This window comes from Pseudomonas sp. PS01270 (assembly GCF_029959775.1).
Lineage (GTDB): Bacteria > Pseudomonadota > Gammaproteobacteria > Pseudomonadales > Pseudomonadaceae > Aquipseudomonas > Aquipseudomonas atacamensis.
This window is the reverse complement of record NZ_JASCPT010000021.1, coordinates 1-54,390: the sequence shown is the minus strand read 5'-3', so window position 1 is coordinate 54,390 and position 54,390 is coordinate 1. Positions and strand designations below refer to the sequence as shown.

The 54,390-nt window shown below is 60.5% G+C and carries 54 protein-coding genes and 1 pseudogene; 31 read left to right on the top strand and 24 right to left on the bottom strand.

Annotation, left to right across the window (positions count from 1 at the left end):
• The first annotated feature begins 971 nt into the window (after nucleotides 1–971).
• The gene (locus QMX86_RS09455; RefSeq protein ID WP_039763483.1) at nucleotides 972–1,271 is read left to right on the top strand and encodes a hypothetical protein; all 300 of its coding nucleotides are present in this window, start codon (nucleotides 972–974) and stop codon (nucleotides 1,269–1,271) included.
• A 79-nt stretch (nucleotides 1,272–1,350) separates the two neighbouring features.
• On the opposite strand, the gene QMX86_RS09450 is transcribed toward QMX86_RS09455, so the two are convergent.
• Genes QMX86_RS09450 through QMX86_RS09440 form a run of 3 tightly spaced genes read right to left on the bottom strand, consistent with a single transcriptional unit; the run spans nucleotide 1,351 to nucleotide 4,867 of the window.
• The gene (locus tag QMX86_RS09450) at nucleotides 1,351–2,589 is read right to left on the bottom strand and encodes a nucleoside permease (protein WP_282386795.1); all 1,239 of its coding nucleotides are present in this window, start codon (nucleotides 2,587–2,589) and stop codon (nucleotides 1,351–1,353) included.
• A 42-nt stretch (nucleotides 2,590–2,631) separates the two neighbouring features.
• Nucleotides 2,632–3,714 (bottom strand): sugar phosphate isomerase/epimerase family protein, encoded by a 1,083-nt coding sequence (locus QMX86_RS09445; RefSeq protein ID WP_282386797.1) that lies wholly within the window; start codon nucleotides 3,712–3,714, stop codon nucleotides 2,632–2,634.
• Nucleotides 3,704–4,867 carry a Gfo/Idh/MocA family oxidoreductase gene (locus tag QMX86_RS09440; protein WP_282386799.1) on the bottom strand — a complete coding sequence of 388 codons (1,164 nt, stop codon included), beginning with the start codon at nucleotides 4,865–4,867 and terminating at the stop codon, nucleotides 3,704–3,706. Before QMX86_RS09440 ends, QMX86_RS09445 begins: the two co-directional genes overlap by 11 nt.
• Nucleotides 4,868–5,070: 203 nt before the next feature.
• On the opposite strand from QMX86_RS09440, the gene QMX86_RS09435 reads away from it, so the two are divergent.
• Nucleotides 5,071–6,084, top strand: coding sequence for a LacI family DNA-binding transcriptional regulator (locus tag QMX86_RS09435; protein WP_282386801.1), 1,014 nt, complete (start codon nucleotides 5,071–5,073; stop codon nucleotides 6,082–6,084).
• A 5-nt stretch (nucleotides 6,085–6,089) separates the two neighbouring features.
• On the opposite strand, the gene QMX86_RS09430 is transcribed toward QMX86_RS09435, so the two are convergent.
• Nucleotides 6,090–8,471: a DUF3772 domain-containing protein gene (locus tag QMX86_RS09430; protein ID WP_282386803.1), complete on the bottom strand. Its 2,382-nt coding sequence runs from the start codon at nucleotides 8,469–8,471 to the stop codon at nucleotides 6,090–6,092.
• A gap of 165 nt (nucleotides 8,472–8,636) precedes the next feature.
• On the opposite strand from QMX86_RS09430, the gene QMX86_RS09425 reads away from it, so the two are divergent.
• From QMX86_RS09425 to QMX86_RS09405, 5 genes are all read left to right on the top strand, one after another.
• Nucleotides 8,637–9,146 (top strand): CinA family protein, encoded by a 510-nt coding sequence (locus tag QMX86_RS09425; RefSeq protein ID WP_073475221.1) that lies wholly within the window; start codon nucleotides 8,637–8,639, stop codon nucleotides 9,144–9,146.
• Entirely contained in the window at nucleotides 9,143–9,661 is a 519-nt protein-coding gene (locus tag QMX86_RS09420) for a hypothetical protein (protein WP_122601664.1), read from the top strand. The genes QMX86_RS09425 and QMX86_RS09420 overlap by 4 nt, the downstream gene beginning before the upstream one ends.
• A gap of 7 nt (nucleotides 9,662–9,668) precedes the next feature.
• Complete coding sequence (locus QMX86_RS09415) at nucleotides 9,669–10,124, top strand: YetF domain-containing protein (protein ID WP_024012534.1); 456 nt, start codon at nucleotides 9,669–9,671, stop codon at nucleotides 10,122–10,124.
• A gap of 86 nt (nucleotides 10,125–10,210) precedes the next feature.
• Nucleotides 10,211–10,438, top strand: a complete 228-nt coding sequence (locus QMX86_RS09410) for a PLD nuclease N-terminal domain-containing protein (RefSeq protein ID WP_024012535.1) — start codon at nucleotides 10,211–10,213, stop codon at nucleotides 10,436–10,438.
• Nucleotides 10,439–10,546: 108 nt separating this feature from the next.
• Entirely contained in the window at nucleotides 10,547–10,693 is a 147-nt protein-coding gene (locus QMX86_RS09405) for a hypothetical protein (RefSeq protein WP_016774259.1), read from the top strand.
• Nucleotides 10,694–10,806: 113 nt separating this feature from the next.
• Here the strand turns inward: QMX86_RS09405 and QMX86_RS09400 are convergent, their stop codons facing one another.
• Entirely contained in the window at nucleotides 10,807–12,033 is a 1,227-nt protein-coding gene (locus QMX86_RS09400) for an MFS transporter (protein ID WP_282386970.1), read from the bottom strand.
• Nucleotides 12,034–12,140: 107 nt separating this feature from the next.
• Between QMX86_RS09400 and QMX86_RS09395 the strand changes: the two genes are divergently transcribed.
• Together QMX86_RS09395 and QMX86_RS09390 are read left to right on the top strand one after the other, a co-directional pair.
• On the top strand, nucleotides 12,141–12,596 hold the full coding sequence (locus tag QMX86_RS09395) for a helix-turn-helix domain-containing protein (protein WP_282386971.1): 456 nt from the start codon (nucleotides 12,141–12,143) through the stop codon (nucleotides 12,594–12,596).
• 164 nt (nucleotides 12,597–12,760) lie between these two features.
• The gene (locus QMX86_RS09390) at nucleotides 12,761–13,186 is read left to right on the top strand and encodes a VOC family protein (RefSeq protein WP_073475213.1); all 426 of its coding nucleotides are present in this window, start codon (nucleotides 12,761–12,763) and stop codon (nucleotides 13,184–13,186) included.
• Here the strand turns inward: QMX86_RS09390 and QMX86_RS09385 are convergent, their stop codons facing one another.
• Entirely contained in the window at nucleotides 13,187–14,101 is a 915-nt protein-coding gene (locus tag QMX86_RS09385) for a LysR family transcriptional regulator (RefSeq protein ID WP_282386973.1), read from the bottom strand.
• Nucleotides 14,102–14,303: 202 nt separating this feature from the next.
• On the opposite strand from QMX86_RS09385, the gene QMX86_RS09380 reads away from it, so the two are divergent.
• The 3 genes from QMX86_RS09380 (at nucleotide 14,304) to QMX86_RS09370 (ending at nucleotide 17,100) form a co-directional block, all read left to right on the top strand.
• Nucleotides 14,304–15,644, top strand: a complete 1,341-nt coding sequence (locus tag QMX86_RS09380) for a nucleobase:cation symporter-2 family protein (protein WP_282386974.1) — start codon at nucleotides 14,304–14,306, stop codon at nucleotides 15,642–15,644.
• A gap of 33 nt (nucleotides 15,645–15,677) precedes the next feature.
• Nucleotides 15,678–16,187: a nucleoside deaminase gene (locus QMX86_RS09375; RefSeq protein WP_122746918.1), complete on the top strand. Its 510-nt coding sequence runs from the start codon at nucleotides 15,678–15,680 to the stop codon at nucleotides 16,185–16,187.
• A 178-nt stretch (nucleotides 16,188–16,365) separates the two neighbouring features.
• A complete protein-coding gene (locus QMX86_RS09370; RefSeq protein WP_282386978.1) occupies nucleotides 16,366–17,100 on the top strand; it encodes a class I SAM-dependent methyltransferase in 735 nt (244 codons plus the stop codon).
• On the opposite strand, the gene QMX86_RS09365 is transcribed toward QMX86_RS09370, so the two are convergent.
• From QMX86_RS09365 to QMX86_RS09315, 11 genes are all read right to left on the bottom strand, one after another.
• The gene (locus QMX86_RS09365) at nucleotides 17,097–17,345 is read right to left on the bottom strand and encodes a DUF6555 family protein (protein WP_041480580.1); all 249 of its coding nucleotides are present in this window, start codon (nucleotides 17,343–17,345) and stop codon (nucleotides 17,097–17,099) included. The genes QMX86_RS09370 and QMX86_RS09365 overlap by 4 nt on opposite strands.
• A gap of 84 nt (nucleotides 17,346–17,429) precedes the next feature.
• Nucleotides 17,430–17,669 carry a hypothetical protein gene (locus tag QMX86_RS09360; protein ID WP_016774268.1) on the bottom strand — a complete coding sequence of 80 codons (240 nt, stop codon included), beginning with the start codon at nucleotides 17,667–17,669 and terminating at the stop codon, nucleotides 17,430–17,432.
• Between the two features lie 145 nt (nucleotides 17,670–17,814).
• Nucleotides 17,815–18,747, bottom strand: a complete 933-nt coding sequence (locus QMX86_RS09355) for an MBL fold metallo-hydrolase (RefSeq protein ID WP_016774269.1) — start codon at nucleotides 18,745–18,747, stop codon at nucleotides 17,815–17,817.
• Nucleotides 18,748–18,786: 39 nt separating this feature from the next.
• Nucleotides 18,787–19,989 carry an NAD(P)/FAD-dependent oxidoreductase gene (locus QMX86_RS09350; RefSeq protein ID WP_073475203.1) on the bottom strand — a complete coding sequence of 401 codons (1,203 nt, stop codon included), beginning with the start codon at nucleotides 19,987–19,989 and terminating at the stop codon, nucleotides 18,787–18,789.
• A gap of 444 nt (nucleotides 19,990–20,433) precedes the next feature.
• Nucleotides 20,434–20,793 carry a DUF6124 family protein gene (locus QMX86_RS09345; protein WP_016774270.1) on the bottom strand — a complete coding sequence of 120 codons (360 nt, stop codon included), beginning with the start codon at nucleotides 20,791–20,793 and terminating at the stop codon, nucleotides 20,434–20,436.
• A gap of 116 nt (nucleotides 20,794–20,909) precedes the next feature.
• Nucleotides 20,910–21,275, bottom strand: coding sequence for a hypothetical protein (locus QMX86_RS09340; protein ID WP_016774271.1), 366 nt, complete (start codon nucleotides 21,273–21,275; stop codon nucleotides 20,910–20,912).
• Between the two features lie 579 nt (nucleotides 21,276–21,854).
• Nucleotides 21,855–22,130 carry a DUF6572 domain-containing protein gene (locus QMX86_RS09335; protein ID WP_348776291.1) on the bottom strand — a complete coding sequence of 92 codons (276 nt, stop codon included), beginning with the start codon at nucleotides 22,128–22,130 and terminating at the stop codon, nucleotides 21,855–21,857.
• Between the two features lie 172 nt (nucleotides 22,131–22,302).
• Nucleotides 22,303–22,656 carry a DUF6572 domain-containing protein gene (locus tag QMX86_RS09330; protein WP_016774273.1) on the bottom strand — a complete coding sequence of 118 codons (354 nt, stop codon included), beginning with the start codon at nucleotides 22,654–22,656 and terminating at the stop codon, nucleotides 22,303–22,305.
• Between the two features lie 10 nt (nucleotides 22,657–22,666).
• Entirely contained in the window at nucleotides 22,667–23,866 is a 1,200-nt protein-coding gene (locus tag QMX86_RS09325; protein WP_073475197.1) for an S-type pyocin domain-containing protein, read from the bottom strand.
• Nucleotides 23,867–24,177: 311 nt separating this feature from the next.
• Nucleotides 24,178–24,558 carry a response regulator gene (locus QMX86_RS09320; protein WP_016774274.1) on the bottom strand — a complete coding sequence of 127 codons (381 nt, stop codon included), beginning with the start codon at nucleotides 24,556–24,558 and terminating at the stop codon, nucleotides 24,178–24,180.
• Between the two features lie 96 nt (nucleotides 24,559–24,654).
• Nucleotides 24,655–25,659: a DJ-1/PfpI family protein gene (locus QMX86_RS09315; RefSeq protein WP_282384630.1), complete on the bottom strand. Its 1,005-nt coding sequence runs from the start codon at nucleotides 25,657–25,659 to the stop codon at nucleotides 24,655–24,657.
• Nucleotides 25,660–25,857: 198 nt separating this feature from the next.
• Here QMX86_RS09315 and QMX86_RS09310 point away from each other — a divergent pair, with 198 nt between their 5' ends.
• A complete protein-coding gene (locus QMX86_RS09310; protein WP_282384629.1) occupies nucleotides 25,858–26,529 on the top strand; it encodes a response regulator transcription factor in 672 nt (223 codons plus the stop codon).
• A 56-nt stretch (nucleotides 26,530–26,585) separates the two neighbouring features.
• On the top strand, nucleotides 26,586–32,048 hold the full coding sequence (locus QMX86_RS09305) for an ATP-binding sensor histidine kinase (RefSeq protein WP_122750671.1): 5,463 nt from the start codon (nucleotides 26,586–26,588) through the stop codon (nucleotides 32,046–32,048).
• Between the two features lie 57 nt (nucleotides 32,049–32,105).
• Here the strand turns inward: QMX86_RS09305 and QMX86_RS09300 are convergent, their stop codons facing one another.
• Nucleotides 32,106–32,870, bottom strand: coding sequence for an SDR family NAD(P)-dependent oxidoreductase (locus QMX86_RS09300; RefSeq protein ID WP_071171898.1), 765 nt, complete (start codon nucleotides 32,868–32,870; stop codon nucleotides 32,106–32,108).
• Nucleotides 32,871–32,986: 116 nt separating this feature from the next.
• On the opposite strand from QMX86_RS09300, the gene QMX86_RS09295 reads away from it, so the two are divergent.
• Nucleotides 32,987–33,931: a GlxA family transcriptional regulator gene (locus QMX86_RS09295; RefSeq protein ID WP_122699069.1), complete on the top strand. Its 945-nt coding sequence runs from the start codon at nucleotides 32,987–32,989 to the stop codon at nucleotides 33,929–33,931.
• A gap of 436 nt (nucleotides 33,932–34,367) precedes the next feature.
• The gene (locus QMX86_RS09290) at nucleotides 34,368–34,727 is read left to right on the top strand and encodes a DUF6124 family protein (protein ID WP_122601655.1); all 360 of its coding nucleotides are present in this window, start codon (nucleotides 34,368–34,370) and stop codon (nucleotides 34,725–34,727) included.
• A 544-nt stretch (nucleotides 34,728–35,271) separates the two neighbouring features.
• Here QMX86_RS09290 and QMX86_RS09285 read toward each other — a convergent pair.
• Nucleotides 35,272–36,231, bottom strand: coding sequence for a DMT family transporter (locus QMX86_RS09285; protein ID WP_073475186.1), 960 nt, complete (start codon nucleotides 36,229–36,231; stop codon nucleotides 35,272–35,274).
• A 167-nt stretch (nucleotides 36,232–36,398) separates the two neighbouring features.
• Nucleotides 36,399–37,325, bottom strand: a complete 927-nt coding sequence (locus QMX86_RS09280) for a LysR family transcriptional regulator (protein ID WP_282384622.1) — start codon at nucleotides 37,323–37,325, stop codon at nucleotides 36,399–36,401.
• 112 nt (nucleotides 37,326–37,437) lie between these two features.
• Between QMX86_RS09280 and QMX86_RS09275 the strand changes: the two genes are divergently transcribed.
• The 8 genes and pseudogenes from QMX86_RS09275 to QMX86_RS09240 all read left to right on the top strand — a co-directional run bounded on the left by QMX86_RS09275 (nucleotide 37,438) and on the right by QMX86_RS09240 (nucleotide 43,327).
• On the top strand, nucleotides 37,438–38,190 hold the full coding sequence (locus tag QMX86_RS09275; RefSeq protein ID WP_073475182.1) for a 3-oxoacyl-ACP reductase family protein: 753 nt from the start codon (nucleotides 37,438–37,440) through the stop codon (nucleotides 38,188–38,190).
• 7 nt (nucleotides 38,191–38,197) lie between these two features.
• On the top strand, nucleotides 38,198–38,794 hold the full coding sequence (locus tag QMX86_RS09270; protein WP_205884329.1) for an NADPH-dependent F420 reductase: 597 nt from the start codon (nucleotides 38,198–38,200) through the stop codon (nucleotides 38,792–38,794).
• 49 nt (nucleotides 38,795–38,843) lie between these two features.
• Nucleotides 38,844–39,242, top strand: a complete 399-nt coding sequence (locus QMX86_RS09265; protein ID WP_282384619.1) for a nuclear transport factor 2 family protein — start codon at nucleotides 38,844–38,846, stop codon at nucleotides 39,240–39,242.
• Between the two features lie 107 nt (nucleotides 39,243–39,349).
• Entirely contained in the window at nucleotides 39,350–39,652 is a 303-nt protein-coding gene (locus tag QMX86_RS09260; RefSeq protein WP_024012559.1) for a metalloregulator ArsR/SmtB family transcription factor, read from the top strand.
• Between the two features lie 63 nt (nucleotides 39,653–39,715).
• Nucleotides 39,716–40,690, top strand: a complete 975-nt coding sequence (locus tag QMX86_RS09255; protein WP_073475176.1) for a zinc-dependent alcohol dehydrogenase family protein — start codon at nucleotides 39,716–39,718, stop codon at nucleotides 40,688–40,690.
• Between the two features lie 28 nt (nucleotides 40,691–40,718).
• The gene (locus tag QMX86_RS09250) at nucleotides 40,719–41,060 is read left to right on the top strand and encodes an antibiotic biosynthesis monooxygenase (protein ID WP_101162539.1); all 342 of its coding nucleotides are present in this window, start codon (nucleotides 40,719–40,721) and stop codon (nucleotides 41,058–41,060) included.
• Between the two features lie 164 nt (nucleotides 41,061–41,224).
• Nucleotides 41,225–41,926, top strand: a complete 702-nt coding sequence (locus QMX86_RS09245; RefSeq protein WP_282384615.1) for a DUF695 domain-containing protein — start codon at nucleotides 41,225–41,227, stop codon at nucleotides 41,924–41,926.
• A 274-nt stretch (nucleotides 41,927–42,200) separates the two neighbouring features.
• Nucleotides 42,201–43,327, top strand: a pseudogene (locus QMX86_RS09240) (sensor histidine kinase).
• Nucleotides 43,328–43,366: 39 nt separating this feature from the next.
• Here QMX86_RS09240 and QMX86_RS09235 read toward each other — a convergent pair.
• Nucleotides 43,367–45,223: an ABC transporter ATP-binding protein gene (locus tag QMX86_RS09235; protein ID WP_016774294.1), complete on the bottom strand. Its 1,857-nt coding sequence runs from the start codon at nucleotides 45,221–45,223 to the stop codon at nucleotides 43,367–43,369.
• Between the two features lie 299 nt (nucleotides 45,224–45,522).
• Between QMX86_RS09235 and QMX86_RS09230 the strand changes: the two genes are divergently transcribed.
• Genes QMX86_RS09230 through QMX86_RS09220 form a run of 3 tightly spaced genes read left to right on the top strand, consistent with a single transcriptional unit; the run spans nucleotide 45,523 to nucleotide 47,410 of the window.
• The gene (locus QMX86_RS09230; protein ID WP_282384613.1) at nucleotides 45,523–46,173 is read left to right on the top strand and encodes a hypothetical protein; all 651 of its coding nucleotides are present in this window, start codon (nucleotides 45,523–45,525) and stop codon (nucleotides 46,171–46,173) included.
• Complete coding sequence (locus tag QMX86_RS09225; protein WP_101162531.1) at nucleotides 46,173–46,601, top strand: phage holin family protein; 429 nt, start codon at nucleotides 46,173–46,175, stop codon at nucleotides 46,599–46,601. The genes QMX86_RS09230 and QMX86_RS09225 overlap by 1 nt, the downstream gene beginning before the upstream one ends.
• Nucleotides 46,598–47,410, top strand: coding sequence for a DUF3618 domain-containing protein (locus QMX86_RS09220; RefSeq protein ID WP_073475172.1), 813 nt, complete (start codon nucleotides 46,598–46,600; stop codon nucleotides 47,408–47,410). Before QMX86_RS09225 ends, QMX86_RS09220 begins: the two co-directional genes overlap by 4 nt.
• A gap of 54 nt (nucleotides 47,411–47,464) precedes the next feature.
• Here the strand turns inward: QMX86_RS09220 and QMX86_RS09215 are convergent, their stop codons facing one another.
• The gene (locus QMX86_RS09215) at nucleotides 47,465–48,571 is read right to left on the bottom strand and encodes a M28 family peptidase (RefSeq protein WP_073475170.1); all 1,107 of its coding nucleotides are present in this window, start codon (nucleotides 48,569–48,571) and stop codon (nucleotides 47,465–47,467) included.
• A gap of 633 nt (nucleotides 48,572–49,204) precedes the next feature.
• Entirely contained in the window at nucleotides 49,205–50,098 is an 894-nt protein-coding gene (locus QMX86_RS09210) for a LysR family transcriptional regulator (protein ID WP_282387433.1), read from the bottom strand.
• Nucleotides 50,099–50,268: 170 nt separating this feature from the next.
• On the opposite strand from QMX86_RS09210, the gene QMX86_RS09205 reads away from it, so the two are divergent.
• Complete coding sequence (locus QMX86_RS09205; protein WP_241664696.1) at nucleotides 50,269–51,441, top strand: MFS transporter; 1,173 nt, start codon at nucleotides 50,269–50,271, stop codon at nucleotides 51,439–51,441.
• 1 nt (nucleotide 51,442) lies between these two features.
• Here the strand turns inward: QMX86_RS09205 and QMX86_RS09200 are convergent, their stop codons facing one another.
• A complete protein-coding gene (locus tag QMX86_RS09200) occupies nucleotides 51,443–51,601 on the bottom strand; it encodes a DUF2986 domain-containing protein (RefSeq protein WP_024012572.1) in 159 nt (52 codons plus the stop codon).
• 128 nt (nucleotides 51,602–51,729) lie between these two features.
• Here QMX86_RS09200 and QMX86_RS09195 point away from each other — a divergent pair, with 128 nt between their 5' ends.
• The 3 genes from QMX86_RS09195 (at nucleotide 51,730) to QMX86_RS09185 (ending at nucleotide 54,281) form a co-directional block, all read left to right on the top strand.
• A complete protein-coding gene (locus QMX86_RS09195; RefSeq protein WP_273525559.1) occupies nucleotides 51,730–52,230 on the top strand; it encodes an anti-virulence regulator CigR family protein in 501 nt (166 codons plus the stop codon).
• Nucleotides 52,231–52,383: 153 nt separating this feature from the next.
• Entirely contained in the window at nucleotides 52,384–53,358 is a 975-nt protein-coding gene (locus tag QMX86_RS09190; RefSeq protein WP_282387427.1) for a quinone oxidoreductase, read from the top strand.
• The gene (locus tag QMX86_RS09185) at nucleotides 53,355–54,281 is read left to right on the top strand and encodes a LysR family transcriptional regulator (RefSeq protein ID WP_282387425.1); all 927 of its coding nucleotides are present in this window, start codon (nucleotides 53,355–53,357) and stop codon (nucleotides 54,279–54,281) included. Before QMX86_RS09190 ends, QMX86_RS09185 begins: the two co-directional genes overlap by 4 nt.
• Nucleotides 54,282–54,390 lie beyond the last annotated feature (109 nt).

Below are 54,390 nucleotides of genomic sequence, written 5' to 3'. Positions count from 1 at the left end.
CCCCCCCCCCCCCCCCCCCCCCCCCCCCCCCCCCCCCCCCCCGCGTCAGGCAATGTGCCTTGGATGGGACCAGAAAACGCAGACGAAAAAAAACCGCCTTCGCGGGGCGGTTTTTTAGTAGGCCTCGATTTGCGATCGAAGCCAGGTGCTTCACCAGCCACCCTAACCAGGATTGCCATGGTAGGGAGTTTTACCGTTCCTTGCAACGGTTGAACAGGCGTTCGAAACAAGCGCGTCTACAGCCCTGCGGAGAATTTATATGTTTATGTTTGTTGAAGAATGTCTGGCAGAAATAACATTTAACAAAGGCGGGTCGTTGTTTGATGGATAACGGTATGAGCGGCACTTTTGTCTTGGGCATTTCAGGTTAATATGCCCGCGCTCAACTGATAGAGCGGCTGAGAGGTTTGGCCGGGGGCGCGAAAGGTTTTACGCCCTTCGACGCGGATTCGCACCCGTGCCGGAATGATGTCTCGAAGGGATTTCAACCGGCCGCCTCACCAGCCACCCTAACCAGTCGGCTGAAGGCACGCATGGTCCGGTAAGTTTGCTGGAGGTTTGGCCGCCAGCCCTGGAGGCCAAAACGTATGAAGCTTTTGCTGCGTACGCTGAGCCTTGTATGGAGATTGTTGAAAGCCTTGCGCTTTCACGAGTTCCTGCGAGACCACTTTGACGACTTGAAATAAGGTCGTCTAAGTGGGGAAAGACCCGTTTCGGTTTCGACTGATACGGGTTTTTTTTGTGTTAAAAAAACTGTCAAAAACGAGATTGTCGGTTTTATGCTTTCGACTTTGTAGGGCGTTTCGCTTAATGACGTAAGCAACAGCATGAAGATCGATCCAATAGCGGCTCATGCTCGATCATCCATTGATTGCGCCAATAACAACCATTAAGTCAATGAAGTTCTCATATCCACGGTGCGGCGTAAGATCGGCTCCATACCCAACCACTGCAACTCGGAGCACATCATCATGAAACGCCAGACTATCCTCGGTATCGCTTTCTCGGTTTTTGCACTGAATGCCTTCGCCGCCACCGAAACCGACCCGCTGTTCAGTGATGCGGTCGCGGCCGCCACTCAAACAGACCGCTTGTTCAGCGATGCAGTAGCCGCAACCGAAACTGACCCGCTGTTCAGCGATGCAGTAGCCGCAACCGAAACCGATCCACTGTTCAGCGATGCAGTAGCCTCTGATGGCTCCGATCACCTGCAAGGCAATCGGGTCGCCGAAGGTGGCGCTGACCGTCTGCTCGAACGTCGCACCGCTTGAGCGCAACCATGAGCATCGATAACGAATGCCGCCTCAACCACAGGCGGCATTCGCTCTATCCACGCTTTACAACTCTGCTCTAAACCGCACTCGGCAGCACGGCCTTGTCGCGATCGCGGCTCTTGAATGTCGCCCAGAAACACAGCAATACCGCCACGGAAAAACCGGCGGGGAACAGCCAGATGCTTCTCCAGTCATGCCCTGCGCTTGATGTGAAGTGGTCGGTAATCCGTCCCGCGATCCAGAAACCAATCAACATGCCCAATCCGTACGTAGCCAAGGTGATCAAACCTTGCGCCGAGCTGCGGAAGCGTTCCGGTGCCTTGGCATCGGTGTAGATTTGCCCGGACACGAAGAAGAAGTCATAGCACACGCCGTGCAGGGCAATGCCGATCAGCAGCATGAATGCCTGATCGTCGTTATTGCCGAACGCAAACAGCACGTAACGCAATGCCCAGGCAGCCATGCCGACCAGCAGGGCGATCTTGATGCCGAAACGATGGATGAACAGCGGCAGCAACAGCATGAACAACACTTCCGAGACCTGACCGATGGCCATCTTCGCTGTCGGGTTGGTCATGCCGATCTCCGCGAGAAACGGATTGGCATTCTGGTAATAGAAGGCCAGCGGAATGCAGATCAGGATCGAGGCGAGGAAGAACACCAGATAGCTGCGATCCTTGAGCAAACCCAACGCATCGACCCCGAGCATCTGCTTGAGGCTTGATGAGCCCGCTGCACTTTTCATCGGCGCAGTACTCGGCAGACTGAAGCTGTAAAGCCCCAGCAACAGCGACGCGACGGCGGACATCAGGAACGTATTGCGCAAGCCTCCGGCCGCGATGCTTTGCTGCGAGTCCCAGGCGAACACGAAGCTGATCACCACGCCAGCGACAATCCAGCCCACCGTGCCCCACACGCGAATGCGCGAGAACTCCAGCGCCGGGTCTTTGATCTGGCGGAACGCTACGGCGTTCACCAGTGCCAATGTCGGCATGTAGACCATCATGTAGGCGAGCACATAGGGATAAAACACGCTGAAGTCTGCCGCGCGATAGAGCTGATAAAGCAACACTGCGCCAAGCAGATGCAGCACTGCCAGAATGCGTTCGGCGTTGAAGAACCGGTCGGCAATCAAGCCAATGACAAACGGCGCCAGAATCGCGCCCCAGGATTGCGTGGCAAAGGCCATGCCGACCTGACCACCGCTGGCGGCCAGCGTTGTCGCCAGAAAAGTGCCGAGGGTGACGAACCAGCCGCCCCAGATAAAGAACTGCAAAAACATCATCACGCTGAGTCGCGCATTCATTACGTTCATTTCAGATCACCGTATTGTTTTTATGTCGGTAACGCGGATGAATCAGTCGTCGGTCAGGCCGAGCAAGCGCCGGTTGGAAGCGGCATCGGCGCTGACCCCGGCGAAATCGTCGAAGGCCTTGGCGGTCTTGCGGATCATGTGTCGCTCGATGAACGCCGCGCCTTGCGCCGCGCCCTGTGCAGAGTCTTTCAGGCAGCACTCCCACTCGAGCACGGCCCAGCCGTTGAAGTCGTATTGGCACAATTTGCTGAAGATCGATTTGAAATCGATCTGGCCGTCGCCCAGCGAGCGAAAGCGCCCGGGACGCGCGACCCAGCCCTGATAGCCGCCGTAGACGCCGGAGCGCGCATCGGGGCGGAACTCGGCATCCTTGACGTGGAACATGCGGATGCGTTGGTGGTAACGGTCGATGAAGCCGAGGTAGTCCATTTGCTGCAGCAGCAGGTGGCTCGGGTCATACAGAATTGCGGCGCGAGGGTGATGATTCACCGCCTCAAGAAACTGCTCGAACGAAGCGCCGTCATGCAAATCTTCGCCGGGATGGATTTCGTAGCACAGATCAACGCCAGCCTCTTCGAAGCAGTCGAGGATCGGCAGCCAACGCTTGCCCAGTTCGGCGAAACCTTGCTCGACCAAACCGGCCGGACGTTGCGGCCATGGATAGACGTAGGGCCAGAGCAGGGCACCGGAAAAGGTTGCATGGGCGGTAAGTCCCAGACGTTGGCTGGCACGGGCGGCCAGTTTCAACTGCTCAATGGCCCACTCGGTGCGCTCCTGAGGTTTGCCGCGCAGTGCTGGCGGGGCGAAGTCGTCGAACAGGCTGTCGAACGCCGGATGAACCGCGACCAATTGCCCTTGCAGGTGCGTCGACAGCTCACTGATCACCACACCGGCGCGGGTGCAGACGGCGATGAGTTCGTCGCAGTAATCCTGGCTCTCAGCGGCGCGCTGCAAGTCGATGAAACGCGTGCCGAGGGTCGGTAACTGAATGGCTTTGTAGCCTTGCGAGGCTGCCCATTCGGCGATGTTGGCGAGCGTGTCGAAAGGCGCTTGGTCGGCGATGAATTGCGCGAGGAAAATCCCCGGACCTTTCAGGCCAGTCGAATTTTGCTGATCACTGTGCATTGTGCTGGGCTCCTGTCAGTGGGCCGGGTATCTCGCTCCACTTTTCATTGCCAAGGTGATTGGCGATGGCGGTTTCAATGAAGGCCATGCCGCGCAGGCCGGTCTCGATGCCCGGTACGCCCGGTACCTGATGGCCCTCGGCGCCATGCACAATCGCTTCGGCGAGATCGCCGTACAGGTTGGCCATGGCTTCCAGATAACCTTCGGGATGCCCGGCGGGCAGGCGAATGCGCTGGCTGGCAGCGTCACACAACCACGGCTGTCCGACTCCGGATCGCAGAATGCGCATCGGTTCATTCAACGGTCGATGAATCAGACTGGCCGGCTCTTCCTGACGCCATTCCAGCCCACCCTTGTCACCGTAGACGCGGATCTTCAGCGGGTTTTCCTCACCGGCGCAGACCTGGCTGGCGAGCAATACACCACTGGCGCCGTCGCGCATTTTGAACAGCATCGCCACATCGTCATCCAGTTGCCGACCCTCGACATGCGAGCCGAGCATTGCGCTGATGAACTGGATCGACTGGCCGGCAACGAACTCGGCGAGGGAAAACGCATGGGTGCCGATGTCGCCGATGCAGCCGCCGATCCCGGATTGCGTCGGGTCGTCGCGCCAGCCGGCCTGCTTGTTGCCTTGCCCGGCGACATCGGTGCTGAGCCAGCCTTGCGGGTACTCGACGAGGACTTTGCGCACGCGCCCGAGCACGCCGCTGGCGACCATTTCGCGGGCCTGCCAGACCATCGCGTAACCGAGGTAGGTGTGCGCCAGCCCGTAAATTCGCTGGCTGTTGATGACCACCGAGTGCAGCGCCTGCACCTCGGCGAGGTTCAGCGCCGCGGGTTTCTCGCTGAACACGTGAAAACCGGCGCTCAATGCCTCACGGGCAATCGGCGCGTGCAGATGATTGGGAGTGACGATGATCAGCAGTTGCATGCGCTGCTCGGCGGGCAGGGCGGCCTCGCGGGCGAGCAGGGTTTGCCAGTCGTCGTAACAACGCTCGGCCGCGACACCCAAGGACGCAGCGGTGCGCTGATTATTCTCCGGGTCGCGGCTGAATGCGCCGCAGACCAGTTCGAAGCGTCCGTCGAGGCCGGCGGCTTGCCGGTGGGCACGGGCAATGAATGAACCTTCACCGCCTCCTACAAAACCCATTCTTATTTTTGCGGCAGCGTACATGGCAGTCGTCTCGGTAGCTGGATGCAATGTTGATGAGTGATGTAACCGGTTACATCGTGGGCGAAATCTAGGCGTGAAATAGCCGGGTGTCAAATGGCAGCGGATGATCGACAGCGTTTCGATCGCTCGTCGCCTGCGGTAAGCTCCGCGCCTGATCGGCATGAAACAACGAGGTGTTTTTGTCCAATATTCGCGAAGTGGCTCGGCTGGCCGGGGTTTCCGTGGCGACGGTTTCGAGGACTTTGAAATCGCCCGAGCGCGTGCTCGCGCCAACCCGTGAGCGCGTCATGGCCGCCGTGGAGCAGGCCGGCTATCGGCCGAACCTGATGGCCGTGCAGTTTCGCTCGCGGCGCACCGGCAATCTGGTGATTCTGGTGCCGACCATCGCCAACACCTTTTTTGCCCGGGTCATCAGCGGCGCGCAGCAAGCGGCGCAGGCGGCCGGTTATCGCCTGCTGCTGTGCGACACTCAGGGCCGGGAAGAACTCGAGCGACAATTCGCCGAGCTGGTGTACGCCTATCAGGCCGACGGGGTGATCCAGTTGCGCGCCTACGATCCTTTCGAAAACGCCCCGGCCGACGCCGATGTGCCGCCGATCGTCAACGCCTGCGAAGTGCTCAAGGCCGGGCGTTATCCAACCATCAGCCTGGACAACGTCGCCGCCGCCAAAGCCATGACCGACCACCTGATCGCCTTGGGACACCGACGTATCGGCCTGATCAAAGGCTCGAAAAAAAGCCCGCTGACCCTGGATCGACTGACGGGTTACGAAGCGGCATTGCGCGAGGCCGGGATTGCCTTCGATGAAGCACTGATCTGCCATGGCAATTTCAGCCTCGAGGCCGGTTTTGCCGGAGCGCAAAAGATGCTTGCATTGGCCGAGCGGCCGAGCGCGCTGTTCTGCGAAAACGATGAAATGGCCATTGGTGCGCTCAAGCGCATCCGGCAGGCTGGGCTGCGTGTGCCCGAGGATATTTCCCTGGTGGGTTTCGATGACATTCCCATGGCTGCGTACTGCGATCCGCCGCTGACCACCATCTCGCAACCGGCCGAGGCCTTCGGGGCCAAGGCGGTCGAGATGTTGATTGCGCTGATCGAAAAACAGCCGCTGACAGAGCGGCATGTCGTCTTGCCGTTCGAGCTGACACCACGCAGCAGCACGGCCCGCATCGACAACTCGGGCAAGCGCTAACCGAATCACGCCGCTGGCGGTTTCGCCAGCGCAATCCCCGCCGCGCCCAACCGCTTCAACACTTCGAACAACAAATCGCTCTTGGTGAGCCCGACAATCCTCGGGCTGCCCACATAGCCGGTGACCGTGAGGGTTATGCCGTCCGGCGACAATTTGCTGAAACGCACGAATGGCGCCGGTTTATCGAGGATGGTTTCGTTCTCGTGATACGCATCCAGCAGCAGCTGTTTGACCTGCTCAGGATCGATATCCAGCGGAAACACCAGCTCCAGCGATGCCACACCCTGAGCGCTGCCGCCAAGGGTGACGTTGCGCAGGTTCTGCGAGATCAGCTGCGAGTTGGGCACGATCACGATCGAGCGATCGCTGAGCTGGATTTCCGTGGCACGCACGTTGATCCGGCGGATGTCGCCCTCGACGCCGCTGATGCTGATCAAGTCGCCGACTTTCACCGGGCGCTCGGTGAGCAGGATCAGGCCGGAGACGAAGTTCTTGACGATCTCCTGCAAGCCAAAGCCGATACCTACGGATAGCGCACTGACGATCCACGCCAGATTGGTCCACTGCACGCCCAGCGACGACAGCGTCAGCAGAATCACAAAGGCGTAGCCGATGTTGGAAAACAGCGTGCTCAGCGATGCGCACATGCCCGGATCCATGTCGGTCTTGGGCAGGAACTCGTTGTCGAGCCAGCGGCTCAATGCACGGATCAGCCAGATACCGATCAGCAGTGCCAGCAGCGCGTTGAGCAGATGCGCCGGGACGATATTCAGCTTGCGCAAACCGGCGCCGCCAAGGATCGACATGATGTTGGTGACCAGTTGGCCGAGCGTGGTGCCGATGCCCCCGACAAACAACGAAATCAGCGCCATCAGCATCAGGCCGGCGCGGCTGACCCCGGACAACAGGATCGACGTCTGCTCAAGGCGCCGATCGCTGACGCCGAGCAATTGCTTGAGCGCCTGGCCGCTCGCGTGTTTCGGCGAAAACAGGTGCTCACAGGCGTCCTTGACCAGCTGAATCAGCAAGTAGAAGCCCGACAGCACGACATAGCCCCACACCAGCTCATAGCTGATGAACCGTGCCAGCGAAACATAGCCGGCAAGCAGGGCGATGGCCGTCACCAACATCGAGAGACTGGCGACGCTGTAGATCAGCCCGGCGAACACGCTATTCGTAGCCGACGCGTCATTGGCTGCGACCAATGCCTTGCGCACTTTGCCGACGCGCAACAGCATCGTGCCGATGATCGCCAACACCACAATGGAAATCACGCCGCGCCCGGCCATCACGATGTGGCTGCTCATGCCTGTGGCATTGGCGACTTGCACCAGCGTCACCAACACCAGCAACGAGCAGGCGAGGATTCGCGGATAAGGCTTGAGGGCCAGCGCCACTGGATCGGCAATCGCCGGCAGGCGCCAGGACGGGTGCGCGGTGGAGAGCAATGCGCGGCTGAGCCCGGTGATCAGCACGCAGGCATAGACGACTTTCTCGAACTCTTCGGAGAAGGTTTCCAGCACCGGCGGCAGCGCGTCGTGGCGGGTGCAGGCGTAGAACAGCAGCTTCAGGGCGATGGCGGTAGTGACGAAGGTCGCTATGGCTGAGGCGAAGGCCAAGGCACTGCGGCGCAGTCGGCCCTCTGCCACGCGATGGATGCAGAACCAGGTCAGCCCGCGCTCAGCCAGACGTCGGCCGAAGGTCCAGATCAGCAGCGCCAACAGCACCAGTACGCAGGTGTAAAACCGCTCGCCCCGCGCCCAGACCGTGGCCCATACGTCAGCCACCTGCTCGACGAACAGTCGCAGGCGCTGGCGGTCGTCTTCGCTTGGATTGACCAGCGGTGCCCAGAAATACGGGCTCAATACGCTGCGCGTGCTCAGGGTCAGTTCGCTTTCCAGCAGGGTGCGGCGGATGCCGGCGATTTGCGTGATCAGATCGGCGGCGTTCTGTTTCAGTGCGGCGAGGCTTTTCAGGGTGCCATCGACCTTGCTTTTCTGCTCCGCCAGCGTCGCCCGCTGCGCGACGATATCGGCTTGCTCGGCGGCTACCTCGGCGTCGGGCGCCGTGCCGAGCACGCCCAGTTGCACCGCCAGTTGCGCCTGTTGCGGCAACAGCGCTGCCGACAACCGATCGACATCGAGAATGAACGCTTGCACCCGATCCTGCGGGCCTTCGAGCTGGTTGTAATTGTTTGCCGCCGAAATCTGCTGCTTGAGCCCGTCCAGGCGTTGTTGCAGGGCTTGCAGATCGCTTTGCGAAATCACCGGCATTGGCGCTGTGCCGGAGTTTGCCGGCGCGGCAACATCCGCCGCCCACAGCGCAGCGCTGCCCGGCATCAGTAGCAGCAACAGAATCAAAAACAACGACTTGAATGAACAGCGCATGGGGGCGGCGGGCTCGAGTGGTTCACACAGACTATGAGGGTAGGTGATCGCGCTGAACGGGGCGGAAAACTTTCACTGCAAGAGGCGCTTACACGCTCATCCAATCCGGCGGAATGATCCGCGCAGCGAGCGGTCAACCGGCAATAACAGCTTCGAGAACATGCCATGTCCATCGCCAAGGAAACGATTGAATACCTGCGCCAACATTCGCTGATCATCACCACCGCCGAATCCTGCACGGCCGGGGAAATCGTCATGTTGCTGTCGGAAGTCCCCGGCAGCGGCGAGCTGATCGAGTGCGGCTATGTGGTCTATTCGCCGCAAGCCAAGCAGCGCCTGCTGCACGTCAGCCCGGCGACCATGGATACCTTCAATCTGACCAGCGTGGAAGTGGCCAGTGAAATGGCCATCGGTGCGTTGCGCGACAGCACCGCCAACGTTGCCGTTGCCACCACCGGCATTCTCGGACCCGACGATATGGATGGCATCAAGGCCGGTACGGTGTGTTTCGCCTGGGCATTCCAGTTCGATGACAAACATTTTCTGTTCAGCACCCAGCAATGGTTTCCCGGATCTCGCAGTGAAGTGCAGACCCTCGCTTCTGAATTCGCCCTGCAGCAGTTGCCCGATTATCACCGGCGCGCCTTGCGCGGCGAAGGAGGGTGGCGCCGATGAAGCATGACGCTGACCATCCCGATCTGCGCAGTCGGCAGTTCCCGGTGCAGGAGGACATGGCCTATCAGTTGAAGGTCTGGCGCTTCGAGCACATCGGTTGGTACCTGTTGGTGCTGTGCATGCTGCTGGGCCTGCTGGGGCTGTTTTCCCGGGGCGTGCTCAGTTCGCAGGACGCTCGCAGCGATGACGGTAAAGTCCAGATCGAATACGAGATGTTCCATCGCAACGGCTCGACCAACCCGCTGAAACTCAGCGTGCACACGGCGCCTGAAGCCACTGTCGAACTCGACATCGGTGGCGAGATGCTCGATGGCTTCAGCGTCGAAACCATGCAGCCGGCCCCGGTGCGTATGCGCAGCTCAAAACAGGGCATGCGCTTGTGGTTGCAGGCGGATGCCCAAGGCCAGGCGACGCTCTATGTGACGCTGCGCGGTGACGGATTGGGCCTGTTTCGCAGCCAAATCCGCGTGCCTGGCTCGAGCGAAGTGAAGCTCACTCAATTCATTTATCCATAGGTGACCCATGGACTCGGTGTTGCGCGCACTCGCGATGTATCTGGCACTGATGGTGCTGTTCAAAATTGCCGGCCGGCGTTCGCTGGCCGAGTTGACGACGTTTGATTTCGTCCTGCTGATGATCATCGGTGAAGCCACCCAGCAAGCGCTGCTCGGTGATGATTTTTCTCTGACCAATGCGTTTCTGGTGATCATTACGCTGATCGCTGTGGATGTCGGTTTTTCCCTGCTCAAACAGCGTTCCAGTTGGGTGTCTCGGCTGATCGATGGCGAGCCGACGATCATTGTCGAGAATGGCAAGCTGTTGCACCGACGCCTGCGTCATGCGCGGCTGGTCGAGGCAGATGTCATGGAGGCGGCACGCTCCAGTCAGGGCATAGAAACCATCGACCAGATCAAATTCGCTATCATCGAGCGCAACGGCAAGATTTCCGTGATCCGCCAGGATCCGGAAGGCGGCTGAACCTTTGACGCCGCACGGCCGCAATTTTTTTGAACGCTGAAAAAGCCTCACAGCCCAATGCTTACAAGTCATCGGAGGATTGCGAAATGAACGAGGCAGCGAGTTACTTCTCCATCGCCGTGGCGGTGATCATTCTGCTGGTCGATCTGTGGGCGATTGTCAGTGTGTTTCGCAGCAACAAAAGCGTCGGCGTCAAAGCCGCCTGGGCGATCGGTCTGATCGTATTCCCGGTGCTCGGCCTGATCGTGTGGGGCATCGCCGGCCCGCGCGGCGTCAAGGAAGGGCCCTCGTCGCCGGAGCACAGTAAGGGTTGAGAGCCCGATGCACTCCTACAATGAATTTGCGCACATCCCGGAAGAAGGTAAACGATGCCAGGTCAAGCTTGAACCGGGTAGCGATATCACTGCTGACAGGAGATCGTCATGAAAAAAATCTGCGTATGTCTGGGGTTCTGCTCAATGTTTCTGTTGAGCGGCTGCTTCGATTCCAACGATGCACCCAACAAGGACGGTGATAAAAGTAAACCGTCGGTGCAGATGCAGACCGAAAAGCCTGAGGAGGGCAAGTAACTCCACTTGGCAACAACCTGTGGGAGCGAGCCTGCTCGCGAAGGCGTCAGGTCAGACAACTCTGTGCTGACTGATGCTCCGTCTTCGCGAGCAGGCTCGCTCCCCACATTGGTTCATTCATGTGAATACACGTGTTCCAGCCACACCCAATACATCAGCGCCACAGCACTGATCCCGCCCCCGAGAAAACACACCGCCACCCAGCCAGATTGCGCATAGGTATACGTCGCCGCGATAGCGCCCAAACCACTGCCCACCGAGTAAAAGCACATATACGCGCCGACCAGTCGGCTCTGCGCATCGGGCCGTGCGGCGAAGATCAGGCTTTGATTGGTCACGTGCACCGCTTGCACGGCGAAGTCGAGCAGGATCACTCCGACAGCCATGGCCAGCAGCGAACTGTCGACAAATGCGATGGGCAGCCAGGACAGCGTCAGCAGCGCCAAGGCGATGCCAGTGGTTCGATTGCCCAAGCCGCGATCGGCCAGGCGCCCAGCCCGTGCGGCGGCGAGCGCGCCCGCCACTCCGGCCAGACCAAACAGGCCGATCTGCGTGTGGGACAACGACAGGGGCGGGGCGCTGAGCGGCAGCACCATCGAGGTCCACAACACACTGAAGGCGGCGAAGATCAGCAGGGCGAAGATGCCGCGGACGCGCAGTACCCGCTCAGTCAAAAACAATTCCAATACCGAGCGCAGCAGTCGCCAGTAACTGCCCTGCGCGGGCGGTTTTGCCGAGGCGGGCAGGGTGCACCAGAGCACCAGAGCCATGCCGACCATCAGTACGGCCGAGACGAAATACACGCCGCGCCAACCGGCCAGATCAGCCACTACGCCGGAAACGAAACGCGCCAGCAAAATGCCCAGCACCACGCCACTGGTGACGGTGCCTACGGCGGCGCCGCGCTGCTGCGGGCGAGCAAGGCTGGCGGTGCAGGCGACCACCACTTGCACCACCACCGCCAGCAATCCCACCAGCATCATGGCACCGAGCAGCACTCCCCAGCTCTCGGCTAGGCCCACGGCACACAGCGCCGTTGCAGACAACAGCAGTTGGCTGACGATGAGTTTCTTTCGATCGAGCAGATCACCCAGCGGCACAATGAACAGCAGCCCGACCGCATACCCGGCTTGCGTGGCCGTGACCACTACGCCGATTGCACCGGATGAAACCCCGAGGCTGGCGGCCATCGATTCCAGCAATGGCTGTGCGAAGTAAACATTGGCCACCGCCATGGCGCAGGTGATTGCAAAGAGAAAAGTCTGCAAACGACTCAGCCCGGTCGTTGCGCTGTCAGCTGCGGCTTGCGCATTGACCAGGGTTTGCGTCTGACACGGCATCCTTGCTTCCTCTTAGTGTGGTTTTTAATTGAAACCGATACGTTGATCTTTATTCATTCGGGTTGTTAAATGCAACCACATTCAATAGCCGATCCATCAGGAACCACATGGCCCGACAACAAACATTGGCGCAGAGCGAATGCCCGGTGGCCCGAACCCTCGAAGCCATTGGCGATCGCTGGGCCTTGATGATCATTCGCGATGCGTTCGACGACGTGCGCCGTTTCAGCGAATTCCAGAAACGTCTGGGCCTGGCCAAGAACATCCTCACGGTCAAACTGAAAATGCTCGTCGAGCTCGGCGTGTTACAGATTCAGCCCGCGTCGGACGGCAGCGCCTACAAGGAATACGTGCTCACCGAAATGGGCCGCGCGGTGTTCCCCATCGTCGTCAGCCTGCGGCAGTGGGGCGAGCGCTTCCTGTTCGCGGAAGGCGAGGAGCATTCGATTCTGCTCGATAATGAACGGGCCGAGCCCGTTGAGACAATCGTCGTGCGCTCCAGAGCGGGCGCGGTGCTGGCCCCGGCGGACTGTCACCGAAAAGTGGTGACGCGCCGGCAATGAAGCCGGGCAGATAGTCGTGGCGTGTATTCACAGCCGCGCTATCTCCATGGCATGAAAAGTCGAGTCGGCAACCGCCGGTTTTTTGATCTAGGCTGTTTTCGAACCTCGATCAGCAGCGGTGCGCCGTTGCCATATTTCCAGCAACGCGATTACCGGAGTGCCTGATGAGCCTTTCACCTTTCCACCTCGCCATCCCGGTTTACGACCTCGCCGCTTGCCGGCGTTTTTACGGTGAAGTGTTCGGCCTGGAGGAGGGCCGGTCCAGCGCGCAATGGGTTGATTTCAACTTCTACGGCCACCAATTGGTGATCCACGAACAGCCGAAAACGGCTGCCCAGCAAAGCGTTAATAGCAACCCGGTAGACGGTCACGACGTACCTGTCCCGCACTTCGGCATCATTTTGCAGTGGGAGCAATGGGAGGCACTGGCCGAGCGGCTGAAGTCATTCGGCACGCAATTCGTGATCGAGCCCTACATTAGATTCAAGGGTCAGGTCGGCGAACAAGCGACCATGTTTCTACTCGATCCCTGCGGTAATGCGCTGGAATTCAAGGCGTTCAAAGACATGAGTCAGGTGTTTGCCAAATGATCACAGCGTAGTTATCTGGCCGTTGCGATCGCGTTCATAAACCTTGGTGGCCTGCAGCTTCTCCTTGAGCCAGCGCTCGGCCGTGCCCAGGGGCCGTTGGCGCGCCCACAATAGATCGACGCCGATTTGCCAGTCGGTATGCGGGTACGCCGACAGCTGCAACTCGACCAGTTCGCTATTGCCCAGTTCACGCTGGATCAGTTGGCGCGGCAAGGTCGCCCAGCCGAGGCCGGCGCGGACCATTTCCAGCAGCGCCAGATAGCTTTCCGCTTGCCAGAGTTGCGTCGAGCGCAGGTATTCACTGCTCGGCAGTTTGCTGGCGTGCGCACTGAACGCCAGGCGCCGGTGCACGTGCAAATCGTCGAACGTGACGTTGTCCAGTTGCGCCAGCGGATGATCGGGATGGCAGACGTGCAGCATGATCAGTTTGCCCAGTTGCTGGAACGCCAGTTCCCGGGGATAGCCCGGCTGCGAGAACGCCACGCCCAGCACCGCCTCGCCACTGCTGACCAGTTCGCTGACATCGCCGTAGACCGGGTGACGAATGATCAGATCGACAAACGGGAAGGCCTGCTCGAACGCTTGCAGCACCGGCATGATCGGGCCGTACGGCGTTTCAATCGCCAGGGTCAGGCTCGGTTCGACGCTGTCCGAGAGGCAATCGGCGTGGGCCTCGAAGGTCATGCAGCGCTCCAGTACCGCCTCTGCCTGCACCAGCAATTTATGCCCGCTGGCGGTGAGGGCAGGGCTGCGGTTGCTGCGATCGAAAAGCTCGACGCCAAGGTCGGTTTCCAGATTGGCGATCGCTGCGCTGATGGTCGACTGCGTCTTGCCCAACTTGCGCCCGGCGGCGGAGAACGAGCCGCTTTTCACCACCTGGACGAACATCAGCAACTGATCGAGTGAGAAGCGCACGCGGTGTACTCCGAGGTTGAGCGAGACGGCGATTGTGCCGCGTCTTTGCCATCGAAAAAAGCGATGGTTGCCAATTTGTTTCATCGTTAAAAACATTCAAGGATGACCCCGCGTCTTCGAACGCCGGGGCCGATTCTGTTTGTGCGTCTGTCCCTGAGCGCCCGCGATTACAACCAACGCTGCCCCTTCAGGAGCTTGTGCCATGACTACACAACGCGTTCACCCGGTCGATGAGGTGTTGCCCCTGCGGCAGCTTTTCACCTTCGGTCTGCAGCATGTTCTGGTGATGTATGCGGGAGCGGTGGCGGTGCCGCTGATTCTCGGCAGTGCGATGGGGCTGACGTCGGCTCAGGTGGTTTTACTGATCAACGCCAACCTGCTGACGTCCGGTGTGGCGACGCTGATTCAGACCCTCGGCTTCTGGAAGTTCGGCGCGCGTTTACCGTTGATTCAGGGCTGCTCGTTCATTGCGCTGGCGCCGATGATCATGATCGGCAAGGAGTTCGGCCTCAGCCAGATCTTTGGGGCGGTGATCGCCGCCGGCTTCCTGACCATCGCACTGGCGCCGGTGTTCAGCCGCTTGCTGCGATTCTTTCCACCCGTGGTGATTGGCAGCCTGATCACCATCATCGGTATTTCACTGATGCCGGCGGCGGCAATCTGGCTGGGTGGCGGTAATCCCGATTCGCCTGACTTCGGTCGCCCGGGCAATCTGCTGCTGGGCCTGGCCACGGTCAGTGTGACGCTGGTGATTTATGCGAAATTCAGCGGTTTCATCGGCAACCTCAGCGTGCTCATCGGCCTGTTTGTCGGCAGCCTGATCGCTGCCGCCTGCGGCATGACGCACTTCAATCGGGTCAGCGAGGCGGCGTGGTTCGAGTTGAGCGCGCCAATGGCGTTCGGTCCGCCGGAATTTTCTCTGGTACCGATTCTGATCATGACCCTGGCGATGCTGGTGATCATGGCCGAGACCACTGGTAACTGCCTGGCCATTGGCAAACTGGTCGGCAAACCCACCACCCAGCAAACCCTCGGCAACGCGTTCCGCGCCGACGGCTTGTCGACCATGCTCGGTGGTGTGTTCAACAGTTTTCCCTACAACGCCTTCACGCAAAATACCGGCCTGATTGCGCTTTCGAGCATCAAGAGCCGCTTCGTCGTCGCCGCCGCTGGCGCGATCATGGTGTTGATGGGCTTGTTCCCCAAGCTTGGCGCGCTGATTGCGGCGGTGCCCACTCCAGTGCTGGGCGGCTGCGCGATCGTCATGTTCGGCATGACCACGGTGGCGGGCATTCAGGAATTATCACGGGTGCAGTTCGAAGGCACCCGCAACGCCATCATCGTTGCGGTGTCGGTCAGCGTCGGCGTCCTGCCAATGTCGTTTCCGGCCCTGTTCGAACATGTCGGCCCGACGCTGAAACTGGTGCTCGATAGCGGCATTTTCCTCGGTGCGATCACCGCCATTCTGCTCAACGTATTACTCAACAAACAAAAACCATCGACCGACGCCGTCGGCGCTTCCACGGCCGAACTGGCCGACTGACTTTTGTCTTTTCCCACTGCCCAGGAGTTACCCATGAATCAATTCACTCAGCTTGTCCCGGCCGGCGTCAGCGATCTGGACCTGGCATTGCTGCGCCAGACCATCGCCCTGTCGCAGGCGTCGAAACAACGTGGCCGGCACCCGTTTGCGGCGCTGGTGGCGGACCGCGACGGCAAGGTCATTGCCGAAGCGGGCAACAATTCGATGCCGCCGGAAGGTGATCCCACCCAGCATGCCGAACTGGTCGCGGTCGCTGCGGCGGCGAAGCGGTTGTCACCCACGGAGCTGGAGGCGTGCACGCTGTACACCAGCGCCGAACCTTGCTGCATGTGCGCGGGCGCGGTGTATTGGACCGGTGTCGGGCGAGTGGTGTATGCGTTGTCGGAACATGCTTTGCTCGGGCTGACCGGCGATCATCCGGAGAACCCGACGTTCTCGTTGCCGTGTCGAGAAGTGTTTGCCAGAGGGCAGCGCACGGTCAGTGTCTTCGGGCCGATGCTGGAGGTAGAGGCGGCTGAGCCGCATAAAGGGTTCTGGTCTTAGTTGTTATGGATCGTTCCCACGCTCCTGCGTGGGGACGCATCCGCTGACGCTCTGCATCACTTTTACTTCGCCGGGATGACATCCACACATTCCCCAGCGGAATGCCCCCCATGAAATCATTGGATTTTTCTTCTCCACGCTCACCGCATAGCGTGTCGCAAAGACAAGGAGAATCGCCATGACCCAACCCGCCACTGACGCCGCCGGCAAATTCGACACCTCCCGCGCCAACGAATATGCCCGGCAAAGCCGCATTGCCCTGGCTGGCTACGATGCCTGTCACGACCTGTCGGCCTGCATGCTCGCCGCCAGCCTTGGGCAGTCGCGTCCGGCAAACGTGCTGGTGGTGGGCGCGGGGGGCACCGCGCAGGAAATCATCGCCATGGCCGCGCTGGAGCCGGATTGGCACTTCACTGCGGTCGATCCTTCCGGGCCAATGCTCGATGCTGCGACCGAACATCTGCGCGCCAATGATCTGCTGAGCAGAACCCATGTGCATCTCGGTCATGTCGAAGACTTGCCGGCCGACGCATCTTTCGACGCCGCCACCCTGATCGGTGTACTCCATCACCTGGGCGGTGATGAGGCCAAGCAACAGATACTGCGCTCCATTCAGGCCCGCCTCAAACCCGGCGCGCCATTGATCGTGGCCGGCAATCATTACGCTTACGCCAGTCAGCCGTTGCTGCTGCAAGCCTGGAGCCAGCGCTGGCGACAGCAGGGCGCAACCGCTGACGAGGTGCAGGCGAAACTCGGGAAGATTTTGCAGGGCGCTGATCCGCCGCACTCGGAGGCGGCGGTACAGGCACTGCTGAATGACGCCGGGTTCGGCGATGCAACACGGTTTTTCAGCAGTCTGTTCTGGAGCGCCTGGCTGACGTGCAAGCTCAGCCAGGCGACCCGATTTGCCTAAGCCTCCGTCCAGTCCAGCGCAGCCGTCTCGCGCCACTTCACCTCCGTAATCCCATAACGCTCGGCCTGGGGTTTGGAAACCACTTTCAACGGTGGTTTACCCGGTTTCGGAATCGGCGCAATACCGGCGTCACAGCTCGCCCAATGCCAAGCGTCGGCGTTGCGCATACTCTTGGCGCGGATGACGAATGATTTTGGCTGGTCGTGATGTTTGTATTCGATGACGAAAATATCGGTGCTACGCATGAGTTCCTCCTTACGCTCATACGTAAATGATTTTGTCCGACAAGAAAAATTCAAAGGATTTTCTGGCCGGATGATCAGCGTCACTCAGCGCTCTAAAACGCGGTTCTTCATGAAGCCGCGCAGGTTCATCAGGAACAGGCAAAGCTGCAGAACGATCAGCGCGTAAGCCCCGGCATGGACGCCCCAGATCACCCACAGCAAATTGCTCAGACTGAAACAAACGAAGCCGCTCATGCGCCGTTGCGGTCGTTGCGAACCGATCAGCCACGCGGCCAGAACGGTGACCAGCATCGCCGGCCATTGCACCCAATCCAGATATGCCAACACCCTTTCCTCTGCACAGATTTGCTTGATGCAGAAAGGGTACACAGCAACCGAAGGATGGTCACCGCCCGCACGGCTCTGCGTAGCAATGGCGGTGAAAAAGGTTTCGCCCGGCAGAAGCCGGGCGAAGATTTCAGGCGCGCAATCAGTAATCCCAAATCGCAGGTATCCAACGGAAAGCAGCACCATTGATCGCGACCCTACCCACCGAAGGGAAGGCCAGATGCGTGGCGACGAACAGCTCGCCGCTGGCGGCGGCTTCCTTGAGCATGCGCACGCGCACTTCCACCGATTTGGCCGGATCGTGTTCGAAACCGTTGTGCCAGTCGGGGTGATCGAACGCCACCGGGAACAATGCGTCACCGGCAAAGGTCAGGCGCTCGCCACCGGAGTTGACGTAGACCACGCAGTGCCCTGGCGTATGACCACCGGTGAGTTTTGCAACTACGCCAGGTGCAACCTGACATTCGTCTTCGAAGATGTGCAACTTGCTTTCATAGTGGTCGATGAACGCGTTGGCGGTGCTGCGCAGGACGTCTGGTACTGGTGCGGGCATGTCGGTGCTGGTGAAGTCTGGCGTGGACCAGAAATTCACTTCGGCCGCGGTGACGTGGATGCGCACGTCGTGACGCAGACGGCTCTTCACCGAGTCGACCAGCAGGCCGCCGATATGGTCCATGTGCATGTGCGTGATGACGATATCAGTGATGTCGGCGAGATCCACCCCGGCAGCGGCCAGGCGCTTGGGGAACTGCCCGGCACGCGGGAAACCGGGGAATTGGCCACCGAGGCCGGCGTCGACGAGGATGACTTGTTCGCCGCTACGCACCACCAGCACGTTAAGCGCCCAGTCGAAGGCGTCAGGGCCCAGATACATTTCCTTGAACCAGGCGGCACGGTCGGCGGGGTCGGCATTGGTTGACATGGTCTGGGTCGGCAACGGCAACACGCCGTCGCTGATCACCATCACGTCAATGTCGCCCAGGCGCAGGGCGTAGCGCGACGGCACCAGTTCTTCGCTTTGCGTTTGCAGGGCCACCGCGCGGTTGGCGGTGAAGGAATCCAGATGCAGGGTCATGGTGTTCTCCTTGTTTTCAGGGCTAAAGCGGAGGTGAAATCAGGCTACAGGGATCAGCGGATCGGCGGCCGCGAGGGCAGCGCGACGATCTGCGGCGGGCGGGTAGATCCACACCGTGTTGATCTGCGTCTTCAGCTCTTTGGCTTCGGCCTTCACCAGCTTCAGCTGACGATCCCAGCCTTCGGTGTATACCGCGCCCCAGGCGCCCAGATCCAGGCAAGTCACGTACTTGGGCTGGCGATACATTGTCGGAGCGACGCCGAGTAGATCGGCGGCGGCGTTGTTGCCGGCGTAGCGACCCAGGCTGATCGCGTGCTGGCAAGACATCGCAGCATAGTTGCCGAAGTCGTCTGTGGCGGCGCGAGCGACATCACCAGCGGCAAAGACGTGATCGATGCCGTGCACCTTGAGGTTGCCATCGACGTGCAGGCGGCCCTGGCCATCGCGTTCGGCGTCGAGTTGTTCGGTGAGCGGGCTGGCGCGGAAACCTACGGTCCAGATCACGGTCTGGCTTTCGATGTGGCGGCCATCGGCGAGGGTGACGCCATTGGCATCCACAGCGGCAACGCTGGCATCGACGATCCATTCGATACCCAGGTCATTGGACGCCTCGATGATCGACGGGCGAATGCCATCACCCATGGTCGCGGCGATGTCCTTGCTGCGATCGACAATGATCACGCGCAGGTCTTGATCCTCACCGAGGATCGCACGCAGGCGCGCCGGCATTCCCGTCGCAGTTTCAATCCCGGTGAAACCGCCACCCGCGACCACCACGGTGTTGCGCGCAACGCTGGGCGGTTGGTTGCCGAGGGCGATGAGATGACGTTCCAGACGCGCCGAGGATTCGATCTGATCGACATCGAACGCATGCTCCTTGAGGCCAGGCACCGGAGGCCGAGCGAGCTGGCTGCCGCTGGCGAGAACCAGCCGATCGTAGGCCAGTTCACCCGGACGCCCGGCCTCGTCGCGGTAGCCGACTCGGCGCGCCCGGGCGTCGATGCTTTCAGCGGTGCCTTTGACGAAGCGCACACCCACCGCATCGAACAGCGCGTCGAGCGGCGCGTACATGCTGTGCACGTCCGGCTCGTAGAAGCGCGGGCGAATACGCAATTCGGCTTGCGGGGCGAGCAGCGTGATCTCGACATCCTGACGGGCATGCATATCCAGCAAACGCGCAGCGCTCAGCGCACTCCACAGCCCGCCGAACCCTGCACCGATCACCAATAATTGCTGTTTCATAATGTGCTCCCTGACGCTGATGGATGGATGACACCCGAGTCTGATGCGGACTCTGGCGTGACGATCACTGGCCGCCGTAACTGCTTGCCGTACTGCCTGGCGCTCAATCGCCCGCTGTGTAGAGCCATGCTAGGGCGGGGAGGCTGCGAGCGCAGTTGTCCATCGGTGTGCGTGGGCTACGCATGGGTGGAAGGGGGGTATACGAAGGTATGGGGGGCGAGGTGGGAATACCGGGCGAGGTGTTGTTCGAAACGAACATCGCCGCGATCGGCGAAGTCCTTTCGGGTTATGCCTTTTTCGGAGCTGGTGAGAATCAAGGAATCGATCAACCGCGCGGTGCAGAACAACATTCGCAGCTTTCTGGTCAGCTTGGACAGCGCCCACCTCGCTGAAATGGGCGACGCAGCGCAGGTGCCAGCACGCCTGCGCGGCCGATGCCGTTGTTCAGTCTGTGGGCACTACGTTATCCAACGCTTTGTTGACGGCCAATTCTCCTAGCATGACCACCTGCGCGATGCCCAACAGGGTATTGCGTCGTGAACCCTCCAGCATTCCGGCGAAATCGCTGAGCATCACCGTGGCGGAAGCCAGGGATTCGCAAGCGTTGACCAACAGTGATTCTGTGTCGGACTCAGGATTGACCATAAACAACGTGTTGGGACTGTAGGGCGTGGCGTTGATCTTGGCCGGCGCGAGGTAATGGTCGAGCGCGCGCTCGGCGGCGTCGTGAAGTTTTTTTGAATGGAAGGATTCATAAGGCGATACCGATTCGGTGACCGGCGGATGGGACGGTGTCTGTGACATCAGCTGAAACTCCGATGAGCGCCGCTTGAGCGTCTGGGTATGAGGACGACGCGCCACGGCTGTGGCGCGTCCGCTGGCAGTGAGGGGAGCACGCCCCCTCATGCCTCGATGGCCGGCTAGTTCGACACGCGTCGGCTGTCGAGCACGCGATTGACGATGAGCTCACTCAACATGATCACCTGCTGCAACATCAGCAGCGATCGACGCTGTGGATGGTCAATCACGCCGCCGATTTCGCGGGCCATGTCATTGGCGGCTGCCAGCGATTCACAGGCTTCGACGAGCAACGTTTCCTCATCCACCGTCGGGTCAATGAGAAAGATCCTGCCTGGCTGGCGCTTGGGAATGGTGGTTTTGAGCGTCTGAGGGTCGAGGTAAAAGTTGATGGCGCGAGCAGCCGCATCTTTTATCCGCTGAGGTTCCAGAGCAGGGTCGTACGGGATTGAATCCGCTTCCGGCGGGTTTGGGGTTACTTTGAACATTGATGAAGCTCCTAACACATTTAAGGGAGGCTTCACCCTTTCGCTACCAAACGAAGGGTGGCGGCCATGCACAGGTTGGTAGACCGGGTGTTAGGATCCGGCGCGTCCTAGGACGCCCTATACATGGCCACCGCAAATCCGAGACAGAAATCTCGACGGCAGATCTGTATATCTAACACTGCGGGCTACCAAACCCGATCACCTATTTCAGTGACCGACAAACGATAGGACCCGCAGCCTAGACGCACAAGCCGGCGGATTCTGAAGTACCCGTAGGCAGCGGCGCAAGGCGTTGTAGGCTTTTTGGAGGAGAAATCGGTGTAATTTAAACGTGCTTGCCAAGTCGTGTTTATGCGCTGTACGTGCCTGCTCATCTCACCTTTTCAGAATATCGGAGACCCGAATCTGTTTAGGCCGATCTCAAGGCCGTTGCGCCGTGGGGCGGAGAGTTTCAAGCAAGTCGCGTCGTAGACGGGCTTTTTAGCTCTTCCACTGTTGGCCGTAGATCAGCAGAAAAACGCCTCGGCTGGCAGGTGAAAAAATTACTTGTCAACACTGGGATCACAAATGACATAGCGCTTAGTCTGCTTTGAAAACGAACTCAAAACCGATTCCCATTTTTCTCAGGAGCTCGGCCACGCGCTCGAAGAACAATTCCCCCTGCTCCGAAACCTCGTACTTGCCGTAAACACGGATTACAAGTGACTTGCCGAGTGCAGCGGGAATCTTGTTATAGATCTCACCGCTTTCGATGAAAGCGATGTAGCCGTTTATCTTCCGTTGTAGCGCGAGCAGGTGCTCGGCTTGTAGGGTCTTATTGCCCCATCCTAGGTGGTCAGCGATGCCCAGGATGATGGCGCCACTGTCCGATTTGGGGATTCTTCACATATCGATAATGTTCGGGTCTGTTAAGGACACTGCGGATCCTTGGCCTCCAGCCGGTTTGTTCAATCCCTCTGAGGGAACCGAGCTACAGCTCTGTGGCTTGCCGCCCTTTGCTTTGCTTTAGCTCTACTAGCTCACACGCCTAGTGTCGAACAGCAAAGTCGTCCTTAAGCACAAATTCCATTCCGATGCCTACGCCTTTGAGTACCTCGGTCACGCGGTCGACAAAGGTTTCACCTTGCTCAGGTAGCTCATATAAACCATTGATGCGAATTTTCGGATTCTTGCCCTTGGCTGGCGGATAGCTTTCCAGCAGTTCGCCGCTCTCGATGAAGGCGATGTAGGTATTGATCTTCTCCTGTAGCAACAACAGGTGTTCACCCTGTTGGGCTTTGTCGCCCCATTCCAAGTGATCAGTGATGACGAGTACGACATTGTCGGGTTCCCACTCGGGCACTGCGATGATGTCGACGACTTTTGTTTCGGTGATGGACATGTCTGCTCCCTCAGAGGGTCGGGTCAGGTCGAATGATGTCGACTCTGGTGGGTGGGATTCGGGTGCCTCCGGTGAAGCCGGGTTTACCTTTGCCGACGACGGTTGCGCCGGTCTTTTCTATTTCTGGAAAGCCCAGTTTCTGGTTGCGCGTCAGTGGCGCTGTTTCAGAAGATTTGCATTCGACGCAGGAGATGTTGCCGTCCGCATCGCGGCCCATCATATCAATGCGCGTGCGTACACCGCTGTCGGTTTTGACGGTGACCTCACGAGCGGCTTCAGGTTTGATCTTACTGAATTCGTCAAAAGACGCTTCTTCGAACGCTTTGCCCTTTTGCTTATTCTTCTCTAGCTGCGTGCTGAGCACGATGTAGATGGGCTCAATCCCCGCATCCTCCGGGAACCAGATGATCGCATCCTGGAACTCAGGTGGGTGCGCGGGGTTGGCCAGCAGCGTGTCCGACTGAGGTGTCGGCGGATAGACCCAGACGGGAGGTAGCTGAGGGGCACCTTCCAGCGCTGGGATCCCCAGCACTCCATCGGAGCTTGCTCCGGGTGTCCAGGTCAGACCGATGCCGTCGCCGATGTCGGCGATGAATTTTTCGCCGTCTTTCTGCGCTTTGATGACCGGTACATTTTCCCAGTCCTTCTTGCCGCCGGTGTAAAAGCCGTAGGCGTTGACGGAGCCGTCCGGCAACGTTTTTACGTTGACACGAACACGCGTTCGGCCGGTTTCAAGCGTGGCGTATTGCTCGTCCTTATAGAAGGCACTGTCCGGGGCGATGCTGGTGTTGGGCATCAATAGCGCCACCGTGCCCACGGCCGCGCCTGCTGCCATGGCGCCTGCACCGTCGAGTAGGCCTAGCGCGAGTGAGCCACCCAGCCGATGGGCAACGGCACTACCGGTTGCGGAGCCGCCGACAAACTGGAGGGACGTGCCTTCGGCGGTAATCGCTGCGCCAGTGGCCAAAACGGCCCATAGCCCGTAGTCCGCCAGTTTTTCAACGGGGACGAACCCTGTCGGGTTGCTGTGGTTGATTTCGCCGTCGGGCAGGTTGCAGCTTTTGGCGAAGACGCAACCCTTGAGGCCGGGTTTCGCGTCTGGCGCTGGCGGGAGTTCTTTGTATTGCGCCCAGTGTTGGGCGTTTAGGTCGACAGGTTCGACGCCGGTGTTGCGGTAACCCTTGGGTGGGTTGGGGACGTAGCCGCTCAATCCTTGGTTCCTTGTTCTGGTCCTTTTTGAACGGGGTGGAGGGTGACAGGCGGAGTTTGCAGTGGCAGTTAGTGGCGCTTTGATTCTAGATTCTGAGGCGCATCTCATTTCCGTGTGATCAAGTCAGCGCTTAAGGAAATGGGGTAGCTCAACTACCTCCGTAATCTCTGGAGCTTCCCCTCGCTCCCAGCCCTCTCCTCGAGGAGAGGGAGCCGACCGTGTTGTCTTCTGTCAGAAATCGGCCTGATCGACCGAGTCGATAGGGGGCGATAAATCCAGGCGACACGCAATTCAATGCGATGAGGGCCTTATCAAGTGTTTTCAGATTTACGCGGTGCAAACTCAACCCAGGCAAGTAGCTCGTCCGCCGCAAAGGGTTTACGCAGGCAGGCAACGACATCGGCTTCTCGAAACTTGGCGCAAAGCAAACCACTCTGATCCGCCGACACAAAAATCACCGGCATCCGCCAGCCTCGCGCCCGCAGTGCATCCAGCATCTGCAAACCACCCATGCCCGGCATCTGAATATCGGAGATCAAACAATCAGTCTGCACCGGCCCGTCCGAGTCAAGGTAGTCCGCCGGCGCCGCATAGCAGAACACCTGATACCCCGACGCCCGCAGCAGGCTGCTCAGCGATGTGCGCATTGCCTCGTCGTCGTCCACTACCGCAATGACATGCGTCTTGTGCATAACGCTCCCGGGCCGGGCGGCCGAGCTGGTGACTCCTGTCGTTCTTGCACCATACGCTGATGGCCAGCGGGCAAAACTATACGTAGGTATAGCGGTTCAGCCATCGCGGCTGAAGCGACTGCGGTAGTCGCGCGGGGAGATCGACAGGTGGCGCTGGAAGCAGGCGCGCAGGCGTTCTTCATCGTTGAAGCCGCAGATGCGGGCGATTCGTTCGATTTTGTGCGGGGAGTTTTCCAGTAGGCGTTTGGCCGCTTCGAGTCGGAACAGCTCGAGCGCTTTCGACGGTGTGCGCCCGGTGCGCGCTTTATAGACCCGCGTGAAGTTGCGCAGGCTCATTGCGGCTTGCTCGGCGAGGCGCTCCACCGTCAGATTCGGATCGCCGAGGCGCTCCATGAGCCAAAGGTGCAGATCATCGAACATTGCAGCGTCCTGCGCCTGCGATTGCAGCAGCGTGCTGTATTGCGCCTGGCCGCCGGGGCGTTTGATGTACACCACCAATTCCCGCGCGACTTGCAACGTCACTTCACGGCCGCAATCGGCCTCGACCAGCGCCAGCGCCAGATCGATCCCGGCGGTGACTCCGGCCGAGGTCCAGACCTTGCCTTGCTGAATGAAGATCGCGTCGGCATCTACCTCGACCGCTGGAAAGCGATCGCGCAAAGCGTCGCACATCGCCCAGTGAGTGGCAGCGCGGCGGGCGTCGAGCAATCCGGCCTGAGCCAGCAGAAACGCACCACTGCACACCGAGACCACGCGGCGGGCGAGGTGAGCATGGTCCTGCAGCCAGTCGCTCAGTTCGCGGTGCTTCTCAAGGGTCTGGCAGATGTCAGGGGCGCCGGGCACGACCAGCGTGTCCAGCGCGGCGGTGTTGAGCGTGGTTAACGCTTGGGTGTCGATGGACAGCCCTTCGACGGTCTGGATCAAGCCACCGTTGAGGCTGGCGGTGTGCAGTTGATATCCAGACTGCCCGCGCTCGGCCATGGCTTTGCTCGCGGCCCAGAACACGGTTTGCGCACCGCTGAGATCGAGCAGGCTCAGGCGTGGGTAGGCGATGAACACCACGTCGCGCGGAGCCGTTGTAAAAGCGGGATGAGTGGACATCGCGGGCCTGCCTGTTTGCAGCGCTGGCGGCGGACTGCCTCAGCCTGGCCGATTTTCAGGGGTTTCTGGCCGGCCGGCAATGGCGCTGACTGTTAGCCTGATTGCTGACCGTCCGGCAGGTGTCTGGATGCGGTGGCCATCCTGAACTAGATTTATTGACCAGCCCAACGCGTGCTGCGATCTCGCCGAGGAGACACAATGACCTTGTGGTCGCATTCCAGCCCTGCGCAAAGTCCCGGCGTGCTCGGCGAGCCAGTGGTGTACGTGGTCGATGACGATGCCTCGATGCGCCAGGCGCTCGACAGCTTGCTGCGCTCGATCGGCCTCCAGGTGCAAACCTTCGACAGCGCCGGAGATTTTCTCGCGCAAGCGCAACGTGAGGTACCCGGTTGCCTGGTGCTCGACGTGCGCCTGCGCGGCGAAAGTGGCCTGACGTTTCAGAAACAGATGGAAAAAAACGGCTTGCGCATCCCCGTGGTGTTCATGACCGGCCACGGCGACATCGCCATGAGCGTCAAGGCGATGAAGGCCGGCGCGGTGGATTTTCTGGCCAAGCCGTTCCGTGATCAGGACATGCTCGACGCCGTGGCCAGTGCGTTGGCTCGCGACCGTGCGCGGCTGGCAGCCGAACACTCCGGCGCCGTTTTGTGTCGGGCTTACCAAACCCTGACCGCACGTGAGCGCGAAGTGCTCGGCTTCGTCATTGCCGGGCTGATGAACAAACAGATTGCCGGACAGCTCAACCTCAGCGAGGTCACGGTCAAGGTCCACCGTGGCCAGGTCATGCGCAAAATGGCCGCACGTTCAGTGGCCGATCTGGTGCGTATCGCAGAAGCGCTGGGCATCGAGCCTGTCCAGCGCAACCCCTGAGCGCTGGCGACGTGCAACTCACCGTGCGGCAAAAAACCTGAGCAGTGTTGACGCAGATGGCCAGCAGAAAACAGATTTTGTGGGACGACGGCGAGCGGGTGCTGTCCCGTGAGCGCGGTTCGAATGATGGCAGCCTACTGGCGGTGCGTCCGGCGATGGGCCAGCCATTGCCGAGCACCCTGGAGCGTCTGGCGCATGAATACAGCCTCAGGGACGACCTCAATCCTGCCTGGGCGTTGCAGCCGACAGCTTTCGAGCGTACGGGCACCCGAGTTCGTCTGCTGTTCGACGATCCGGGCGGCGAGCCGTTGTCGCGGTTGCTGGTCGCCCCGCTGGATATCGAAACCTGTCTGGAATTGGCCACGAACATCGCCAAGGCACTGGGCCATATGCATCAGCGTGGTCTGGTGCACAAAGACCTGAAACCGCAGCATGTTTTTGTCCATTGTCATGATGGGCAGGCGCGGCTGACCGGCTTCGGCCTGGCCACGCGCTTGCCACGGGAGCGGCAAGCGCCCACGCCACCGGAATCTATCGCCGGGACGCTGGCCTACATGGCGCCGGAACAAACCGGGCGGATGAATCGTTCGATCGATTCGCGTAGTGATCTGTATGCCTTTGGCGTGACGCTTTACCAGATGCTCACCGGCTCGCTGCCGTTCAGTGCAAATGACCCGACGGAGTGGGTGCATTGCCATATCGCGCGGCTGCCAATGCCCGTGTGTGAACGGGTGGCGACGGTGCCGCCGATGTTCTCGCGACTGGTCATGAAACTGCTGGCGAAAACGGCCGAGGAACGCTATCAGAGCGCAGCCGGTGTCGAGCATGACTTGCGCCGTTGCCTCGATGACTGGCGCCGTATGCGGCAGATCGAGACGTTCACGTTGAACGAGCAGGGCGCCTGCGAGCGCTTGCTGATTCCGGAAAAACTCTACGGCCGCGAACACGAAGTGCAAACGTTGATCGATGCCTTCGCCAATGTGGTGCAGACAGGCGCGCCGACACTGGTGCTGGTATCCGGCTATTCCGGCATCGGCAAATCGTCGGTGGTCAGTGAACTGCACAAGGTGCTGGTGCCGTCGCGTGGCTTGTTCGCCGCCGGCAAGTTCGACCAGTACCAGCGCGACGTGCCTTATTCGACCCTGGTTCAGGCCTTTCAGGGGCTGGTGCGGACGCTATTGGGTAAGCGCACCGACGTACTGGCGGGCTGGCGCGAAGCACTGTTGCGGGCACTGGAAGCGAATGCGCGGTTGATCACCGATCTGATCCCCGAACTCAAGCTGATCATCGGCGAGCCGCCGCCCGTGCCTGAGTTGGAGCCGCAACAGGCGCAGCAGCGGTTCCTTCAGGTCTTGCAGCGTTTTATCGGCGTGTTCGCTCAGGCCGAGCATCCGTTGGCGCTGTTCCTTGACGACCTGCAATGGCTCGACGCGGCCACCCTTGATCTGCTCGAAGATATGCTCAGTCGCGCAGAGACCCCTCATCTGCTGCTGGTCGGTGCTTATCGCGACAACGAGGTAGATGGCGATCACCCACTCAGCCGCACACTCAAGACCCTGCATCACGCCGACGTACACATTGACGAAATTCGTCTGGCGCCACTGGCTGGCGCGCACATCGAACAACTGATCAGCGAGTCACTGCGCTGCCCGCCGGCGAGCATTGTCGCGCTGGCGCGGCTGGTACTGGACAAGACCGCTGGCAATCCGTTCTTCGTTATCCAGTTTCTGCACGCCCTGGCCGAGGAGAAGCTGCTGACATACGAGCCTGCGCGCCAGCGCTGGCGGTGGGATGTGCACCTGATCAACGGCAAGGGCTACACCGACAATGTCGTCGATTTGATGGTCGGCAAACTGGCGCGGCTGCCCCAGGAAACCCGCCAGGCGCTGCAACAACTGGCCTGCCTGGGCAACGTCGCGCGTCTCGACACGCTGGCCACAGTCCTTGATGTGCCGGTGCCTCACGTTCACTCCGCATTGTCGCCGGCGGTGCGGCTGGAGTTGGTCGAGCGTCAGGACGGTGCCTACAGGTTTGTGCATGATCGCATCCATGAGGCGGCGTATTCGCTGATCGCGGAAACCGAACGGGCGCAAATGCACCTGCGCATCGGCCGGCTGCTGGCACTGCAAACCCAGGGTGAGCGGCGCGAGGAGGCGATCTTCGAGATTGTCGGCCAGCTCAATCGCGGTGCGCATCTGATCAGCCTGCGTGCCGAGCGCGAGCAGCTGGCCGAGTTCAACCTGCTCGCCGGCCAGCGAGCGAAGGCCTCGACCGCTTATACCTCAGCACTGACCTATCTGGGCGCCGGCGCAGAACTGTTGGGCGAGCAGGGTTATGACAGTCGGCATGAACTGGGTTTCGCTCTGGAGCTGAACCGTGCCGAGTGCGAATTTCTCACCGGCCAACTGCAGCTTGCCGACTCGCGCCTGGCGACATTGGCCGAGCGCGCCGTGACCACCGTCGAGCGCGCGGCGGTGGCGTGCATGCAGATGGATGTCTACTTGCTGCTCGATCGCAGTGACCGGGCGGTGACGGTGTGTCTGGCCTTTCTGCGTCAGGTCGGCATCGATTGGCCAGCGCGTCCGGACGATATTCAGGTGCGCGACGAATATCAGCAGGTCTGGACCAGGCTGCGCGGGCGCAGTATCGAGCAGATGATCGACTTGCCGCTGATGGAGGATCCTGCCGCGCGGGCCACCCTCGATGCGCTGGGCAAACTTTTCGCGCCGGCGGTGCAGTCGGATCTGAACCTCGCCAGCCTGACCATTTGCAAAGCGATCAGCCTGAGCCTGCAATATGGCAACTGCGACGCCTCCTGCCTGCTCTATGCCAACTTCGGGCGCGTGTCGGGGCCGCGTTTTGGCGACTATGCCGCTGGTTATCGATTTGGCCGTCTGGGCTGCGATCTGGTTGATCGGCGCGGGCTCACGCGTTATGAAGCGAGCACTTGGTTGTGCTTCTCGATCTTCGTGGTGCGCTGGATGCGGCCAGTGCGCGAGTGCCGCGAACTGTTGCGCCGTGCGCTCAACGCGGCCCATCGCAGCGGCGATCTGCCGTATGCAGCGTTCGCTGGAAACAGCCTGATTTCCGATCTGTTGTTTATCGGCGAGCCGCTGGCCGAGGTGCAGGCGCAAGCGGAATCAGGGCTGGTCTATGCACAAAAGGTCGGTTTCGGTCTGGTGGCGGATTTCATGCGCTGCCAGTTGACGCTGATCCGCATGCTGCGCGGGCAGACGCCGACGTTCGGCTGTTTCGACGATGAGGGGTTCGATGAAACAGCTGTCGAAGCGCATCTGGCCGGTTCGGCGGATCTGGCGCTGGCGCGCGGCAAGTACTGGGTACGCAAGTTGCAGGCGCGCTATCTGGCCGGGGATTACGCGGCGGCCGCTGAGTGCGCGGCCCAGGCGCAGGGACTTTTGTGGGTGGTTTCGGCGTTTTTCGAGGAGGCCGAATACCATTTCTACGCGGCTTTGACCTTGGCGGCCCACGGCGAAACTGACGCCGGTGCTTTGCAGCGTCTGGGTCAACATCATGAACAGTTGCAGACGTGGGCGCGCTTGTGTGCAGAGACCTTCGCCAGTCAGGTGGCGCTGGTCGGCGCGGAAATGGCGCGCGTCACCGGGCAGTTGCTCGAAGCCGAATTGCAGTACGAGCAAGCCATTCAATTGGCTCAGGACAATGGTTTGCTCCATATCCAAGCGCTGGCCAACGAACTGGCCGCACGGTTCTACAGCGCTCGCGGTCTGGCCAGGATATTCCGCGTCTACCTGCGCGACGCACGTTATGCCTATCTGCGTTGGGGGGCTGCTGGCAAGGTGCGGGAGCTGGAGCGACGTCATCGTTTTCTGCGTGCCGAAGAGGCGCAACCGAATCCGGTCACCACGCTCATTACGCCAGTTGAACATCTCGACCTGGCAACGGTGCTCAAGGTCTCTCAAGCAGTCTCCGGCGAGATCGTCCTGGACCGTTTGATCGAAACGGTGATGCGCACCGCGATCGAACAGGCCGGGGCCGAGCATGGCCTGCTTATTTTGTTGAACGCCGACGTTCCCTATGTCGCTGCGCGAACCCGTATCGGCGACGGTGCCACGCAGTTGTGCAACGCGCCGCTGCACACGGTGGCGCTGGCAGAGTCGGTGCTCTACCAGACGCTGCGCACCGGCGAAAACCTGTGCCTGGACGACGCGGTTGCCGATCCGCTGTTCGCCGCTGATCCATACGTTCAGCAACGAGGCGCGCGCTCGATCCTTTGCCTGGCATTGATGAATCAGGCGCGGGTCGCCGGGGCGCTGTATCTGGAAAACAACCTGTCCGCCGGGGTGTTCAGCCCGACGCGTCTCGCCGTGTTGCGCCTGGTGGCGTCGCAGGCAGCGATCTCGCTGGACAACGCGCGCCTGTACCGCGACCTCGCCGAGCGAGAAGCGAAGATCCGTCGGCTGGTCGACGCCAACATCATCGGCATCATCGTCTGGGGCGTGGAAGGGGAAATCATCGAGGCCAACGACGCGTTCCTGCGCATGGTCGGTTACACCCGTGATGAGTTGCTTTCGGGCAATGTCCATTGGCGTGACATGACCCCGCCGGCGATGCGCGCTAACAGCGATATTGCACTGGCAACGGCGATCCACACCGGCCGGGCCCAGCCATTCGAAAAGGAGTACATCCGCAAGGACGGCAGTCGGCTGCCGGTGATTGTCGGTCTGGCCGCCTTCGAAGCGAGTCAGCAACAGGGCCTGGCCTTTGTGCTGGATATCAGCGAACGCAAGCTGGCTGAAGAGCAAGTGCGCGAAGGCGAGCGTCGTTATCGTCAGGTGCAAACGGAACTGGCCCACGCCAATCGTGTGGCAACCATGGGCCAGTTGGCCGCATCGATTGCCCACGAAGTCAATCAGCCGATCGCCGCCACGGTGACCCATGCCAATGCCGCGTTGCGCTGGCTCGGTGCAAAGCCACCAAATATCAACGAAGTCGAGCAGGGCCTGCGGCATATCATTCTCGACGGCAACCGCGCCGCCGACGTACTCGGGCGCATCCGCGCGCTGATTCACAAAACGCCACCGCAGCGTCAGCCTGTCAGCCTCAATCTGCTGATTGAAGAAATGGTCGGTTTCAGCCGTGGCGAAGCGCTCAAGCACGGCGCCGAAGTCAGCGTTGAGCTGGCGGCAGATTTGCCTTTCGTAGTGGCGGACCGGGTCGAACTGCAACAGGTGCTGCTTAACCTGATCATCAACAGCCTCGAAGCCATGACGATCATGGCAGAGGGGCAGCGACGTCTGCTGATTCGCAGTGAGGCGCTGGGTGATAACGTGCACATCAGTGTCAGCGATTCAGGGCCGGGCTTTGCCTGCGAGCGGGCGGAGCAAGTGTTCACGGCGTTCTACACGACCAAATCCACCGGGCTGGGCATGGGCCTGTCGATTTGCCGCACGATCATTGAAGGACACGGCGGCAAATTGTGGGCCGAGCGCAATGAGCCGAGCGGGGCGCGGGTGGTGTTTGGCTTGCCGCGTTGTGAATGAACATGATCAACAGCCAGGCTACCCGGGCATTGAGCCCGGGTGTTTCTGTCGGTGAGTTCAGGCCACCGGAATAGGATTTTCCAGCAGCGACAGGTTGAACTGCTCGATCAACCCGTGCTCGTTCGCGCCCTGGTTGGCTCGCAGCGGCAAGACTCGGTCAACCAGCACTTCGGTGGTGGCGGTTTCCAGCTTGATCAGGGTTTCCTCGATGAACTCGCCCAGCGGCATGGCGCGCTCGTCGCCGCTCTTGTGAATCAGGTCGGTATCAACCCAAGGCGGCGCGATTTCCAGGACCTTGACGCTGGTGTCGCGCAGCATGAAACGCTGCGACAGCGAGTAGGAATGGATCGCCGCTTTGGTCGCCGAATATAGCGCCGTGGTCGCCAGCGGCAGGTAGGCCAGTACCGAGCTGTTGTTGATGATGTAGGCCTCGGGCTGGCGCTTGAGGTGTTCGACGAACGCCGCGCTGACGCGCACTGGGCCGAGCAGGTTGGTCTGCAACAGACCGACGGCCTGTTCATCGTTGAAGTCGCCGGAACCCGCGTTGTCGAAGGGCATGATCCCGGCGTTGTTGATGATTACGTTCAACGACGGATGGCGGCGGATGACTTCGGCGGCGACGTCCTTGATCTGCTGCGCATCGTTGATGTCCAGCTGCACGGTGTCGATGCCCGGATTCGCTTGGGCAATCTCTGCCAGCAGGGTCTGGCGACGACCAGCGATGATGACCTTGTTGCCGCGCTGATGCAGGGCCTCGGCCAGTGCGCGGCCGATGCCGGAAGTGCCGCCGGTGATGAAGATCGTGTTGGCTTCAAGTTTCATGAGCTGCGTCCCGCGAGTGGATTGATTGGTATGGCAAGCCATGATGGAGAAAACCTGCTCCGACCTGAATGACGTATGTGGTAGTGTTTCAGGACATTCAACAACGGAGCGCGACCATGCATCGAGTCGGCTATCTGCTCACGGAAGGTTTTCAGGTCATGGCGCTGGCGACCCAGTCGGTGTTCGAGTTCGCCAACATCGTCACCGGCAAAGCCGTGTACAAGGTGCAGAACTTTTCCCAGGCCGGCGGCATCGTCAGCTCCTCGCTGGGCTTGCACGTCGATACGTTGCCACTGACGCAGGCGGGGCTGGCCGACAGTTGGCTGGTGGCTGGCACGCTGACTCCGCTGACGCCGCCCGATGCTGACGTGCTGCAAAGCGTGCGCGGGCTCGCCGACGGCGCACGCCGCGTGGCCGGCATCTGCACCGGCTCGTTCGTACTGGCGCAGGCCGGAGTGCTGGATAACCGCCGCGTGACCACGCACTGGGCGTTCGCCCCGGCGCTGCGCAGGATGCATCCGTCGGTGAATGTCGAGGACGACCGCATCTTCATCATCGACGGCCCGGTGTGGACATCGGCGGGCATGACCGCTGGTGTCGACATGGCGCTGGGTATGGTCGAGAAGGATCTGGGCAGCGAAATCGCCCGCTCGGTCGCCCATCGACTGGTGATGCATCAGCGTAGGTCCGGAGGCCAGTCGCAGCATTCGGAACTGCTCTCGCTGTCGCCCAAATCCGATCGCATTCAGAGTGCGCTGGATTACGCGCGCAAGCACCTCAATCGCCCGCTGAGCGTCGAAGAACTGGCCGAAGTGGTGCACCTGAGTCCGCGGCAATTCACCCGCGTTTTCACCGCCGAAACCGGCCAGTCACCAGCCAAGGCGATAGAGAGCCTGCGCCTGGAAGCGGCGCGTTTGCTGATCGAGCAGAGCAGTCACAGTCTGGATGTAGTCGCCAGGGAAACCGGGTTTCGTGACCGCCGGCACATGCGCGAGGTGTTCATGCGCGGCTTTGGCGTGCCGCCGCAGGCGGTACGGCGGGATTCGCGGCGGATGGTGTGAGGCTCGTGTTGGTTAATCAACGTCCCAATACCAAGGAGCGAGCCTGCTCGAGATGACGTCAGCTCATTCACCACTACATAAACAGAAAACCCTCAGCCCGTTTAAACAGTAACTCCAGCCTTAAGCAAACGGCTACGACGCCTTGCGCCATTCCCTACGACTACGCCAGAATCCGCCGGCTTGTGCGTCTGCCGTTCCCTCCGTAACTTGATTCCTGTCACTGCTCATCAGTGATCGGGTCTGCAAGCCCGTCGGAATCAGTCGCATAGCCCTGCCAAAGGACACTTGTTCGTGTCCGCTCAACGGCGGCTTTGTGCGGGAGACCTTCGGGTCTGCCGGGTTCCTGATTTCCCGGTCTTGCAGACCCGCACACAGCTGCCACCCATCATCTGCAAGTGATGTTGGTAGCTCCAGACGAATAATCAGGAGTTTCACCATGTTCAAAGTCACACCCAATCCCCCAACCACCGACCCCGCATCGCCCTACGAATCCTGCGGCTCGAAAAAGCTTCACGAAGCCGCCGAACGCGCCCTCGATCACTACCTCGGCCCGGCAGACATCCTGGCCAGCACCAACACCCCGGAACAGATGTTCCTCGCCAACCCGAAATACGACACCGAATCCCTGCTGGCCAACGCCAGCGAATCCCTCGGCTCGGCCACCACCATGCTCTACGACTTCGCCGCGCTGCTCGACAACCCGCGCCGCAAAACCCTTCTAGGCATCGCCCAGGTCGTCATGCTCGGCGAAATCGCGGTCAATCAGGCGTTGGACAAAGTCGAAATAGCCAAATGACCCGCAATGCGACGAGCGCAAAACCTCGTCGCAATCCCCGGGCGCGCCATGGCTGGCACACGGCCACGGCTTGCACCACCCGGGCTCGACTGTCACCCTTCGGGCCGTTCTTCAAGGATCAGAACAAGGAATCAAGGATTGAGTGGTTACGTTCCAAACCCGCCGAAAAACTACCGCTACGAACAAGGTCGAACGTTTCTGCGAGCCGGGGGAGGGAGCGCCAGCGGCGCTGAACCAAATGACGACAAAGAATCCGCGCGCGGTTGGGAGGTACGGGGAAACCGGTTATTGGCGCAGATCTGCTCAAGCGAATTTCGTACGCTGGCAATCTATGTACGCCCTGCCATGACCACAAAGACCAGACTCAGAACGCTGGCGGAATTCTTACGAACGGAGCTGGAGGTAACTGCGATTTATCTCTACAGGGGTGAAATAGGAAGCTATGCCCAGGTAGACCTCGAGAGCCTGCAATTCTGCTGATTCGGTATCGAGCCGGGGGCGATAAGCAGGACTCGCCAACCAAGAGTCCCGCTACTAGACCCCCTCAAACCTCAGCCTTCACCCCAACCTTCACCGCAGCCTTCCGATACGTCAGCAAAACAATCCCGCTCACCACAATCACTCCACCCACGATCTGCCCTCTGCTGAGCATTTGATCCAGCACAATCCAGCCCATCAACAATGTCGCCAGTGGTTCGATATTCATCACCGGGGCGTTGCGTGGCATGTCCAGTCGGGGCACGGAAATGAACAACACAATGAAGCCGGTCCCATAGAGCACGACAAGCGTGGCAAGGGCCAGCCAGCCGGTTGAAGTGGCGGGGAGGTTGAGTCCGCCGGGGAGGGCGCCGGTCAGGCCGGCCAGGTTGACGCTGCTGAACACGATGAAGATAGTCAGCAGGCTGCGCACCGAGCCGCGCACCTGCGACAGTTTGTGGTCGGTGATCCACAGCGCGCAGGCGAAGACGCTGGCGGCGCAGAAGGCGAGTGCGACGCCCAGTAGCCATTCCGGGCCGACGCTCGCGCTGTCTGACAGACGTCCGGGGACGTCCAGCACGAACACCAGCCCGACGAGAATCAAGCCCATCAACATCGCGGTGCGCGCGCTTGGTCGTGGGCCGCCCAGCGCCCAGGTCAGCAAGGCGAGCAGGATCGGAAACACGTTGGCCACCAGCAGCGCCAAAGCGACCGGGACCCGCGCGACAGCGGAGTACAGACACAGGCTCTGCGCAGTAATCAGCAGGCCCAACAACAGTTGCCAACGCCACGCTCCCGTCGGCAGACGCAGACTTTGCCGCTGCCACAGGACGAGAATGGCCAGAACCAGCAAGGTCCCGCCCGAGCGCATCAGAATCGCCAGCAACACGCCCGCGCCATCATCAAAAGCCACCCGTGCCGCGACGTGGTTGCCGGCGAACGCACAGCCCATGCACAACAGAATGATCACGGCGAGATAACGAGGGAAGGGCGGGGGGACGGTTGGCGCAAACTCAGGACGGGACATGGCAGATCTCAAAAATGATAGCCACTCGGGGTGGCTCAGGTTTTTATTATGTTGTCGTACAACTGCCCGATTTGTACCGTAATCGAGCAGACGCGGCAAGCTAGAAAGGCTTGAAAGACCGCGTAGGCGTGATGCTGGTTGAGTTTCAGAGGTCGTATAACTTGCTTTTAAGCCCGAGCATCGAGTCCAGTTGCCCACCCATCCTCTCGAGCCTGACCGACCAGAAAATCCACAAACGCCCGGGTTTTTGCCGGCAACAGTTTCTGGCTGGAGAAATACAAATAGATCTGCCCTGCATCGACATACCAATCGGGCAAAACCCTTTCCAGCGTACCGTCCTGCAGATAAGGCAAAACATCCGGAACTGCCAACAGCGCAACCCCCAACCCCAGTCGCGCGCACTGACACAGCGCTTGCGGATCGTTGACCAACAGGCGCGGCGCCAACTCCAGCGGTGCCCGTTGCCCGTCGGGGCCTTGCAGCATCCAGCTGCGCACCTTGCCGGTCTGCACCGAGCGCATGGCCAGATGATTCAGCGTCGCCAGCTCTTCGATGTGCCGGATGCGCTTGTGTGCCGAGAGGTATTCCCTCGATGCCACCAGAATCAGATGCGCCGGCGCGATGGCCCTGGCCACGACACCTTGCGCGAGTTCGATGCCGCCGCCGATAGCCGCATCAAATCCATCCGCGATGAGATCGACCTGGCGATTGTCGACGTGCCATTCAGGGGTCACGGCGGGGTATTGCTTGAGAAACTCGGGCATCAGCGGCAGCAGAAAATCCCTGGCGAAACCGGGTGCTGCGCTCAGACGCAAAAGCCCTGAAGGCTCTCCGGCATTGCCGGCCACGTCGGCAATCGCCGCTTGAACACTTTCCAGTCCCGAACCGACGTTGGCCAGAAAGCGTTCTCCCGCTTCGGTCAGCGTGAGTTTGCGCGTGCTGCGCTGAAACAAGCGTACGCCGAGGTTGGCCTCCAGCTGCGCGACATTGCGACTGACCGCCGCGGGAGTCAGGCCCAGGCGCCGCGCCGCCGCAGAGAAGCTTCCCGCCTCGGCGCTGCGCACGAATGAGAGCAAATTGCCTAAGGTTTCCATCTGCGCACCTTCAACGAATGATTGAAAGTGATTCTAGTAGGCTTCCACTACTGGTGGAAGATCAAAAGGCGTCTCATAGCCTCATCAACTCCAACCACCCAGAGGCTCGACCATGAACACTTCTACGCTTCCACTGACCGGCAAAATCGCCATCGTGACCGGAGGCTCACGCAGCATCGGCGCAGCAATCGCCAAGCGGCTCGCGGCAGATGGCGCCACCGTCGCTATCACCTACAACGCATCGCCAGATCGCGCCGAAGCGGTCGTGCAGGAAATCGTTGCGGCGGGCGGCCTGGCTGTGGCGCTGGCGGCCGATGCGGGCAATCCCGAGGCTGTACGTGCAGCGATTGCCGAGGTTGCACAGCGTTTTGGCAAGATCGACATTCTGGTCAACAACGCTGGTATCAGCCTGCTTGGCGCCCCGGAGGACATCGCCTTCGAGGACTTTCAACGCATCCTTGCGGTGAACGTGACCGGCGTCTTCGTCGCCACTCAGCAAGCGCTCAAACACATGGGGCAGGGCGGCCGCATCATTCACATCGGCAGCTCAATGGTGCAATACGCGGCGTTCGCTACCGCCTCCGTCTACACCCTGAGCAAAGGTGCGCTGACCGGTTTCAGTCGTGGACTGGTGCGCGATCTGGGGCCGCGCGGCATCACTGTGAACACCGTCCATCCCGGCCCGACCGACAGCGACATGAACCCGGCCGACGGGCCTATTGCGGACTTCCTACGCCCGAACATCGCCATGGGGCGGTACGGAGAGGGCAAGGATGTCGCCAGTGCGGTGGCGTACCTGGCCAGTGCGGACGCCGGGTTTGTCACCGGTGCAGAATTAATCGTCGACGGCGGCTTCACAGCGTAAGGAGAGCATCATGACTATCAGCATCATTGGTACAGGCTCCATCGGCACCGCCATCGCTCGGTTGCTCGTCAACGCAGGCCTGCCGGTCAGTCTGGCCAACAGCCGTGGGCCGCAGAGCCTTGCCGGTTTGGTCGACGAATTGGGTCCACTCGCACAAGCGGTGACGGCTCAGCAAGCCAGTCAGGCGGACATTGTTTTTCTGGCGGTGAACTGGTCGAAGATCCCCGACGCGGTACGCGATCTCGGGCCTTGGGATGGACGTATCGTGATCGACGCCAACAACCCGATCGAGGCACCACTGTTCAAGCCGTTCGATCTGGGCGGCCAGCCGTCTTCGCAAGTGGTGGCGCAGATGCTGCCCGGTGCGCACGTGGTCAAGGCCTTCAACCATTTGCTCGCGGCTCTGCTGAGCGATCCCTCCGCCGAGGGCGGCAAGCGGGTGCTGTTTTATTCCGGTGAAGATGCCGCGAGCAAAACCAAAGTTGCAGAGCTGATTACTCAACTGGGTTTTTACGGCATCGACCTGGGCGGTGTGCAGCAGGGAATGCTTGCACAGTTCCCGGGCGGACCGCTGCCAGCCTTGAACCTGGTCAAACATGGTTGACCGCTGAGCCCGGGCAACCGGGCTTCACATACCAATCGAGGATTCAAAAATGTCTGGCTCAGATTCGCGAAATATCAATGAGGTGGAAAACTACGACGCCTTGCTGCGGGCCAACCTGCAGCGCGTGTTCAACGAGCGCGATGCACAGAAGCGCATTGCGGCGGTGCAGGAGCTTTTTGCAGACACACCGACGATGTACGAACCGACTGGCACCGTCACCGGGCGGGCGGCGATTTCAGAGGTGGCCGGTGCGTTGCTGGATCAGTTCGGGCCGGACTTCGCTTTTGTTCCGGAGGGGCCGGCGGTTGGGCATCATGGCTTGGGTTACCTGCGCTGGCATGCGGGCCCGAGCGCTGGGCCGGTAGTCGTCAGTGGCGTCGACGTGGCAGAAATCAAAGCGGGGAAAATCGTGCGGTTGTGGGTGTTGCTGGATGCGCCCCAAGGCTGAGCCGCACGGCAGGGTGGCAAATCGGATCCCGTTGCCGCCTGTCGCCGACTGCCGATCAGATTAATATCGCGCATTGACATATCGCAAAATCTCGATATCCTCGGCGCATGGAACTGATCGAAATCTTTAAAGCCCTCTCGAACCCGACGCGCCTCAAGATCCTTGAAGGCCTGAAGGATCCCGTCAAGAACTTCCCCCCGCAGGATGAGGGTGACGTTCTCGTCGAGGGTGTCTGCGTCAGCAGCATCCAGGAAGGTATCGGCTTGTCGCAGTCGACGGTGTCGAGTTACCTGGCCACGTTGCAGCGGGTGGGGCTGGTGGAAGTGCGACGCATCGGTCAATGGACCTACTACAAACGCAATGAGGCTGCTATCAGCGCGCTTGCAGAGATCATAGGGAAAGAGCTGTAAATTTTTTTACTCTAGGATATCGAGATTTCTCGATATCCCTCTTTATCGATACGAGGTTTTGCCATGAAAGCGATGATTTTGAAATCCTTCGGCGGTCCTGATTCGTTCGAACTCAGCGACGTTCCAAAACCGGTTCCGCAAGCGGGCCAAGTGCTGGTCCGAGTGCACGCTACTTCCATCAATCCGCTGGATTATCAGGTTCGGCGCGGTGACTATCCCGATCTTGTGCCGCTGCCAGCCATTACCGGTCACGACGTGTCGGGCGTGGTTGAAGCCGTCGGGCCGGGCGTGAGCGCTTTCGCACCGGGCGACGAAGTCTGGTACACCCCGCAGATATTCGACGGGCAGGGCAGTTATGCCGAGTACCACGTCGCAGCCGAAAGCATCATCGCCAGAAAGCCTGGCTCGCTGAGCCACCTTGAGGCGGCCAGTCTGAGTCTGGTCGGCGGTACGGTTTGGGAAGCGCTGACCGTGCGCGCCGTGCTCCGCGTTGGCGAAAGCATTCTGATCCACGGCGGCGCCGGCGGGGTCGGCCATGTGGCGATTCAGGTGGCCAAAGCCATGGGCGCCAGAGTGTTCACCACCGTGCGCGAGGCCAACGCCGATTTCGTCCGCAGCCTGGGTGCCGACGTGGTGATCGATTACACCCAAGAGGATTACGTCGAAGCGATCATGCGCGAAACCGCCGGGCATGGCGTTGATGTGGTGTTCGACACCATCGGCGGCGATACCCTGTCCCGCAGTGCCGACGCGCTCGCCCAGCTTGGCCGCGTCGTCTCGATCGTCGATATCGCGCAGCCACAAAACCTCGTTCAGGCCTGGGGCAAGAACGCCAGCTACCACTTCGTCTTCACCCGGCAGAATCGCGGCAAGCTCGATGAACTGAGCGCGTTGGTCGAGCGCGGCCAGTTGCGGCCCCACGTTGGCGCGGTCTATTCCCTTGCCGACATCCCGCTCGCCCACGCAAGACTCGAGAGCGGCAACAACGGTCTGCTGGGAAAAATCGCCATCGCCGTCGAGCCTTCACTCATCGTCTGAATCCGCTCACTGATTTTGGAGAAACATCATGGTTTACGAGATCGCTGTGCTGCCCGTTCACCCGCAACAGACTGAAGCCTTTCGACGGGCATTTGCCGAAGTCGAACCGTTGCTCACCCGCGCCAAGGGATATGGCGGCCACTTGCTGGCGCAAGGTATTGAAACCCCCGAGCAGTTCAATTTGATCGTGCGCTGGCAATCGCTTGAGGATCACTCGCCGGGGTTTGAAGAAAGCGAAGACCACCAGCGGTTCATGCTGGGGCTGGAGGATTACTTTTCGGCAGAACCGAGGGTCTATCACATTGAGGGTGGTGCTTTTCCGGGGGGCGACTTTGGCGTACCGGACAGCGGTGCCAGCGTAGGCATCTGAGGGAGTATGTGGCTGTTCGTCACAAGCGGCTGTGGCTGGTCGAGCACTGCTTGTGATGAATTGCCACTTTAATTCCGCTTTGGCCTGTTCATGGGGCAGGGGTGGCAGGCAAAATGCGCCCTTTTCCATATGACTTGTACTGCAGCTCATCCAAGGAAGGCCACTTGAAAGTCACTCCCCACGCTTCCCTGCGCCCTGAAATCTGGCCAGCCGTTGTTTTATTGGTGCTGGCAAGCCTGATCACGACCGGCTGCACGCGCTCCCATACTCCAAAACCGGTAGAGCGCGATCCTTGTCTGGATGCCGGTCCAGCGCATACAACGGCCTACAACAAATGCATGAGCGAGCGGGAAGAGCGCCAAGCTGAAGCGCTCAGAATACTGCTCAGTGATGATCCTGCTGACAATCCGCAACGGCAAGTGGCCGTGCCAGGCGACAGCGATTTCCAACCGTCTGATTTTCCTGACGACCCAATGCCAGCGAGTTTCCGCATGCCTTCCGACTTGAATCTCAAGGATACCCAGGCATTTCCTTACAAGTCTCGCATCAGCTGGAAATACGTGTCGGATCGCTTCCTGCCGAGTTCAAAGGAATCCGCGCGGATGATGCAGGTGGACCGCCTGATAAAGGCGGCCGTAACGGCGGATGGGTTCGCGAAGTGGGGGTGCACGGTCACCGGCGGAAAGCGTCAGGTGTGGGTTTTCTACACCCTGGACGACGCGGCCTTTGTCAGCCGTGTGCAGGCAGCTCTGGCGCAGACCGGGCCTTATCCGATTGAATTCAGCAGCCGTAAACAGGCAGATGTCAGTGCTGAGGTGCCGAACACCGAGCAAACTCGACTGACGCCCAAGCAATGCCTGGAGTGAAGACTCTCGACGGATAACCTCTTGAAACGGACTTCTCTCATCGCAAGGAGTCCGTAGCCGTAGTCGCTTCAGAGGCGTTCGTTGCGGGCGCAGCGATCATCTCATGCCGACCGCAACCTCTTCAGCACACCGATTTTCCTCCAACGTTAGCCCAGCGCTTTGGTGGTAGGCTGCATCCCCTCAGCCGTACTTTCTGTACTCCTGAATTGCCCTTTCCGAAATCTGCGCCGGCTCAGCTGCTGGCGTTGATGGATTTCCCCTGCGGACTACAGCCATGCGCCTGCCAGATTTCATTCTCGAAAACCTAGAGCCGATCCTGCAGGCCTGGGAAGATTTCGCCCGCACCATCGAGACGCCGGGGGTGGAGCTCGATAACGTCGCGCTGCGCGATCACGCCGAGCAGATGTTGCGCGCCATCGTCATCGATCTGCGGACCAAGCAGACCATGAGCGAACAAATCGCCAAAGCCCAGGGCCAGGCGCCGCGCGACGATGAAGAAACGGCTGCGGAAACCCACGCGGTGACGCGGCTGATGGCTGGTTTTACCATCGATCAGATGGTGTCGGAATACCGCGCGCTGCGCACCAGTGTGCTGAGCCAGTGGCTGCGTCAGGGAATGTCGACGACATGACACGCTTTCACGAAGCCATCGATCAGGCGCTGGCCGAGTCGATTGCCAGCTACTCCCGTGCCGTTGAGGCTTCGCGCAACGTGTTTCTGGGGATTCTCGGCCATGACTTGCGCACGCCGCTGGGGGCGATTCTGCTCGGTGCGGATATGTTGCGTCGTACCGAAGCTACCGACCCGCGCACCGGCAAAGTGGCCAGGCAGATCTACGCCAGCGTGCAGCGCGCCAGCCAGATCGTGGGCGACCTGCTGGATCTGACGCGCTGCCAGATGGGGCCGGGGATTCCGGTGAAAAAATCCCTGATCGATCTCAGCCCTGTGTGCGAGCGGGTGATCGAGGAAATCCGCGCCTTTCATCCGCAGGCCAACGTGCGGTTCGACGCGACGGAAGCGGTGATGGGAGCGTTCGATGGCGCCAGGATGGAACAGGTCTCTTCCAACATCATCAGCAATGCGGTGACCCACGGCGACAATAATTTTCCGGTAACTGTCGAGTTGAACGTTCGCGAGGATTGCGCGGTGTTCACAGTGCACAACGGCGGCGAGCCGATTCCAGAAGACGTGTTGCCGTTCATCTTCAACCCGATGGGGCGCTTCTCGCAGCGCTCCGTAGTTGATCACGGGCCCGTCGCTGGCCTCGGGCTGGGCCTGTTTATCGCCTCGGAAATCGTCGCCTCGCATGCCGGCTCGATCGAAGTCAGCTCTGACCTGAAGGGCGGGACCGTGTTTCGCATAAAGCTTCCGATTGATGCCGAAAGCCCCGTCACCATATAGGCCAATCGATGGAGGGCCGGCCCCGGCCCTCCATCCTGATCACTCCTCCATCACCTCAACCAAACCGCGATCCTCACCGAGAAACCCGCCACTCTGGTGCTGCCACAGCCGCGCATAGGTGCCGTTCTTCTCCAGCAATTGCGCGTGGGTGCCTTGTTCGATGATGCGGCCTTCGTCCATGACGATCAGCCGGTCCATGGCCGCAATGGTCGACAAGCGGTGGGCGATGGCGATCACGGTTTTGCCCTGCATCATTTCATCGAGGCTTTCCTGAATCGCGACTTCAACCTCGGAATCCAGTGCGCTGGTGGCTTCGTCGAGCAACAGGATCGGTGCGTTCTTCAGCATCACCCGGGCGATGGCGATGCGTTGTCGCTGCCCGCCGGAGAGCTTGATACCGCGTTCGCCGACCAGCGTGTCGTAACCGCTGTGGCCCTGCTTGTCGCTCAACTGACTGATAAAACCATCGGCCTGAGCGTTCACTGCCGCGCGATGGATGTCTTCGTCGGTGGCGTCCGGGCGTCCGTAGGCGATGTTGTCGCGGATCGAACGGTGCAACAGCGACGTGTCCTGGGTGACCATGCCGATCACGCTGCGCAGGCTGTCCTGGGTGACCTCGGCGATGTTCTGCCCATCGATGCGGATCTCGCCGCGATCAACGTCATAGAAGCGCAGCAGCAGGTTGATCAGCGTCGACTTGCCTGCACCGGAGCGGCCGACCAGGCCGATTTTTTCGCCGGGGCGAATGTGCAGGGTCAAGCCGTCGAGCACCTGGCGTTCGCCGTTGTAGTTGAAGCTGACATTGTCGAAAACCACTTCGCCGCCGGCCGGCTCCAGCACTTTGGCATCCGGCGCATCCTGGACTTTCGGGCCGCTGGTCAGGGTGGCCATGCCGTCCTGCACGGTGCCGATGTTTTCGAACAGCGAAGTCATCTGCCACATGATCCAGTGCGACATGCCGTTGATGCGCAATGCCATGGCGGTGATCGCCGCGACGGCGCCGGTGCCGACTTCGCCCTGATGCCACAGCCACAGCGCGTAACCGCCGGCGCCGAGAATCAACGCCACCACCAGCGCCTGATTGACGATTTCGAACTGACTGACCAGCCGCATCTGGCGAAATCCGGTGAGCTTGAAATCTTCCATCGCTGCACGGGCAAAGTGCGCTTCACGCTTGGAGTGCGAGAACAGTTTGACCGTGGTGATGTTGGTGTAGGCATCGGCAATCCGCCCGGTCATCGACGAGCGCGCATCGGCCTGTTCCTGGCCGACCTTGCCCAGACGCGGGACGAAATACACCATCGCCAGCCCGAACAGAACGATCCACGCCAGAAACGGCAGCATCAGCTTCAGCGCAAAGCCACCGGCCAGCGCAATGATCGCGATGAAGTACACGCCAATGCCGGGGAGGATTTCGATCAAGGTGAACAGCACCTCGCGCACCGACAACGCAGTCTGCATGACCTTGGTCGTCACCCGGCCGGAGAACTCGTCGGAGAAGAACGACAGACTTTGCCGCAGCATCAACCGGTGAAAGTCCCAGCGCAGGCGCAGCGGCAGATTGATCGCAAGGATCTGGTGTTGGACCATCGTACGCAGCGCCACCAGGCCGATGCTGACAACCAGCACGATGCCGATGCCCCACAACACGCGGCTTTCCTCATCACCGGCAGCGCCGCCGGATTGCCAGGTCGAGAGCAGGTCCACCACTTGCCCGAGGAACGAAAACAGCCATGCCTCGTAGATCGACACGCTGGCGCTGAGCAGGGCGAAGGCCAGAATGTAGCCGCGCGCGCCCCGGGTGCACGCCCACAAGAAGCGCATCAGGCCGACTGGCGGTGGCGGCGCCTCGTCGGGCGGGAAGGGGTCAAGCCTTTGTTCAAACAGGCGAAGCATTGCGGTCTCCGAAGTGATCAGGGTGTGGGGATTCTGCCATCTATCGGCGTTGTTGCGGGTTTCAGCGTCGTGTTGCAGATAAATGCTTGTGCCTTGTCTTGACCGCAGCCAGGCGCAGAAGCTCAACGCAATCGTGCCAAGCGCAACCTTTCGTCGCTGATCCAGACCTGACACGGCACGCTCATCAACCTCTTTGAACTCTCGCGCAAGCTGCTCCGTCATCTTCTATGTGGGGGCTCGAGGCAATGTTGCCGTGTAGTCCCGTTTTTCCGTTTTCAAGTCAGAACGCGAGGGGCCACATGAATACTCAAGACAGCAGGGCAGGCTTTGAATCAGGTGATCCGAACAGCAAGCCTGGACAGGCTTTTGAACATTTGAAAGATGACGTCAGTGAAGCGCTCGGCGGTGCGCGGCAACAGGCCGACGCGCAATTCGGACAGTACCGCGACACTGCGGCCGAACAGATAGAAGCATTGGCCCAAGGGGCAAAGAGCTTCGTCTCTGAGTTGCAGGACAAGGACACGCTGGGCATGTCCGACTACCTGACGGATATGGCGGACTCCATGACCGGGCTGGCAGGCAACTTGCGCGGCAAGAGTGCCGAGCAATTGCTGCACGATGCAGCCGATCTGGCGCGCAGCAATCCGGGCCTGTTCATCGCCGGCAGCATTGCTATCGGTTTCGGCCTGTCGCGGTTTCTCAAAGCCGGCACGGCCGCAGCAGCGACGGTCAGCGCCGAACATGATCCGGCGGCGGGCACGACATCGACGCCACCGCCAGCCGATTACGGTGCGCAGCGACCCTATGAATCGTCAGTGCCGTCATCGGCCCACGCCAATCCGGGACTGGCCACCGGCATCACCCCGACCTCGCCCAGTGACAGCGATCACCCCGCTGATTTTGCCGCGGCTTCCGTACCGCACGCACCCGATGCCAAAGGAGAACTGTGATGAACAGAGATGAATCTGATCTGAGCGGGGCAAGGCCCCTCGGCCAAACGGATGACGCTTCGGTGGTCGGCCTGTTGCGACAACTGTCGCGCGAGGTGCCAGCGTTGTTCACCAAGGAACTGGCATTGGCAAAAGCCGAACTGCAGAACAGCCTCAGCACGCTGAAGGCGGGTATCGGTGCGGTTGCTGGTGGTGCGATCGTGTTCCTCGCCGGCTTCATCATTCTGCTGATGTCGGCGGTGTACGGCCTGAGCCTGTTCATGGCGCCATGGCTGGCCGCGCTGATCGTCGGCGTGGTGGTGATGATCATCGGCTTCGCCATGCTGCAATCCGGGAAGAAGCAATTCGAGCCATCTCACTTCAAACCTGATCGCACCCTCGACGCCTTGAACAAGGATCAGGAAGCGCTGCGGAGGAAAGTCTCATGAAAAGCGAACTGGATATCGAAGCGGAAAAAAGCCCGGAGCAGATCGAGCGCGAAATCGATGCGCAACGCGCGAGCATCGGCAACATCGTCGATCAACTCGAGAGCAAATTCACCCCCGGACAGATGATCGATCAGGCCTGGGGAATGATGCAGAGCAACGGCTCGACGTTCCTCACCAATCTCGGCACCAGCGTGCGCAATAACCCGGTGCCAGCGGTGCTGACTTCCGTGGGGCTGCTCTGGCTGATGATGAGCCAGAATCGCCCGCCCGTGCCGCAACCGACCTATCGCAGCGGGCCGGATCAGGACAAGGCTGGCGAATGGGCCGATGGTTTGGCCGACGGCATCGACAGTGCGCGCGCGCATTTGCATTCGACCACTGACTCGCTGAAGGACGGCTACCAGTCGCTGAAAGGCAAGGCCAGCCACCTCGGGGAAAACGTCGGCGCGGCGAAGGAAAATCTGACTCATGCGATGCATGACGCCAGTGATCGCTTGTCACGCAATTCGCAAGTGCTCGGCCAGCAATTCAGCCACATGCTCAAGGAGCAACCGCTGATGGTGGCTGCCGCTGGGGTTGCGCTCGGTGCATTGCTCGGCGCGGCGTTGCCAACTACGTCCACTGAACAGCGCTACATGGGCCGTACCAGCGCTGGCATGGTCGACAAGGCCAAGCAGAAAGCTCAGGAAGGGTATGAAGCAGTGCGTGATACGGTGACTCGAACTACTGAACAAACCGAGGTTGAGACCAAGCCGGAAACGGCGCGGCCTTCGTCTTCGGATTTGTCACAGGGGTTGGGTACTTCTTGATGGTGAAAAACAAGGGAGGCCTGCAATGGGCCTCCCTTTTTATTGGACTGCGAGTCAGGTCGATACCTCATTCTGCAAGCCTTTCAAATATTCGACCAACGTCTGTGCGCAGGCTTCAATTGCGCCGTCGACTACCAGTTCGAAACCATGGGTATTTTCGGTCGGGATCGCGATGCAGCCGGCCTGGGCGCTGATGCCTGAACTCATCACCGCACTGGCGTCGGAAGCGAAATCCACCAGCAGCGCGAACTGTGGATCGAAGCCGCAACGCTTGGCGGCGTCGGCCAAAGCCATGACCACGCCGCGCGAGTAATAGCCTTTCTGGTCGCCGGTATCGATGATCGGGTCGACGCCCAATCGCGTTGCGTATTCGCTCATCACTGGGCCGACCTCCACGGCAATCGTGGTGTCACCGGGCAGGTGCGCAGCGGCATACATCGCACCGGCGTTGCTTTCTTCCTCGAGGGTGGTGAAGACGAAGTAGGTGTCGTGCCGCAATTCGGTAGTGCTGTGCTTGAGTTGCTCGGCGGCCTGGAGCATGGCGACGACGGGCGCGCGGTCATCGAGAAAATGCGCAGCGGTGGCATCGCCGACCCGGAACGGCTTACGCCAGTGCTGGCTGAGCACGACGCGGGTGCCGGGACGCACGCCCATGTCTTGCAAGGTTTGCGGGTCGTGGCGGGTGATGATGTGCACGTCTTTCCACTCCACCGCGCCGCTCATCACATCCTGGCCCTGCGGCGAACCTGTGGTGGCGTGCATCGAGCCGAATGAGAGCACGCCGGGCAGGGTTTGCGCATCGCCGAGAATATCCACCGGACACACACCGAAATTCACCGGATTCGCACCGCCGAGGGCAACCACCCGCAACGTACCGTCCGGCTCGACGCGTTTGACCAGCATGGCGATCTCGTCCATGTGACCCATGATGCGCACAGCGTGCTCGCCGTCCGGATCGGGTTCGCGGCCCTTGAGCAGGCCGATGACATTGCCGGCCCGATCGGTCCAGACCTCGTCGCAATGGCGCCGCAGTTCTTCCAGGCAGATCGTCCGAACTTCGTCTTCCTGACCGCCAGGCCCGCGTGCCATGAGCAAGCGGCTCAATAGTGTTTGGGTGGATTCCTCTGTGTTGCGCGGCGAAGGCGTTTGGTTATCCGACATGCATGCTGACCTCCTTGCATCGGCGGACGTGTATCGACCGCTCAGAATTTAGGGGGCAGGTTGGCGGAAAAATTCAGATGGGTTGAAGCCTTCTGTTCACCTGCATTCCCTGTGGGAGCGAGCCTGCTCGCGAAAGCGGTGGGTCAGGCAAGGACGATGTTGAATGTGCCGACGCCTTCGCGGGCAAGCCCGCTCCCACAGGGATTTGGGTTGCGCTGAAGATTGTGACCTTGCCCCGGACCATTGTGGGAGCGAGCCTGCTCGCGATATCGGTGTGTCATTCAACGTGGATGTATCTGATCTGGCGCCTTCGCGAGCAGGCTCGCTCCCACAGGGATTTTGGGTGCGCTGAAGATTGTGGCCTTGCCCCGGACCATTGTGGGAGCGAGCTTGCTCGCGAAAGCGGTGTGTCATTCAACGTGGATATATCTGATCTGGCGCCTTCGCGGGCAAGCCCGCTCCCACAGGGGATTTGGGGTGCGACAAAGATCGTAGGTTTGCCCCGGATCACTGTGGGAGCGAGCTTGCTCGCGAAAGCGGTGGGTCAGGCAATGACAATGTTGAATATGCCGACGCCTTCGCGGGCAAGCCCGCTCCCACAGGGATTTGAGTTGGATTGAAGAGTTGCGTTTGTCAGCGGTTGTATTTCAGCGCTTCGACAAACGCCGCAAACGCTGCGGAGCTCTGGCGTCTGTTCGGGTAATACAGGTGATAGCCCTGAAACGTCGGGCACCACTCTTCCAGCACTTCCACGAGTCGGCCGTCGGCCAGATACGGCGCGACCAATTGCTCGGGCACGTAGGCCACGCCGATGCCGTCCACGGCGGCGTTGAGCACATGCATGATGCTGTTGAACACCAGTTGCCCATCGACCTTCATGCTGAAATCCTGACCCTTGTGCGCAAACTCCCAGGCGTAAATGGCGCCGGCCGGTTGGTGGCGGATGTTGATGCAAGTGTGCTCCGTCAACTGGTGCGGCGTGGCGGGTGCCGGGTGACGAGCGAAGTACTCGGGCGAGGCCACCACGGCCAGGCGCCAGTCCGGGCCGATGCGCACGGCGATCATGTCTTTGCTGATCGATTCACCGAGACGAATGCCGGCGTCGAAGCGTTCCTTGACCACATTGGTAAATCCGTAATCGACGTAAAACTCCAAGGTGATGTCCGGATAGTCCTGCAAAAACTGCGCAAGCATCGGCCGGATGCACAATTCAATCTGATCGTCCGTGCAGGAAATGCGGATCGTGCCGCTGGGCTTGTCGCGCAATTCGCCGAGGGCTTCGAGCTCGGCGCTGATCTGCTCGAACAGCGGCGCAATCGAATGCATCAAGCGTTCGCCAGCCTCGGTCGGCGAGACATTGCGCGTTGTACGAGCGAGCAAGCGGATACCCAGACGCTGCTCCAGCGCGCGGACCGTATGACTCAGCGCAGACGGCGTGACGCCGAGGCGGGCGGCAGCCTTGGTGAAGCTTTGCTCCTGCGCCACCGCCAGGAAGGCCTGCAGGTCGTTGACTTTGGCGTTGCTCATTGCTGAATTTTTCTCAAAAGCACATGAAGATTACCGCTACTAATCAAGTTAAGCCCGATCCGTCAAGCTTTGCAGCCTGAGTAACGGGGCAGAAATGCCTCGCTCATTTCTTCTTCAAGACAGGTTTTCGCATGACGGCTCAAGTAATCAACACCCCGACAGCCCAGCCCATGGAAGCGTCCACGGCCGGCGAGCAACCGGCGTACTGGAGCGGCGTGTTCGCCATGACCTTGTGTGTCTTCGCGCTGATCGCCTCAGAGTTCATGCCGGTCAGTCTGCTCACGCCAATGGCTACGGACTTGCTTATCAGTGAAGGTCTGGCCGGCTATGGCATTGCCATCTCCGGCGCGTTCGCGGTGCTGACCAGCCTGACGATCACCAGGCTCGCCGGCTCGATGGATCGCAAGCGCCTGTTGCTGCTGTTGACGGCGCTGATGTGCGCGTCCGGGCTTGTGGTGGGCCTGGCGCCCAATTACACGGTGTACATGATCGGCCGCGCATTGATCGGTGTGGTGATTGGCGGCTTCTGGTCGATGTCAGCGGCGTTGGCTATGCGTCTGGTGCCCTCCGCCAGCGTGCCCAAGGCGCTGGCCATCTTTAACGGCGGCAATGCCCTGGCGACCGTCGTGGCTGCGCCGCTGGGCAGTTATCTGGGCAGCGTGATTGGCTGGCGCGGGGCGTTTTTCTGCCTGATACCGGTGGCGCTGATTGCGCTGCTCTGGCAGTGGATCAGCTTGCCCGCGCTCCCGGCCGCGCCGCGCAAAGCCAGCGCAGCCAATGTTTTTGCGTTGTTCAAAAGCCGCCGGGTGGCGTTGGGCATGCTCGGCGCAGGTCTGTTCTTCATGGGCCAGTTTGTTCTGTTCACCTACCTGCGACCGTTTCTGGAGACCGTGACCCGGGTCGACGTTTCGATGCTGTCGATGATTTTGCTGGTCATCGGTGTGGCCGGGTTTATCGGCACCGTGGTCATCGGTTCGGTGTTGAAGAAGAGGCTGTATCGCGTAGTGATCACCATCCCGCTGTTGATGGCGATGATCGCGGTGGCGCTCATAGGGATGGGCAGTTCAGTAGTCGCGACGTTCGTGTTGCTCGGCTTGTGGGGATTGATCGCCACGGCGGCGCCGGTAGGCTGGTGGTCGTGGCTGGCGCGCACGCTGCCCGACGATGCCGAAGCCGGCGGTGGGCTGATGGTGGCGGTGGTGCAGTTGTCGATTGCCTCGGGTTCTACCATCGGTGGTCTGCTGTTCGACGGCAGCGGTTATCGGCTGACGTTTTTCGCCAGCGCGGCATTGCTCGTGCTGGCGGCGCTGATGACCTGGCTGACGTCGCGGCAGTCGGCCTGAATCAGCTTTCGCTGTTTTCGGCCGCCGCCTGCGCCGCTTCGGCTTCCAGCTTCAGGCGGTCGGCCTTGCAGATGTATTTGGGCTTTTTCGGCGCCAGTTTGGCATTGGCCTTTTTGGCTTTTTCCTTGAACAACTGCTGCAGCTTCTTTTGGCGATTCATGATTTTTCGATCAGGGGTGGAGAGGGTGGGAATCCTGACGCAAGGCCGAGTGGTCAGCAAGAAGAAATCCACTAAGCTGAGCACATTCGCCCTTACTCAAGAGCATCCCCCAACCGAAGGAATCGCACATGAGAAAAGCTCGCAGATTGATTGTCGCGTTGTCTTGCCTCGCGCTGGTAATCGGCAGCACGACGGCACTGGCTGACCCCGGCAATGGCAAGGGGCAGGGTGGTCAGGGCGGCCAGGGCAACGGCAAGGGCAAACCGCAAAACATGCAGGATCACGGTAAACAGGGCGGGGGCGGCCAAGGCAATGGCAACAAGGGCCAGCAACACTCTGGCAATCGCGGCGGCGGGCCGAGCGTTGATCGCGGCGATATTCTCAGCAGCGTCGGCATCTATCGCGGCCAATACTGGAATCCGGGGCCGCCGCTGCCGCCGGGTATTCAAAAGAATCTGGCGCGGGGTAAACCGTTGCCCCCGGGCATCGCCAAGAAGCTGGACGGGCGAATGCTCGAACATCTGCCTCGTTATGACGGCTACGAATGGCGACAGGCGGGCACTGACCTCATTCTCGTTGCGCTGGCCACCGGGCTGATCTACGAGGTGCTCAACGGCGCGTTCGATTGATTGTTGAAAAAGGAGCGGCCGCACGTGCCGCTCCTTTTTTATGTGTGTATTGCTGCAGCCGTTGCAGCAATGAACTGCATTCAGGCTGGGTTGTTCGTTAAATGCTGCGCTTTCAGACTGAGCTCAACGCTTAACAAATGAATGGAGATGACCATGGCCAACGCAATCCGCTTCACCGAAACGGGCGCACCGGATGTCCTGCAATTGCACGCTGTCAGCGAACAGGCCCCCGGGTCCGGCGAGGTCTGGCTGGAGCAAGCGGCGGTGGGCGTCAATTACCTGGATGTCAGCCAGCGCAAAGGTGCAGTGCCCGTGGCGTTGCCGTCGGGGCTGGGTCTGGAAGGCGCGGGTCGGGTGGCGGCGGTCGGTGCCGGTGTGAGCAATGTGCGCGTCGGTGATCGGGTCGCTTACGCTACCGGCCCCTTGGGCGGTTACGCCTCGGCGCGGCTGTTTCCGGCAGAGCGTCTGGTGAAGATTCCCGAAGAGCTGTCGTTCGAAGATGCGGCGGCGGTGTTGTTCAAAGGTATCACCGCGCAGTATCTGCTGAAGGCGACTTATCCGGTCGGGCCGGGCACGACGATACTGCTTTACGGTGTCGCGGGAGGTCTGGGGGAAATCATGGTGCCATGGGCCAAGCACCTTGGCGCAACGGTGATCGGTGTGGTGTCGAAACAGGCCAGTGTCGACAAGGCGCGCGCGTCGGGCTGTGACGAAGTGCTGGTGTTCGATGCCGAGACCCTCGCCGCCGATGTGGTGCGTATCACCCAGGGGCGCAAGGTCGATGTGGTGTATGACCCGATTGGTCGGGTGTCTTTTCAGGCCTCGCTGGACAGCTTGCGCCCACGCGGATTGATGGTCTCGTTCGGCACGCAGACCGGCGCGCCGGCGGCGGTGGAAATGGCCACGCTGAACGCCAAGGGCTCGCTGTTCCTGACCCGTCCGTCGCTGGCCGCGCACACCACCACGACAGCCGAATATCAGGAGCGCGCGCAAGATGTGCTGGCCGCTGTTGCCGCCGGTATCATCACGCCGCAAATTCGCGCGCGTTATTCATTGGCTGACGCGGCGCAAGCGCACGCCGATCTTGAATCGGGCCGATCATCAGGGGCGATCATCTTAAAACCATGAATCTGGATGTTCTGAGCAACCCGCACAGCGATGAAATCGCTGCTTTCCTGGCCGTCGCCGCGCAAGGCTCTTTTGTCGCGGCGGGGCGTTTGTTGCAGCGCCATCCGACCATCGTTTCCAAGCGCCTCGCGGCGATGGAGAAGCGACTGGGCGTGCGGTTGGTGGAACGCTCGACGCGACACGTGCGTATCACCGAGGCTGGCCTGCAACTCGAACAGCGCCTGCGCGCGGCCGTCGAGTTGATGAACGAAGCGCAGCAGCAAGCGGTGCAGGGTGCCAGCGAAGTACGCGGCACCCTGCGCCTGGCCTTGCCGGCGGCGATGGGGCGGTTATGGCTGGGGCCGCTGCTGCCGGAATTTCTCAAGGCTCATCCGCATGTTTCGGTAATCGCCGATTACAGCGAAGGCCTGGTCGACATCATCGAGCAGGGCTTCGACGCGGCTATCCGCATCGGCGAGCTTGAGGACAATCGGCTGATCGCAAAAAAGCTCAGCGACCATCGACGGATTCTCTGCGCATCGCCGGCCTACATCGAGGCCCACGGCATGCCGCAAACCCCGCAGGACCTGCTTCAGCACAATTGCCTGCGCTTCAGCGGGCTGGCGTCGTTCCCGCTGTGGCGCCTGCATCGCGGCAACGAAGTGCAGACCATTACGCCACACGGCAACCTGACCGCCAGCGACAGCGAATCCCTGCTCGCCGCCGCCCGCGCCGACGCCGGCATACTCGGTGCCGGCGACTGGCTGATGAGCCGCGATCTGGCGGCAGGGCGGCTGATTCACGTGCTGTCCGACTGGCATCTGGATTCGGCGGGCGGCGTCTATCTGGTCAGGCCGTCATCGCGATTTCCGGCGGCCGCAGTGGTAGCGTTCAAGGAGTGGATCGAAGCGAAATTCGAGACCGGGCCACCTTGGGCTGTCTGAGCAAAGTCTGCATCAAGACCAACACTGACCCCGTGGGAGCGAGCCTGCTCGCGAAGGCGGAGTGTCGGTCATAGAGGGTCTGGCTGACCTGACGCCTTCGCGAGCAGGC

Excerpts from the sequence above, each read along its gene's own strand:
- QMX86_RS09455 (WP_039763483.1), top strand. The coding sequence starts at position 972 with ATGAAACGCCAGACTATCCTCGGTATCGCTTTCTCGGTTTTTGCACTG.
- QMX86_RS09450 (WP_282386795.1), bottom strand. The coding sequence starts at position 2,589 with ATGAACGTAATGAATGCGCGACTCAGCGTGATGATGTTTTTGCAGTTC.
- QMX86_RS09445 (WP_282386797.1), bottom strand. The coding sequence starts at position 3,714 with ATGCACAGTGATCAGCAAAATTCGACTGGCCTGAAAGGTCCGGGGATT.
- QMX86_RS09440 (WP_282386799.1), bottom strand. The coding sequence starts at position 4,867 with ATGGGTTTTGTAGGAGGCGGTGAAGGTTCATTCATTGCCCGTGCCCAC.
- QMX86_RS09430 (WP_282386803.1), bottom strand. The coding sequence starts at position 8,471 with ATGCGCTGTTCATTCAAGTCGTTGTTTTTGATTCTGTTGCTGCTACTG.
- QMX86_RS09425 (WP_073475221.1), top strand. The coding sequence starts at position 8,637 with ATGTCCATCGCCAAGGAAACGATTGAATACCTGCGCCAACATTCGCTG.
- QMX86_RS09420 (WP_122601664.1), top strand. The coding sequence starts at position 9,143 with ATGAAGCATGACGCTGACCATCCCGATCTGCGCAGTCGGCAGTTCCCG.
- QMX86_RS09415 (WP_024012534.1), top strand. The coding sequence starts at position 9,669 with ATGGACTCGGTGTTGCGCGCACTCGCGATGTATCTGGCACTGATGGTG.
- QMX86_RS09410 (WP_024012535.1), top strand. The coding sequence starts at position 10,211 with ATGAACGAGGCAGCGAGTTACTTCTCCATCGCCGTGGCGGTGATCATT.
- QMX86_RS09405 (WP_016774259.1), top strand. The coding sequence starts at position 10,547 with ATGAAAAAAATCTGCGTATGTCTGGGGTTCTGCTCAATGTTTCTGTTG.
- QMX86_RS09400 (WP_282386970.1), bottom strand. The coding sequence starts at position 12,033 with ATGCCGTGTCAGACGCAAACCCTGGTCAATGCGCAAGCCGCAGCTGAC.
- QMX86_RS09395 (WP_282386971.1), top strand. The coding sequence starts at position 12,141 with ATGGCCCGACAACAAACATTGGCGCAGAGCGAATGCCCGGTGGCCCGA.
- QMX86_RS09390 (WP_073475213.1), top strand. The coding sequence starts at position 12,761 with ATGAGCCTTTCACCTTTCCACCTCGCCATCCCGGTTTACGACCTCGCC.
- QMX86_RS09380 (WP_282386974.1), top strand. The coding sequence starts at position 14,304 with ATGACTACACAACGCGTTCACCCGGTCGATGAGGTGTTGCCCCTGCGG.
- QMX86_RS09375 (WP_122746918.1), top strand. The coding sequence starts at position 15,678 with ATGAATCAATTCACTCAGCTTGTCCCGGCCGGCGTCAGCGATCTGGAC.
- QMX86_RS09370 (WP_282386978.1), top strand. The coding sequence starts at position 16,366 with ATGACCCAACCCGCCACTGACGCCGCCGGCAAATTCGACACCTCCCGC.
- QMX86_RS09365 (WP_041480580.1), bottom strand. The coding sequence starts at position 17,345 with ATGCGTAGCACCGATATTTTCGTCATCGAATACAAACATCACGACCAG.
- QMX86_RS09355 (WP_016774269.1), bottom strand. The coding sequence starts at position 18,747 with ATGACCCTGCATCTGGATTCCTTCACCGCCAACCGCGCGGTGGCCCTG.
- QMX86_RS09350 (WP_073475203.1), bottom strand. The coding sequence starts at position 19,989 with ATGAAACAGCAATTATTGGTGATCGGTGCAGGGTTCGGCGGGCTGTGG.
- QMX86_RS09345 (WP_016774270.1), bottom strand. The coding sequence starts at position 20,793 with ATGTCACAGACACCGTCCCATCCGCCGGTCACCGAATCGGTATCGCCT.
- QMX86_RS09340 (WP_016774271.1), bottom strand. The coding sequence starts at position 21,275 with ATGTTCAAAGTAACCCCAAACCCGCCGGAAGCGGATTCAATCCCGTAC.
- QMX86_RS09330 (WP_016774273.1), bottom strand. The coding sequence starts at position 22,656 with ATGTCCATCACCGAAACAAAAGTCGTCGACATCATCGCAGTGCCCGAG.
- QMX86_RS09320 (WP_016774274.1), bottom strand. The coding sequence starts at position 24,558 with ATGCACAAGACGCATGTCATTGCGGTAGTGGACGACGACGAGGCAATG.
- QMX86_RS09315 (WP_282384630.1), bottom strand. The coding sequence starts at position 25,659 with ATGTCCACTCATCCCGCTTTTACAACGGCTCCGCGCGACGTGGTGTTC.
- QMX86_RS09310 (WP_282384629.1), top strand. The coding sequence starts at position 25,858 with ATGACCTTGTGGTCGCATTCCAGCCCTGCGCAAAGTCCCGGCGTGCTC.
- QMX86_RS09305 (WP_122750671.1), top strand. The coding sequence starts at position 26,586 with ATGGCCAGCAGAAAACAGATTTTGTGGGACGACGGCGAGCGGGTGCTG.
- QMX86_RS09300 (WP_071171898.1), bottom strand. The coding sequence starts at position 32,870 with ATGAAACTTGAAGCCAACACGATCTTCATCACCGGCGGCACTTCCGGC.
- QMX86_RS09295 (WP_122699069.1), top strand. The coding sequence starts at position 32,987 with ATGCATCGAGTCGGCTATCTGCTCACGGAAGGTTTTCAGGTCATGGCG.
- QMX86_RS09290 (WP_122601655.1), top strand. The coding sequence starts at position 34,368 with ATGTTCAAAGTCACACCCAATCCCCCAACCACCGACCCCGCATCGCCC.
- QMX86_RS09285 (WP_073475186.1), bottom strand. The coding sequence starts at position 36,231 with ATGTCCCGTCCTGAGTTTGCGCCAACCGTCCCCCCGCCCTTCCCTCGT.
- QMX86_RS09280 (WP_282384622.1), bottom strand. The coding sequence starts at position 37,325 with ATGGAAACCTTAGGCAATTTGCTCTCATTCGTGCGCAGCGCCGAGGCG.
- QMX86_RS09275 (WP_073475182.1), top strand. The coding sequence starts at position 37,438 with ATGAACACTTCTACGCTTCCACTGACCGGCAAAATCGCCATCGTGACC.
- QMX86_RS09265 (WP_282384619.1), top strand. The coding sequence starts at position 38,844 with ATGTCTGGCTCAGATTCGCGAAATATCAATGAGGTGGAAAACTACGAC.
- QMX86_RS09260 (WP_024012559.1), top strand. The coding sequence starts at position 39,350 with ATGGAACTGATCGAAATCTTTAAAGCCCTCTCGAACCCGACGCGCCTC.
- QMX86_RS09255 (WP_073475176.1), top strand. The coding sequence starts at position 39,716 with ATGAAAGCGATGATTTTGAAATCCTTCGGCGGTCCTGATTCGTTCGAA.
- QMX86_RS09250 (WP_101162539.1), top strand. The coding sequence starts at position 40,719 with ATGGTTTACGAGATCGCTGTGCTGCCCGTTCACCCGCAACAGACTGAA.
- QMX86_RS09235 (WP_016774294.1), bottom strand. The coding sequence starts at position 45,223 with ATGCTTCGCCTGTTTGAACAAAGGCTTGACCCCTTCCCGCCCGACGAG.
- QMX86_RS09230 (WP_282384613.1), top strand. The coding sequence starts at position 45,523 with ATGAATACTCAAGACAGCAGGGCAGGCTTTGAATCAGGTGATCCGAAC.
- QMX86_RS09225 (WP_101162531.1), top strand. The coding sequence starts at position 46,173 with ATGAACAGAGATGAATCTGATCTGAGCGGGGCAAGGCCCCTCGGCCAA.
- QMX86_RS09220 (WP_073475172.1), top strand. The coding sequence starts at position 46,598 with ATGAAAAGCGAACTGGATATCGAAGCGGAAAAAAGCCCGGAGCAGATC.
- QMX86_RS09215 (WP_073475170.1), bottom strand. The coding sequence starts at position 48,571 with ATGTCGGATAACCAAACGCCTTCGCCGCGCAACACAGAGGAATCCACC.
- QMX86_RS09210 (WP_282387433.1), bottom strand. The coding sequence starts at position 50,098 with ATGAGCAACGCCAAAGTCAACGACCTGCAGGCCTTCCTGGCGGTGGCG.
- QMX86_RS09205 (WP_241664696.1), top strand. The coding sequence starts at position 50,269 with ATGGAAGCGTCCACGGCCGGCGAGCAACCGGCGTACTGGAGCGGCGTG.
- QMX86_RS09200 (WP_024012572.1), bottom strand. The coding sequence starts at position 51,601 with ATGAATCGCCAAAAGAAGCTGCAGCAGTTGTTCAAGGAAAAAGCCAAA.
- QMX86_RS09195 (WP_273525559.1), top strand. The coding sequence starts at position 51,730 with ATGAGAAAAGCTCGCAGATTGATTGTCGCGTTGTCTTGCCTCGCGCTG.
- QMX86_RS09190 (WP_282387427.1), top strand. The coding sequence starts at position 52,384 with ATGGCCAACGCAATCCGCTTCACCGAAACGGGCGCACCGGATGTCCTG.
- QMX86_RS09185 (WP_282387425.1), top strand. The coding sequence starts at position 53,355 with ATGAATCTGGATGTTCTGAGCAACCCGCACAGCGATGAAATCGCTGCT.